Origin of the sequence: Dactylosporangium sp. NPDC000244 (assembly GCF_040300725.1) — a bacterium.
Classification (GTDB): Bacteria; Actinomycetota; Actinomycetes; order Mycobacteriales; family Micromonosporaceae; genus Dactylosporangium.
Genome location: NZ_JBEPEH010000002.1, coordinates 56829 through 113784 on the forward strand (window position 1 = coordinate 56829; position 56956 = coordinate 113784).

Consider the following 56956-nt stretch of genomic DNA (forward strand, 5'->3'; position numbering starts at 1 on the left):
GTCTTCCGCGGCCGGCGCTGGTCGGAGGCGCTGGGCATGCTCGCGGGCAACGCCGGCATCGGGATGAGCTACGGCTGGTGGATGAACAAGCACACCCGCCACCACGCGAACCCCAACCACGAGGAGCACGACCCGGACGTCGCGCCGGACATCCTCGTGTGGTCGACGCGGCAGGCCGAGCGCGCCCGCGGCCTCGCGCGGATCATCGGCGGCCATCAGGCGCTGCTGTTCTTCCCGCTGCTGCTCCTGGAGGGCTTCAACCTGCACGTGTCGAGCGCGCGGGCCCTGCCCACCGTGAAGCGCCGCCGCCTGGAGGGCTTCCTGTTGTACGGCCACATCGCCGTCTACCTCGCGGCCGCCTTCCTGCTGTTCTCCCCCGGCATGGCGATCGCGTTCATCCTCATCCATCAGGGGCTCTTCGGGCTGTACCTCGGGATGACCTTCGCCCCGAACCACAAGGGCATGCCGGTGCTGACGTCCGAGGACGAGCTCGACTTCCTGCGCAAGCAGGTGCTCACGTCGCGCAACGTGCGCGGCGGCGTGTGGCTCGACGTCGTGCTCGGCGGCCTGAACTACCAGATCGAGCACCACCTGTTCCCGAACATGCCCACGCCGAACCTGCGCAAGGCCCAGCCGATCGTGCAGCGGTACTGCGCGGAGATCGGCGTCCCGTACCACTCGGCCACGTTCGTGGACTCCTACGCCCAGGCCCTTCGCCACCTCCACGAGGCCGGGGCGCCGCTGCGGCGGTAACTTCGGGGGCGTGGACCATCTCGCACTGGCCGACTACCGGGCCCGGGTCGCCGCCATGTACCTCTCCGACGAGGACCTGGCGGGATTCCGGGCCCTTCGCGACGACCTCTTCGCCACCCACTCCCAGTCGGCCGCGCCAGGCCCGCTGCGCTACTTCCCCGCGTCGGACGAGTTCGTCGCCACGGTGCCCCTGACGCCCGCGTCCGGCTCCCTGGAGATCGCCACGGGCGGCCCCGACGGCGTCCTGTCCTACGAGCGGGCCGGCATCCTCGACACCCCGTGGGGCAGGCTGACCCTGTTCTGGCTCGCGGCCTACGGCGGCGGCCTGTTCCTGCCCTTCCGCGACGGCACGAGCGGCCACGAGACCTACGGCGCGGGCCGCTACCTGACCGACTCCGTGAAGGGCACCCACGGCCGCGGCGTGGTCACCCTGCCGGACGGCCGGGTGCGGCTGGACTTCAACTACGCGTACAACCCGAGCTGCGCCTACGACGACGCCTGGGCCTGCCCTCTGGCCCCGTTCGAGAACCGCCTCGAACACCCGATCCGCGCCGGCGAGCTCTCCTATCACTGACCGGCCATCGCGGGGGCGCCTATTCCGGCGACCGGAAGCGCTGAAAGGCGTCCTCGCACATCCGGTCGAAGTCGCGGCTGATCGCATCGCCGGATCGAACTCGGAGCCGGTGTTCCCGCACGACCTCCCAGAAGTGCTGGACGATCGGGCTTTCGAAGACCTCGGCGATGATCTCCGGCCACGGGTGTCCGCCCTGGCCCGCGATCCGGTAGTTCAGGTTCAGGTGCGAGAGGATGAGGTTGGCGTAGAGGAACTGCTTGCGCCGCACGGGCGTGATGTCCGGACCGTATTCGGGCCACACCTCGGCCAGGTCCTCGTCGTTGATCGCCATCTCCAGCAGATGGTTGTGCAGTTCCCGGACGACGGACTCGGAGGAGCGGAACAGTTCGTGGCCGGACTGTTCGGCCGCCTCGCGTTGCATTCTGAGCTCCGCCCGCTGCATGCGCAGCTCGTTGAACTGCACCCACAGGGTCACGAGCACCACGATCAGCGCGAACGCCGAGAAGATCCCGTTCACCACCGAGAAGGCGTCGCTCAGTTCGTCCCAGCCCCGCGGCGCGCGCGTGCCGGTGGCGATTTCCGCGGCGCCGATTCCGGCCAGGCCCAGCACGCCGGCGAGCAGCACGGCGGCCAGCAATGCGCCGGACACGATCAGCGGTCGCGCCGAAACGACGCGACCGGCAGGAATTCTGCCCATCGCTCACCCGACCTCATGAACGCCTTCGCACGGCCGGAGCCGGGCGACCAAGGATCCATCATGGGCGTCGACGGTGATATTCGGCGATCGTATTCCGGGACTCATGGTTGAATGAATCGTGAATGAGCCGGAACCGCACGTCCGCACGTCACATTAGCACCGGAAATTGCTCGGAACCAAATGATCGCCGCCGAATTCACGGCGCGTCGGCACGTGCATTCACGAAGCTACTGCATGGTCCAGATCTGGCTCGAGGCGGCCGCGCAGTCCCAGATGACCACGACCGAGCCCGAGCCGGTGCCGGCCGCCGTCAGGCAGCGTTTCGCGTTCGGGTTCTGCCACGTGTTGTCCGAGCGGCGGACGAAGACCTGCGCCGGCGTTCCGTTGCATGCGTACACCTGGACCGGCGTCCCGTTCGCGGTGTCCCGGTTCACCACGTCCAGGCAGTAGCCGTTGTCCGCGAGCAGGGTCGCGCCCGTCGCCGCGTTGCCCTGGATGCGGAAGACCTGGGCCGAACCGCCACAGGCGTCGATGACCACGCGGTTGGCGGAGCCGGGGCGGTATTCGAGGCACTTGCGCGACTGCGCGCCCATCAGGCGGCCCTGGGTGAGCGGGGCGGGCGGCGCAGTGGTCGTCGTCTTGGTCGCGGCCGGCGAGGCGGTCGGCGAGGACGCCGGCTGGGAGGCGGCCGGGGCGGTCGTCGCGGTGTGGGCGCGGGTCGTCGTCGGGGCCGCGGCCTCGGTCGCCGCATCCTCCGTCGACTCCGCCGACGCGGACGGGGACGAGCCTGCGGCGCCGCCCGGGGCCCGGCCGCCGGGCATGTCCACGCCCGGGACCCGGCCCGGCAGGGCGTTGTCGTTGCCGCCGGAGTCGTCGCCGCGCATGGCCTGCAACGCCACGGCGCCCGTGATGAGCAGCAGGAGCACCGCCACGGCGACGGCGCCGACCGGGTACTTCTTCCACGGCATCACGCGCCGGCGACGGCTGCCGCGGTAGTCCTCGGCGTCCTCGTGGTCGTAGTCCGTGACGATCGCCAGCGCCGGGGCGTGAAAGTCAGCCACCGTCGGGGAGTCGTCGCCGGGAACCACGGGACCGACGGGAAGCAGCTCGCCCTCGACTGTCTCGACCACCGTCTCGTCCGGTGGCGAGGGGTCGGCGGCCGGCGAGGAGTCGTCGGTCAGCTCGGGGTCGTTGGAGATGCCCGGGAGCGAGACGATGAACGCCAGGTTCTCGGCGTCGCTGAGGTCGGCCGCGTCCGCGCGCCGCTCGCCGGCCAGGGTCGCCACCGGGGACGGGTCCGGCTCTTCCTGCATGGCCGGCACCGTCGCCATGGCGACAGCGGTCGGGCCGTCGGGGCGGCGCTGGTGGGGAACCGCCGGAATCGTCGGCTTCGGCGGGGTGAACGGCTCCGGCAGGACGCGCGCGGCGGCCGAGGCCGTCGGGGGCACGCGGTGGCGGGGGTTGGGACCGGCGGCGGGGGGCAGCGGGCCGGCGAGCGAGGGCTGCGTGCCCGAATCGCCTGCGATGTCCCCGTCTCCAGCGACGGACATGCCGTGATCCCCCTCAAGGAGCCGAAGAAAGCCGAGAGCACCGTAGCTGCTTGCGCAACAAAAGGCGACCGGCCAGAAGTCCAATCCCGGTCTTGCGCGCAGTGCGTTGCGATCCCCCGGTAAGTTTTCCCGCATGGTGCCAACGGGCTGGGAAACGATCGCGGGGCAGCATACGGTTTGGGGTCGCGTGGACGACGCGTCGACGCATCGTGACCAAGCCGTTGCGCTGGTGCGGGAACTCGCCGCGGCGCGCGGCCGGGCCGCGTCCTCGCTGGGTGATGACCCGTGGCAGGACGACGACTTCGGCGATCGCATGTCGAACCAGATCAGCAAGCTGATCGAGCAGCTGCCGCCGGACGTGCGGTTCACGGGACCCGAGGCGTTGCTGCTGGTGACGCTGCCGCTGCTGCATGACAGCCTGTGGTCGGGCCTGGCCGCCCAGGAGCGCGGGGTGCAGCCCGGCGACCTGGAGCCCTCGCAGGACGCGAGCAGCGACCGGGCCGCGTTCGAGCGCTTCACGCAGACCTATGCGCAGCCGCACCGCCGGGCCCTGGCCGCGATCCGCGCCGGGCGCCGCGAGACCGCGGCCGAGCTCGGCTGGTGGCTGCTGCACCGGTGGATCGGCCGCCGGCCGCAGGCCTACCAGCCGGCGACGATCGCGGCGCTGACCGGCGCGCCGCAGGACGCGCGCACCGCCGAGCTGCTGCGCGCGATCCGGGCCGACCCGGCGTTCCTCAACCGGCACGACCGGCCCGAGTCGCTGCTGTCGCGGCAGGGAGAAGTACGGGAGCGGCTCATCGGTTTCCTGCTGGCCATCGCGCGCGGCCTGGCGATCGAGGTCACCGTCCTGCCGGAGGTCGTCGGCGAGCACCTCGGCATCGGCGACCCGGTCACCGCGGACCAGGTCCTGGACACCGTCCGCGACTCGCACTGGGACCTGCGGGGCGCGACGCTGGTGCTCACCGCCGCGTGCGCGCACCCGTCGATCGAGGTGGCCCTGCGCGCGCACATCGACACGCTGAACCAGCTGCTGGCCGAGGCGCAGCGGGCGGCGAGCCGCGACGAGGCGCTGCAACCGCTGCGGCACCTGCCCAACCGGGCCGCCACCGACGACGTCGGGCCGCTGGTGCGCGACGGCGTGCCCGCCTACCAGTCCGCCGGCGTGCGCTTCCGGCTGGCCGAGGACCGGGTCCGCGAGCTGCTCATGGGCGAGCAGCTCTACGGTGATCCGGCACTGGCGATCCGGGAGCTGTACCAGAACGCGCTGGACGCCTGCCGATACCGCGAGGCGCGCACGGAGTACCTGACCCGCGCCCACGATCGCAAGCTCCCGTGGGACGGGCACATCACGTTCACCCAGGGCGTCGACGAGCACGGCCGCGGCTACCTCGACTGCTCCGACAACGGCATCGGCATGGGCGTGCGCGAGCTCAGCGAGGTCTTCTCGCAGGCCGGCGTGCGCCTGGCCGACCTGCCCGAGTTCCTGGAGGAGCAGGCCGAGTGGGGACGGCTCGACCCGCCGGTCCAGCTGTTCCCGAACAGCCGCTTCGGCATCGGCGTGCTCAGCTACTTCATGCTCGCCGACGAGCTGACCGTGCAGACGTGCCGGATGGGCCGCGACGGGCAGTCCGGCGAGCGGTTGCGGGTCTCGATCGCGGGACCGGGGAGCCTGTTCCGCATCCAGGACCTCGGGCCGGGCACCGAGACGGGCACGACGGTCCGGCTGCACCTGCGCGAGGGCGTGACCGTCAGCGCCGTCGAGGAGCTGCGCAAGCTGCTGTGGGTGGCCGAGTTCGCCACCGACGCGACCGACGGGGTGCAGAGCCAGGCCTGGGCGCCGGGCGTGCTGTCCAGCGCGGCCGAGAACCTCGGCGAAGACGAGGACGACGAGGATCGCGTCGGGCCGGGCGTGGTCGCGGCCGAGGGATCGCGGGTCTGGTGGTGCCGCAACAACGGCGCGCTGCTGGCCGACGGGCTCTACGCCGGCCGGGAGATCTTCGGGGCTGTGGTCAACCTCAACCGGGACCTGGCGCCGCGTCTGTCCGTCGATCGCACGAAGATCCTGGCGTACCGCGAGGACGACGTCGACCGCCTGCTCTGGGAGGCCGTCCCCGCGCTCACGGCACCCGGCACGACCCTGCTGGGCTACGAGTGGCTGTGCCGGCTCGCCCCCGTCCGCCCGCTCGTCGCCGACCTGATCTACGAGCAGGCGATCGAGCGCGGCCACGGCCGGTGGGAGATGGACGGCGAGACCGTCGACGCCGCGGTGACCGGCTGCTTCGTGGCCAACGACGGCCCCGTCGGCGGCCCGGACGAGCTCGTCGAGTGGCGGCTCACCGCGCTGGCCGCGGGCGGGCGCTACCGCAAGGTGCTGCGCCCCGGCCCGGACTGGAAGCGGGCGCTGCGGGCCCGGCCGTCCGACGCGCTGCTGCTCAGCGTCGACGTCGACGGCACCGGCCCGTGGCTGGACCCGGTGGACATCGTGCCGCTCGTGCACCTCGTTCGGGCGGCGCGCAAGACCGGCCGCTCGGCCCCGGAGGTCGCCGCGCGGCTGGACGCGCTCGGCTTCGAGCCGTCGGTGGGCGCCGAGTCCGTGGGCGTGGACCCCGACGACCTGATCTTCACCAGCCGGGACGTGGACGGGACGCGGCCGTGGCTGCAGCCCGATCAGCCGGTACATCTGGTGCACCTCCTGCGGGCCGCCCATCGCAGCGGCCGGACCGTGCACCAGGTGGTGGCCCGGCTGCGGCAGCTGGGCTTCGAGGTGGACGTGGATGTCGACGTGCTGCCGCTGGAGCAGTTCGACGCGCGCGACCTGACCATCGCCAGCCGCGACCTGGACGGCTCGCACCCGTGGCTCGACCCGCGGGAGCCGGTGACGCTGCTGCACCTGCTGCGCGCCGCGCACAAGGTCGGGCTGCCGGCCGACGAGACCGCGGCCCGCCTGGCGCTGCTGGGCTACCCGCTGGACAGCGGCTGGGAGACGCTCAAAACCGAGCCCGACGACCTGGTGCTCATCTCCCGCGACCTGGACAGCACCTCGCCGTGGCTGGACCTGAGCGAGGAGGTGGCGCCGGTGCACGTGCTGCGCGCCGCCGAGCGGGCCTCGCGGCCGGTGACCGAGGTCGCGGCGCGGCTGCGCTCGTTCGGCTTCTCCCTCGGCGGGAACCTCGACGCGATCGAGGTCGTGAAGCTGGAGCCGGAGGACCTGCAGCTGGCCAGCCGCGACCTGGACGGGTCGCAGCCGTGGCTGGACTCGTCCCGCCCGGTGCCGCTGATCCACCTGCTGCGGGCCGCGGAGTCGACCGGCCGCGAGGTGCGGGAGGTGGCGGCGCGGCTCTCGGCGTGCGGGTACCGCGTCGACGTCGACCCGGACGCGATCCTCATCGACCACCTCGAGCCCGACGACCTGACCATCACCAGCGAGGACCTCGACGGCTCGGACCCCTGGCTGGACCCGATGAAGCCGATCCCGACGATCCGCGTCCTGCGCGCCGCCCAGCGGACCCGCCGCAGTGTGCACGACATCGCCGCCCGGCTCACGTTCCTGGGCTACGCGGTGAGCCTGCACGGCGCCGGGCCCACGCTGGACCAGGTGGAGCCCGACGACCTGCTCATCACCAGCCGGGACCTGGACGGGTCGCAGCCGTGGCTGGACCTCGACGAGCAGGTGCCGCTGCCGCACCTGCTGCAGGCCGCCCGGCGGGTGCGCCGGCCCGTGCACGAGATCGCGGCCCGGCTGGAGACGCTGGGGTACACCGTGGACGTGGATCTGTCGAGCATCGCCGTCGACTCGGTGAAGCCGAACGACCTGCTGCTGGCCAGCACCGACCTCGACGGCTCGCGCCCGTGGCTCGACGCCTCCCAGCCGGTGCCGCTCAACCACCTGCTGGCCGCGGCCCAGAAGATCCGCAAGCCGATCGAGGAGGTCAGCGCGCGGCTGCGGGCGCTGGGCTACTCGGTGCCGGACGTCGACTCGCGCCTGCCCCGCCTGCGCCCCGGCGGCGTGTAGCAAACCTCACGAGGCATCGACCCCCATGCCCGCCATGGGACAGAATTACATCGATGCCTCCCTATTGGCCGGTCGTGCGCGACCGGGTCTTCGGCCGGGTGCTGCCCGGCCTGGCCCTCTCCGCGCTCGGCGACGGGATGAGCGCGGTCGCGATCGGCTGGCTCGCCCTGCAGTACGCGCCGCCGGGGCAGCGCGGGCTGTGGATCGGGCTGGCGATCGCGGCCTACACGCTGCCCGGCGCGTTCGGCGCGGTGCTGCTGGCGCCGCTGTTGCGTGGGCGCAGCGGGGCGCACCTCGCCGCGCTCGACGCGGCCCTGCGCGCGCTGCTGCTCGCGGCCGTGCCCGTGCTGGCCTGGACGGGCGCGCTCACCATCGGCCGGTACACCGCCCTGCTGGCCGGCTCCGCGCTGCTGTCGGCGTGGGGGTCGGCGGGGCGGTACACCCTCGTCGTCCAGGTCCTGCCGGCCAAGCTCCACGTGCCGGCCAACGCGCTGCTCACGCTGCTCAACGAGGCCGCCACGGTGGCCGGGCCGGTGCTCGCCGGGCCGCTCATCGCCTGGCTCGGCGCGCCCGCCGTGCTCGCGGCCGACGCGGTGACGTTCGCGGTGCTGGCCGTCTCGTTCGCGCGCGTGGGCGCGCGGGCACCCCTGCCACGGCGGGAGCGCCGCTCGGCCGGGTTCGCCGCGATCCGCAAGGATCGGCGGCTCCTCGCGCTCACGAGCCTGTCGGCGGGGTTCTTCCTGCTCTTCGGGCCGTTGCCGGTGGCCATGCCGCTCTTCGCGTCCTCGGCGCCGGAGGTGGCGATGCTGTACATCTCCTTCGGCGTCGGCGCCGTCATCGGCGCGATCGCCATCGGGCACCTGGCGCGCCTGCCGCTGTGGCCGGCCGCGATCGGCTCCGTGCTCGCGTTCGGCCTGCTGGTCCTGCCGCTCGGCCTCGGCCTGCCGCGCTGGGCCGACCTGCTCACGCTGGCCCTGGCCGGGCTCGCCTGGGCGCCGTTCCCGACCGCGAGCATGTCGCTCTTCCAGCGGCTGGTGCCGGCCGATCGGCTGCCGCCGGTGCTGGCCGCCCGCGGCGCGGTGCTCGTCGTCGCCACGCCGCTGGGCACGCTGCTGGGCGCGCCCCTGGTGCAGGCCGCCGGGCCGGCCACGACGCTGGTGGCGTGCGGCGCGGCGACCACGGTGCTCGGCCTGCTGGCGCTGGCCGTGCGGTTACGGGCCCGGCTCGAGCCGGGCGGCTTCTCAGGCGACCTCGTCCAGCACGCTGAGGTGGGCGCAGAGCCGCCGGGTGTACTCCCGCAGCGCCGCGATCGCCTCGTCGACGTCCTCGGTGAGCACGTCGGGCAGGTCGATGAGCATCCGGCGCCCGTCGACGGTGGCGTACCCGCTCACCTCGAAGTTGCCCTCGCGCACCCACACGTCCACGCCGAGGTCCACGGTGGTCCGCTCGTAGCGCAGCACGACCCCGACGAGCGCGAAGGGCGACTCGCCGGGGCCGATCCGGCCGATGCGGCCGATGAGCTCCCAGTGCAGCGGACCCCGCATCCGCCCGTGCGTCGCCGCGGCCTGCTGGCCGAAGCGCTGGAAGTCCTCGCACGCCTCGTTGAGAGCGGCGAGCAGCGTGGCGGCCCCACTCGATCTCGCGTCCATGGTCATCCTCCTGCGGCTCGATAGGCGGCGCCCACCTGGGTGGGGGTGGTGCCGTTGCTGTAGAGGCCGGTGTCGCCGGACTTGCTGGTGTAGAGCAGGAACCAGCTGTACCGCTCGACGTAGGACAGGCCCTGGAGCATGGCCGTCGAGCTGTTGACGAACGCGACCTGCTGGTCCGTCGAGGGGTAGACGGTGCCGTTGTCGAAGCGCATCAGCGCGTACTCGGTCAGCCAGATCGGCAGGTGGTAGCGGTTGTAGACGTTCTGGATGTAGGTCTTGAGCTGACCGGCCGCGTTCGGGCCGAAGTCGCCGCCGTACCAGTGCAGGGTGATGAAGTCGACCCGGTAGCCGCGCTCCTTCACGCCCTGCATGAACTGGTCGAACCAGCCGCCGGGGGTGTCCGCGCCGTAGGCGGGCGCCGGGCTGCCCAGCCGCATCCCGGTCGCCTGCAGTTGCGGCCACAGGTCGAGGACCTGCTGCGGGGTCATGTTCGACTGTTCCTTGAGATCCGGCTCGTTGAACGCGAGCAGGGTCTTGCCGTTGGCCTTGGCCTTGGCGAGGTCGCCGCTCACGTTGCCGCCGCCCCAGATCATGGGCACGAACTCGGCCCCGGAGACGCCGGACATCGGGTTCGGGGACCAGTCGTAGTACCAGCCGGCCCGCACGTCCTTGATCGCCGGGCCGTTGCTCGCGCCGAACTTGTCGTTGGTGCTGACGCCCTTCTTCGCGCTCTTGGTCGGCGGGGGCAGCGCCGCGACGGTGCTCTTGGCCGGGGTCGCGCTGGGCGGCGCGCTGCTGGGCGGCGGGGGCGGCGCCTCACTGGTCGGGGCCGGGGCGGCGCTGGTGGACGGGGCCGCCGCCACCGCGGCCGGCTTCTCGTCGCCCTGGGTGGCGATGTAGGCCGCGCCCGCGGTGCCGGCGATGGCGGCCGTCGCCGCGAGACCGACCAGCGCCGGCTTCGAGGCGGCGAACCAGCCGAACAGCACCGCCTTGAGCCCGCCCGCCTTCCCCGTGGTGACCGCGGCCGTCGTCGTAGCCGCGGTGCCGGCGCCCGAGGCCATGGCGCTGAACACGAACGGGACCGGGACGAGCGCGATGCCGGCCAGCAGGCGCTCGGCCGCGACCATGTCCGACCACGCCCGGTCGCACTGGTGACACTCCCGGGTGTGCCGGGCCAGCCGCTTGCGCCACAGAGCGCTCGGGCGGCCGTCCCAGCTGTGCAGCACCGCGCTGAGCTCGGGGCAGCGGGGCCGGGCGGCCAGCGCGCGCACGACCGCCCGGGCCGCGTCGAGCTGCGCCTTCATCCGCTGGATGCGCACGGCCGCGTGCTGGCGGGTCAGGTGCAGCGCGTCGACGACCTCCTCCCGGTCGAGCTGCCCGGCGGCCTCCAGCCACCACAGCGAGAGCAGCTCGCGGTCGTCGTGGTCGAGCCAGCGGGTGGCCTCGGCGACCTCCTGGCGCTGGCCGGACAGGCGCAGCCGCGTGATCGCGAGGTCGGCGAAGTCGGCGCCGGGGTCGGCGGTGTCGGTCGGGTCGGCCCAGTCCCCGACCAGCGGCGCCTGGGTCTGGCGGCGGTGGCGGTCGCGGACCTGCGACATCGCGATGGCCACGGCCCAGGAACGGAAGCTCTCCGGCTCGCGGAGGCGGGGCAGCCCGTCGACGACCCGCAGCATCGTCTCCTGCACGACGTCGTCGACGTCCGCGTGCCCCTGCAGCGCGCGCCCGACGATGTTGTAGATCAGCGGCAGGTACTCGCCGACCAGGGCATCCAGTGCCCGCTGGTCACCGGCTCGCGCCGCGATCACCGTGGCCGTGCTCATTCGCGCCTCCTGTCGAACCTATTCAGGAGACGTGGCGGCCCGGGGTCAATAACGCTTCCTCGAAAACTACTTTGCGTGACTGACCCGTTCCGTTATTTGGTGTTGTGGCTGATGGGCCCCCGCGGGGCGCGTGGGGCAGAATGCATGGTCGTGACGGTCTCGATTCACCAGCGCATCGCAGAAGAGCTCGGCGTCAGGGAACGGCAGGTGACCGCCGCGGTCGACCTGCTCGACGGCGGCGCCACGGTGCCCTTCATCGCCCGGTACCGCAAAGAGGCGACCGAGATGCTCGACGACGCCCAGTTGCGCACGCTGGAGGAGCGGCTGCGGTACCTGCGCGAGATGGAAGAGCGCCGCGCCGCGATCCTCGAGTCGATCCGCAGCCAGGGCAAGCTCGACGACGCCCTCGAGGCGCAGATCAACGCGGCCGACTCCAAGGCCCGGCTCGAGGACATCTACCTGCCGTTCAAGCCCAAGCGCCGCACCAAGGCCATGATCGCCCGCGAGGCCGGGCTGGAGCCGCTCGCCGACGGGCTGCTCGCCGACCCGACGGTGGACCCGCAGGCGGCCGCGGCCGTCTTCGTCGACGCCGAGAAGGGCGTGGCCGACGTCGCCGCGGCGCTGGACGGCGCCCGGGCGATCCTCGTCGAGCGCTTCTCCGAGGACGCGGACCTCATCGGCGAGCTGCGCGAGAAGATGTGGGGCCAGGGCCGGCTCGTCTCCAAGGTCCGCGACGGCAAGGAGACCGACGGGGCCAAGTTCTCCGACTACTTCGACTTCAGCGAGCCGTACACCAAGCTGCCCTCCCACCGCATCCTCGCCATGTTCCGCGGCGAGAAGGAGGAGATGCTCGACCTGGTGATGGAGCCGACCCAGGACCCGGAGGCGCCGTCGCTCTACGAGCCGGCCATCGCCTCGAAGTTCGGCATCCGCAACGAGGGCCGCGCCGGCGACAAGTGGCTCGCCGACACCGTCCGCTGGGCCTGGCGCACCCGCATCCTCGTGCACCTCGGCATCGACCTGCGGATGCGGCTGTGGCAGGCGGCCGAGGAGGAGGCGGTGCGGGTCTTCGCCGCCAACCTGCGCGACCTGCTGCTGGCCGCCCCGGCCGGCACCCGCGCCACGATGGGCCTCGACCCCGGCTTCCGCACCGGCGTGAAGGTCGCGGTCGTGGACGCCACCGGCAAGGTCGTCGACACGCACACGATCTACCCGCACGTGCCGCAGAACAAGTGGAACGAGTCGATCGCGGTCCTGGCCGCGCTGTGCCAGAAGCACAAGGTCGAGCTCATCGCGATCGGCAACGGCACCGCCTCGCGCGAGACCGACAAGCTCGCCGCGGACCTGGTCAAGCAGTTCCCGCAGCTGTCGGTCGTGAAGGTGATGGTGTCCGAGGCGGGCGCCTCGGTCTACTCCGCCTCCGCCTACGCCTCCCAGGAGCTGCCCGGCCTCGACGTGTCGCTGCGCGGCGCGGTGTCGATCGCCCGGCGGCTGCAGGACCCGCTCGCGGAGCTGGTCAAGATCGATCCGAAGTCGATCGGGGTCGGGCAGTACCAGCACGACCTGTCGGAGTCGAAGCTCAGCCGCTCGCTCGACGCGGTCGTGGAGGACTGCGTGAACGGAGTCGGCGTCGACGTCAACACCGCCTCCGCCCCGCTACTGACCCGCGTCTCCGGCATCGGCTCGACCCTGGCCACCGCGATCGTCGCGCACCGCGACGCCAACGGCCCGTTCCGCAACCGCCGGGCGCTGAAGGACGTGGCCCGGCTCGGCCCGAAGGCGTTCGAGCAGTGCGCCGGCTTCCTGCGCATCCCGGACGGCGACGACCCGCTGGACTCGTCCTCGGTGCACCCCGAGTCCTACCCGGTGGTCCGGCGCATCCTGGCGACGACCGGCGGGGACCTGAAGGGGCTCATCGGCAACGGTACGGCGCTGGGCCGGCTCAAGCCCGCGGACTACGTCGACGACACCTTCGGCCTGCCGACCGTCACGGACATCCTGAAGGAACTCGAGAAGCCGGGCCGCGACCCGCGCCCGGCCTTCAAGACCGCCGAGTTCGCCGAGGGCGTCGAGAAGATCTCGGACCTGACCCCCGGCATGCTGCTGGAGGGCGTGGTCACGAACGTGGCCGCGTTCGGCGCGTTCGTCGACGTGGGCGTGCACCAGGACGGGCTCGTGCACGTGTCGGCACTGTCGCGCACGTTCGTGAAGGACCCGCGCGAGGTGGTCAAGCCCGGCGACATCGTGCGCGTGAAGGTGCTCGACGTGGACATCCCGCGCAAGCGCATCTCGCTGACGCTGCGCCTGGAGGACGAGGCCACCACCGCGTCCAAGCCCCGGGAGAACCGCGAGTCCCGCGGCGGTGGCGGCGGTGGCGGCCGGCCGCGCGGTGGCGGTGGCGGTGGCGGTGACTCGCGCCGCTCCGGTTCCGGGGGCGGCGGCGGCTCCTTCGCGGGCGGCGGTGCGCTCGCCGACGCGCTGCGGCGGGCCGGGCTCGACAAGGGCCTCGACGGGCTCAAGGACCAGCAGCCGAAGCAGCGGCGGAAGTAGCGAGCCGCCACACCGTCGTACGCATGACGTCCCCGTCCTCCAGTGCCCGGCGGACGGGGACGTCGTATGTGGCCAGCTTCTCGAAGAGCCGCTCGGGCAGAAACCCCCGGCCGGGATCGCCGACGTAGGAGTCCGCGCCGCGCAGGAGCTTCAGCACCGTCTGCGCGACGCTCGCCGAGTAGAACACGTCGCCGGCCAGGATCACGTCGGCCGGCACCGGCTCGGCGGCCGTTTCGATGACGACGTCGTTGGCGACGGCATTCCTGAGGGCGGCCGCTCGCGCCTCGGCATCGGTGTCGACGGCGATGACCTCGCGCGCACCGGCGAGTTTGGCCGCGATGGCGACGACGCCGGAGCCGCTGCCGAGATCGACGACGCTTCTGCCGCTGACGACGTCCGGCCGGTCCAGGACGAACCTTGCGAGCGCCACTCCCCCGGGCCAGGCGAAGCGCCAGAACGGCGGGGGCGTGTCGCTGCGGTATCCGCCGGTCGCGTCGAACAGCCGGACGTGCTCGTCGGCGAGGTCGAGCGCGATTTCGGGGAGCAGCGGGGTCTTCACCCGGGTAACGATATGTCGGGCGCTTCGCTAGCCCGACATATCGGACATTTCACGATTTTGCGGGAAGCGGGCGATGTTCTGCTCGACCCAGGTCCGGAGCAGGGACAGCGGGCCGTTGGCGTCGCGGCCCAGCGGGGTGAGGCTGTACACCACCCGGGGCGGAACCTCGGCGAAGACCTCGCGCGCGATCAGCCCGTGCTCCTCCAGCCGGCGCAGGGTCGCCGTCAGCACCTTCGGGCTCACGCCCTGCAGCCGCGCCCGCAGCGCACCGAACCGCTGCGGGCCCGCCTCGAGCGCGCCGAGGGCGAGGGCGCTCCACTTGTTCGCCAGCAGGTCGAGCATGTCGCGGCAGGGGCAGCAGGCGGCGTAGACGTCATCGCGGTTCGGCATGCTGTGACGGTACCCAATGGGAAGTAATGACCCTTGCGGGTAACCACCGGTGCCGGAATAGCGTCGGAGGCATGAGCATGCGAGCTGTCGGGTATCGGACCGCTGGGCCGGTCGACGTACTTGAGGACCTCGAACTGGCGGTTCCCTTGCCCGGGCCGCGCGATCTGCTGGTGCGGGTCGAGGCGGTGTCGGTCAACCCCGTCGACGTGAAGGTACGCGCAAGCGCGAACCCCGGCGCGGAGCCTCGCGTGCTGGGCTTCGACGCGGCCGGGATCGTCGAGGCGGTCGGGCCCGAGGTCACCCTGTTCGCGCCGGGCGACGCGGTGTACTACGCCGGCTCCATCGACAAGCCCGGCAGCAACCAGCAGCTGCACCTGGTCGACGAGCGGATCGCCGGGCGCAAGCCGGCCTCGCTGAGCTTCGCCGAGGCGGCCGCCCTGCCGCTGACCACGATCACCGCTTGGGAGACCCTCTTCGACCGCTTCCGCCTCGGCCCGGACAGCACCGGCACGCTGGTGGTCCTCGGGGCCGCGGGCGGGGTGGGCTCGATGATCATCCAGCTCGCCCGGGCCCTCACGAAGATCCACGTCATCGGTACCGCCTCACGCCCCGACTCGCGCCAATGGGCGCTCGACCTCGGCGCGCACGAGGTGGTCGGGCACGACGAGCTGCCGTCGGGCGTGGACTACATCTTCTCGCCGTTCACCGCGGGGCAGATCGAGCACTTCGCACGGATCCTGCGCCCGGGCGGCGAGATCACGGCGATCGACGAGCCGCCCGGCCTCGACCTGCTCCCGCTGAAGGCCAAGAGCATCACGTTCCACTGGGAGCTGATGTTCACGCGCCCGTTGTTCCAGACGCCGGACATGGTCGTACAGCACGAGCTGCTGAACCGCACCGCCGAGCTGGCCGACGCCGGCTCCGTGCGGCACACCATGACCTCGAACCTGGGCGCGATCAACGCGGCCGGCCTGGCCAAGGCGCACGAGATGGTCGAGGACGGGCACATGGTCGGCAAGGTCGTCCTCGGCGGCTTCTGAGGAGTCGGGCTCGACGGTCTAAGGTGGTTGGGCCCTGCCCCTTTCGGCGGGGCCCGACGTTCCGCCCGATCGACGATCCGCCCCCGCCCGGAGGTTCCCCGTGGACTGGCCCCCGTTCCTGCAGCTCAGCGTGCCCGTCACGCTCGCGGTGTGGGTGCTGCTGACGGTCGTGGCACTCTGGCGCTCGCGGCCGCGACTGCCCGAGGCCGGGGAGGCGCTGGACACCCCACCGGGTGAAGAGCCTCCGGCGGTCGTCAGCCTCATGGTCAACCGGTGGCGCTCCGACGAGGACGCGATCGACAGCACGCTGCTCGACCTGGCCGCCCGCGGCTTCCTGGAGCTGCGCCAGCCCGGCGAGGACCCGGAGGAGACGACCGTACGCCTGCGCAAGGGGGACGGGCGGAGCCTGACGCCGTACGAGCAGCAGGTTCTCGACCGCGTCAACCAGCTCTCGGTCAACGGCGAGGCATCTTTGACCAGCCTGGCGTTCCGCAGCTGGACGGAGGCCCGCCGCTGGCGAGGCGCGTTCTACCGCGCGGTGATCGAGGAGGCCCGCACCCGCGGCCTCTCCCAGCGCCGCCTGTCCCGCCCGACGCGGCGCACCCTGCTGGGCACGGCCGCGATCCCGGCGGCGTTCATGTTCGCCACGTGGATGTGGGCGGCGTACAAGCTCCACGCGAACCTGGCCGACCAGGTCACCGGCTCCCTGATGGCCGCGGGCGCGGTCTACCTCGCCTTGTACCTGGTGGTCGAGATGCGCTGGAGCGACCAGAACACGCCGGAGGGCTCGCGGACGGCGGCGGCCTGGCTCGCGTACCGGGCGCACCTGGTCGCGGTCGAGGGCGTCAAGGACCTGGCCCCGGCCGACGTGGCGTCGTGGGGTCGCGAGATGGCCTTCGCCTCGGCGTTGGGCGTGCTGCCCACGGAGGAGGCCCTGATGCGGTCCCGGGTCGCCCTGTAGCGCTCGCGCACCCGGCTCCTACTTCAGACCGTCTCTGAGCCGCTCCCCCGCGCTTGCACTTTTTCGCGCGCTAGCACTTCGCGGGTGCCGTGGCCGGCTCGCACTACTCCGCGCGCCGTGACCGTGCGGGCGCCCCGCGCCCAGTTCGCGAGCGGCCTCGAACTCGCCGCTCGTACCTTCCGCGCGCGCCGTGGCCGGTCGATCATCCGGCGCGCCCACCTCGAACTCGCCGCCCACAACCCGCGCATGCCGCGGCCGGTCGATCATCCGGCGCGCGCACCTCGAACTCGCCGCTCGCAATCCGCGCGTGCCGCGGCGTGCGCCCAACTCGCGGACGACCCTCGGCACATCACCGCCCGCACACACCGCGCTCGCCGTGGCCAGTCCGGCGTCCCGCCACCGCGCTCGCCGCTCTGCGCGCGCCGTGGCCGACCCTGGGTCCCGCGCGCACCGCGCGAGCGGGCTCGAAACTCAACCGACCTGCCCAGCCTGTGTCGACTTGAGCCGGCCTCGTGACGTTCGCCGAACCGAAATTTGGCCATGGCTCGGCGGGCGTTCCGATATCCCTACGCTACCACCCTCGAAAAAGTTCGATCTTGCGATCTCACGAGGGGTAAGCGTCGCATCACTGCGTGGCGTCAGGCCTGACCACGCAGCAGGAGGGTGAGGAACTCGGCGTTCGACTGGGTCTTCGACAGGCGGTCGATCAACTGCTCCGTCGCCGCCGAGCCCGTCGCGCTCAGGGCCTTGCGCAGGCGCTGGACGGCCATGAGCTCGTCCGGGTGCAGGATCACGTCGTCGCGGCGGGTGCTCGAGCCGTCGATGTCGATCGCCGGGAAGACTCGGCGGTCGGCCAGCTTGCGGTCCAGCTTGAGCTCGGCGTTGCCGGTGCCCTTGAACTCCTCGAAGATGACCGTGTCGCCCATCGAGCCGGTCTCGACCAGCGCCGACGCGATGATGGTCAGCGAGCCGCCGTTCTCGATGTTGCGGGCCGCGCCGAGGAGGCGCTTCGGCGGGTAGAGCGCGTTCGCGTCGATGCCGCCGGTCAGGATGCGGCCGGAGGCCGGGGCCGAGTTGTTGTACGCGCGGCCGAGTCGGGTGATGGAGTCGAGCAGCAGGACCACGTCATGGCCGAGCTCGACGAGGCGCTTCGCCCGCTCGATGGCGAGCTCGGCGATGCCGGTGTGCTCGGCGGCCGGGCGGTCGAACGTCGAGGCGATGACCTCGCCCTGCACGGAGCGCTGCATCTCAGTGACCTCTTCGGGCCGCTCGTCGACCAGCAGCACCATGAGGTGGCACTCGGGGTTGTTCGTGGCGATGGCGTTCGCGATCGCCTGGATGACCATGGTCTTGCCGGCCTTCGGCGGCGACACGATGAGCGCGCGCTGGCCCTTGCCGATCGGCATGACGAGGTCGATGAGGCGGGTGGTGAGCCGGCGCGGGGTGGTCTCCAGGCGCAGGCGCTCCTGCGGGAACAGCGCGGTCAGCTTGCTGAACTCGGGGCGGTTGCGCGCCCATTCCGGGTCGTTGCCGTGGACGGTGTCGAGCCGGGTGAGCGTGCCGCCGTTGGCGCTGCCGGTGACGGCGTCGCCGTGGCGCAGGCCGTATTTGCGGACCATCGCGGCGGGAATCGCGACGTCGTCGGGGCCGGGCAGGTAGCTGTCGACCCGCAGGATCATCTTGTCGCGGTGGACGTCGACGATGCCGGCGACGTCGCGCGCCTCGCCCGGAGTGGGCGGCTGCGGCTGGTTGGCCGGGCGGCTGTGGTCGCGGTTGCGCTGCGAAGAGCGGGTCCTGCGACGGCCCTGGCCTGCGGGATTCTGTTTCTGGGCGGTACGATCCAACACTTCGGTTGGGGCCATATGCGTCCTCCTAGGACTGTGCGGCCTGAGGAAAGGGTGGTCTTCGGGTACGCGTGTATCCGAGGAACGGGCTGCGCTGCGTGTACGGTGGCCGCCTGGCTTCCTACGCGAGAGCGTGACACGCGGTGGCGAAAGGGCGTCCCCGGGCGGCAGATTGCCGACTTCCGCGGGACTGGCTCGACCGTAACGCGAACACGATCGGTCGGCAAGCCCTGCGCGTGGCGTGGCGGGCAACCAGCCACCCCCGGGCGGGCCGGCGCGGCCCTCGGGGCGGGTCCACGCGACCTCTACGGCGAATCGGCACATAAGCCCCGCGAAGCAACCGGACACACCGGGCCGACCCCCACGAACCGTCCGGCAACCGAGCGGGCACCGAGCGCCGGCAGCGCCCCACACGGGTGCGGACGGCGCGCTACCGTCCGGCACCCGAACGGGTCCCGGCACGGCACCGAGCCGACGGTTTTCTGATTGGTGTCAGGGAGCACACCAACCGGGGGGTTGACATGAACACGACGTTCGACACGGTGCGGGCCGAGGCCCTGTTCGCGTCCGCCCTGCAGGCCTCGCAGGAGCCGACCCCGCTGCAGGTGCGCGCCGCCGTGACGACGACGCTGCGCCGCTACGGCGTCAACGGCTGCGCGGCCCGGGTCGCGGGCGAGTTCGGCGAATACCCCGAGACGGCCGCCCGCCGCATGTCCTGGGCGCTGGAGATGGTGCGCGAGGCCTACGAGCAGCTCGCCGCCCGCGAGTTCGCGTTCGCCGGCTGAGGCCGGCCGAAGCAGGACGGACCAAAGCACGACCCCGCCGAACGCCAACCGGCCATGGACCAGTCGGCCCCCGGCCGCAAGCCGGGGACGAAGAGCTTGATCCAATTGCGACCAGACCGACGTTTCCTTGTTGAACAGCTGCGGTAACAGTTGGTTTGTGGACCTTCGCCTCACCGTTGACCTGCCTCGCGATCTTGATCGCATGAATACGCTCCGGCACATCCTGGACGGGGCGTTGAGCGGGCTCGGCGTGTCCGAACAGGCCCGAACAGACATCGGCCTCATCGTGAGCGAAACGTGGGCGAACGTGATCGCTCATGTGCGCGTCGGTGTTGCCTTTCAAGTCCGCGCGACGGTCGACGAGCTCCAGTGTGTGATTGAAGTCACGCACCCCGGGGAGCAGGCCGCCGACACTGTCAACGCGCTCACCACCTCCGGGCATTCCCTCAAGGTCGTCCGGAGCCTCGCCGACGCCGTCGACGTGGACCGCGACGGCCTGCTAGTGAAGGTCACGAAGCTGCTATGACCGAGTTCGCCGCTCAGGCCACCCCCTCCCCGGACGGCACGGTCACCGTGACCGCCTCCGGCGAGCTCGACATGACCAGCGCCCCGCACCTGATCAACGTGCTGCGGGACGCTATCCACCGCCACGGCCCGTCCCGGGTCGACCTCGATCTGACCGGCGTGACCTTCATGGACTCGACCGGCCTGCAGGTGCTCGTCGCGGCGAACACCGACGTCGGAGGCGGTCTGCGCATCACCGGCACGAGCCCGGCGGTGCACCGGCTCCTCCAGCTCACGGGTGTGCTCGAGGAATTCGGGCTCCCCGCCGAGCGTTCTAGTTGAAGCAGGGTTCTCCGAGCGCACAATGAAGACGCAAGGGGACCCCGAACCATTTCGCAACCGAACAGTTCCCGACCCGGCACCTGGACAGGAGTTAGCTGGAACACAGCAGGGAGACGTTCGGCAGGAGGTTGTGATGGAGTCCACGTTCGAAGCGGTCCGCGCCGAGGCGCTTTTCGCTTCCACGCTGCAGATGTCCGAGTTCCCGGCGGACCTGGCCGTCCGCGCGGCGGTCACCAGCACCTTGCGCCGTATCGGCGCGCAGGGCTGCGCGGCCAACGTGGCGACGGAGTTCGGTGACCACCCCGAGTGCGCCACCAACCGGATGGGCTGGGCCCTGCAGATGATCCGCCACGCGTATGCCGATTCCTGCACCCCCGAGGTCTTCGCCCGCCCGAAGGCGGCCATGGCGTAGAACCGGAAGAAGCCGACACGGCGCAGAAACCAGGCCAAGACGGCCATGGTGTAGAGCCGCAAGAAAGCCGGCACGGCGCAGAAGCCAGGCCAAGGCGGCCGGCAAGAAAGCCCGAAACGCCGCGAACTGCGAATTCGTGAAACTCTCACGACACCGAACCGTCAAGCCGAACTGCAAAGCCCCCGCCGAGTGTGCTCGGACGGGGGCTTGCTACTCCTTCGGCCGTGAAGCGGGTCTCGGCCTACGACTTGGGGTGTGTGTCAGACCGCGCGGATGTTGTCGGCCTGCGGCCCCTTCTGGCCCTGCGTGATCTCGAACTCGACCTTCTGACCCTCGGCCAGCTCGCGGTAGCCGGTGGCCTGGATCGCCGAGTAGTGCGCGAACACATCGGGTCCACCGTTGTCCTGCGAGATGAAGCCGTAGCCCTTCTCCGAGTTGAACCACTTCACCGTGCCTGATGCCACGTGTAACTCCTTAGCGACGCCGCCCTGATCCGCACCTCACGGATCAATGTTGAAACAGGCACACGCCACGGGTGAGACGGTAGCCTGCGCGCTGCGAAAACGCAGCCCCGGTATCGGCATGCGGACCAGATCGACGGTCAAACTGAAATGCACATCCGGCACTTCTGGATACTCAGTGTATTGCCCTACTCGACAGTCAGTGATATAGCGACCAACTTCAACGCCTGGCTCTCGCGCATGGCGCGACGATCTAGTACAGTCGGGTCAGCTCACCTCAGCCGAACGGACAGTTCGGCGCCGGGGTGCCGTCCAGCAGCGGCGGCGTAACCCCCGTGGGCGACGCAGGTCTTGCACCGGCGCTCAAGAAACGGGTGCCGAGTAGCGATTCCCGACCGGCGTGGCGGCGCATGCCTACCTTCCTTCCCGGGCGCAGCACGAGTCTGCGCGCAGGCAGCCGACCACGGAAACCGCCGGTCAAGCACCAGAAGGGCCACAAACCCCATGACCACCATCTCCGTCGACCGTGCCATCGACCGCGCCCTCGCCGAGGCCCGCCCCAGCACGCAGGCCTCCGCCGACAACGCCACGAGCACCCGCGCCACCGACGCGCAGGCCCGCGCGCTGCTGTCGCTGATGGCCGACCTCCCGGCCGGCGCCGACCGCGAGCGCGTCCGGGCCCGGTTCATCGAGCTCTACATCCCGCTCGCCGAATACCTCGCGCGCCGCTTCCGCAACCGCGGCGAGCACTTCGACGACCTCGTCCAGGTCGCGAACCTCGGCCTGATCAAGTCCGTCGACGGCTACGACCCGTCCCGCGGGGCGGCGTTCACCAGCTACGCGATCCCGATGATCGTCGGCGAGCTCAAGCGGCACTTCCGCGACAAGGGCTGGGACGTGCGCGTTCCGCGCCGGCTGCAGGAGCTGCGCCTGGAGATCAGCAAGGTCTCCGGCGACCTGGCTCAGGACCTCGGCCGCTCGCCGACCGTCGCCGACCTCGCCGGGCGGCTCGGGGTCAGCGAGGAGGAGGTCATCGAGGGTCTCGACTGCGGGCAGGCGTACCGCGCGCTCTCCCTCGACGCCCCGGCGGGCGAGGGCAGCGACCCGGGCGCGGCCGGTCTCGGCGACATGCTCGGCTCCGAGGACCCGGACATGCAGAACGTCGAGAACCGCGAGGCCCTGCGCCCGCTGCTGGCCAAGCTGCCGGAGCGCGAGCAGAAGATCATCGCGATGCGCTTCCACGGCAACCTGACCCAGTCGCAGATCGCGGCCGAGCTCGGCATCTCGCAGATGCACGTGTCCCGGCTGCTGGCCGCGGCCCTGCGCACGCTGCGCACCGAGCTCAGCGCCGTCGCCGAATAGAGCCCACCGGGGGGATGGAGAGCGGGTGCCCGTCGGGGGGAAATCGACGGGCACCCGCTGCAACTACGAGGAGCCGACGATCCCCTGGTGGTTCTGCACGAACTCGGGGACCGTCTTCGCGCGCACGGCCGCCAGCAGGTCGAGCGTGGTCTGATCCAGCGCCTCCGCGCCCGGGTTCTCGCTGGACTGGTGGAACCCGCCGTTGTTCGTCTTGAGCGTCAGCAACCGGTCGCCGTCGATCCCGCGCATCGCGAAGATCCAGTCGTCCAGCCCGAACGGGCCAGTGTCGATCGTCATCGCGCGGCCCACGACGTCGAGGACCTTGTTGAGCTTGCCCGGGTTGCCGAGCACCTCCTTGCTGGCGATCTTCTTCAGCAGCGCCTTGATGAACTGCTGCTGGTGGCGCTGCCGGTCGTAGTCGCTGTTGGGCAGCGTCTCGCGCTGGCGCACGAAGTCCAGCGCCTGCCAGGCGTCGAGGTGCTGGTACCCCACCTCGTACACCACCGGCGTCACGCCCTTGATCGGGATCAGCTGGGTGCCGCCGCCCGGCGCGTCGCGCTGCTCGAACGGCGTCTTGGTGTTGCCCTGCGCGTCGTGGCCGATGTGCACCGAGATCGTGCGCTGGTCGACGTACATGTCGACGCCCTCCAGCACCTTGACCACGTCCTGGAATCCGACGAAGTCGACGATCGCGGCCGCGTCGAACGTCACGCCCCAGTTCTGCTTGATGGTCGAGGCGAGCAGCGTGGTGCCGTGCTTGCGCTGGTCCTTGCCGGTCAGCCCGTAGCCGCCCTCGGCAAAGGCACCGTTGATCTTGTCCTTGCCGCCCTTGTAGACGCGTTTGCCGTTGTCGTACCGCGGAATCGGCACCCACGTGTCCCGCGGAATCGAAATCAGGAACGCCATGTCGTGCGACGCGGGAATGTGCAGAATCAGGATCGAATCGGAGCGAATCGCATCTGTCGGATCCTGGTTCGGCCGCGGGTCGATGCCGATGAGGAGCAGATTCTTCGCCCCGTTGATCGAGGCGTGCCGCCCCTGGTTCTCGGCCGGCAGCAGATCCTCGTTGTGCACGCTGCGTGTCGCGAAGCCGAACAGCGTGTCCTTCACCACGAACGTGCCGCCCGCGACGATCATCATGAGGGCGCCGACGATGACCAGCGTCCGAGCCCAGGCCGGATCCCGCCGACGTTTCTTGCGTTTCTTCGGACGCACCGCGCCGGGCGAAGCCAAGACACCTCCATCACCATCAGTCACTGAGATGACGCCGGAACCGACGGTACCGGGGCGACGCGATATCGTCACCTCCCAGCGGCCGACGCGAATCGACTGACGGGGCCAGTAACGGAGCGTGTTTGTGGTGACGGTGATGCGGCCCGAAACCGAACGGGCGCCGGCGCGGACCAGCCCGAAGACGGTCGCGCTCGCCCTCGTCCTCGCCTGGGTCGTCCCCCTGGCCGCCCACCCGCTGCGCCTCGACGTGCTGCTGCCGCTGCTCGCGCTCGCCGGCACGATGGCCGTCCAGCGCGGCGCGACCGGGCTCATCGACCGGTTCGTGCTCGCCTGCGCCCAGCTCTTCGGCGCCGCGTGCGTCTTCGGTCTCGGCCTGACCCTCTGGCCCGGGCACCTGCACCCGACGCTGGTCGCGGGCGTCGCCTTCACCGTGCTCGTGATCATCGCGGCCGCCACGGGCCGCCTGGAGCGCCCGGGCAAGGCCCGCCTCGACCGCCTGCTCGCGCTCGCCGTGGCCGGGGTCAGCGCGGTGTCGCTCATCCCGTACGCCGCGCGAGACCTCGGCGGCCGCCTGGGCCTGCCGCTGGCGGGCGAGGACATCGCCCGGCACTACCTGCTCTACGACGTGATCGGGCGCAACGGGGGATACCTCTTCCTGCGCCCGGAGGCGCTACGCCCCTTCGTGCCGGACGAGGAGCTCACCGGCATCGCGAACTACCCCCAGGGCCTGCACTTCGCCTACGCGGTGCTGTTCAAGTTCATCTCCTCGACCACGGGCCGCACCTCGGCCGCGGCGAGCGCCGACGTCATGATGTGGCTGCTCGTCGGCACCTTCCTGCTGCTCGCGCTGGCCGTGCTGTGGGCCGTGCGCCGGCTGGCCGGCCCGGGCACCACGAACGCGCGGCTGCTGCCCGTCCTGCTCGTCGCGGCCGCCTGGCTGGTGCTGGGCGACCCGGTGACCGTGCTGTCCCGGGGGTACCCGAACGAACTGGCCGGCCTCGCCTGCTGCGCGGTGCTCACCGCGATCGTGGTCCGGCCCCTGCACCGCCTCGGCGAGCAGACCGTGACCGTGGCCCTGCTCCTGGTCGGCATCTCGTTCAGCTACCCGCTGTTCCTGCCCTTCGGCGGCCTGGCCGCGCTGTGGTGGATCTGGCAGGCCCGGCTGTGGCGGTTCTGGTGGGGCTGGCTGACCGCGGCGCTGGTCGCGCTCGTGAGCGCGATCGGCCCGCTGACCGCGATGACCGCCTCCAGCGGCACGCAGCTGCTGCTCAACGGCACGGCCCGGGTGGTGGACCGGCCGGCCACGGCGGCGCTGGCCGGGCTCGCGGTCCTCGCCGTGCTCGTGCGCCGGGGGCTGCGCGCGCCGAGTCACCGGGCCGCCCTGTTCACCGTCGCGGTGGCGTTCACGCTGGCCGCCGGGCTGGGGCTGTACCAGACCGCCACGATCGGCCGCCCGGTGTACTACTTCGACAAGCTGCTGCACCTGCTGATCGTGGTCTGCCTGTGCGCGCTCGGCGGCCTGGTCCGGTTCCTGCCGGGCCTGTCGGTCGCGGCGCGCGTGGCCGTGGCCCTGCCCGTGGTCGCCGCGCTGGCGGTCGCGGGCGGCGAGTGGCACGCCCAGCCCGTCGCGCCCGGCGTGAAGCTCGCGCTCGGCAAGGACCGCGGCTCCCCCGAGGCCGCCCGCGACGCCCTGCTCATGGCCCGCATGTTCCCCGACGGCGGCGGCGCGGTGAACGTCGATCTCATGGGCAGCCCGTGGCGCAACTGGTCCGCGACGCTGGGCGCGGCGGCGCTGCAGCACCAGTACCGCTACTTCCCGGCCTGGTCCGGGCTGCTGTACCCGGGGTCCGCCGGGAAGGCGAGCACGATGGACGACCTGGACCGGCTGGTGCGGGAGAGCCCGGTGCCCGTGCGCTTCTTCGTGCACGACCCGGAGGCGAGCCTGCTCGTTGTCGATGGAGAGCGCCCGCACCGGCCGAACGTGAAGCCTGGTCAGCCGCTCCCGGTGGCGTTCGGCGACCCGGCCGCGCCGACCAACATCGCGGCGGCCCGGGCGCTGGCTGCGAAATATCCGACGAAAGTGCAGGTCGTGTACGCTACGCCAGCGAACCCATAGGACTCCGTGTGGTGGCGCAGCACCGCAACCGAGACGGATTGGTCATCGTGCAAAGACCCGAGGTCAGCGTCGTTATCCCCACGCGCAACCGGCCCGAGCTGGTGGTGCGTGCCGTGCGCAGTGCGCTGGCCCAGACCCTCACCGACATCGAGATCGTGGTCGTCGTCGACGGCCCGGACCCGGCGACGATCGCGGCGCTGGAGGCGGTCGGCGACGATCGCATCCGCCCGGTCGAGCTGCCCGAGTCCGGGGGCGCCCCGAACGCCCGCAACCGCGGCGTGGACAACGCCCGGGCCGACTGGGTGGCGTTCCTCGACGACGACGACGAATGGCTGCCGGAGAAGCTCGCCACGCAGCTGGAGCGCGCCCGCGCCTCGGGTGTGGCCCAGCCGATCGTGGGTAGCCGCCTCTACATGCGCACGCCACGGGCCGAGCTGATCATGCCCCGCCGGGTGCCGGCGCCGGGCGAGCCGATCAGCGAATACCTCGCGGTGCGCCACGGCCTGTTCCACGGCGACGGCTTCATCCAGACCTCGACGATCCTGGCCCCGACGGCCCTGCTGCGGAAGGTGCCGTTCGCCGACGGGCTGCGGCGGCTGCAGGAGCTGGACTGGACCCTGCGCAGCCTGCAGGAGGACGGCGTGGATCTGATCTACGCCGAGGAGCCGCTCGTCATCTGGTACGCCGACGAGAACCGCCCCCGCATCAGCTTCGACGCCCCGTGGAAGCAGTCGCTGGAGTGGCTGCGCCAGACCCGCCCGCGCGTGACCCCGCGGGCCTACGCCGCGCTGGCGATGAGCGTCGTCGGCTCGATGGCCGCGGCCAGCCGCAGCCCGCGGGTCTTCTTCGACCTGCTGCACGAGGCCCGCAAGCACGGCAAGCCGAGCTTCACCGACTACGTCACCTTCCTGCAGGTCTGGCTGGTGCCGGCCGGACCTCGCCGGGTGGTGCGCGACTTCTTCCTCAGCCGCCGCCGCGCAGGGACCAACGCCTGATGATCACCGCCAGGGGGCGCGCGGCCTTCGCCGTCGTCGCTGTCGTCGTCGCGCTCCTCGCGGGCGTGCTGGAGTACACCCGGACCGACTCGATCGGTCAGTCGGCGGCGGCGTTCGCGGCCGGCCTGATCGCGATGGCCGTGGCCGGGATCGCCCTGAGCCTGCCGGGCATCACGCTGCAGGGGCTGGTGCTCGGCGGGCTCTTCGTGCTCGCGGGCATCCTGACCTGGACGGCGACGAAGCGCCCCGGCATCATCTGGGCCGTCCTCGCGGTCGAGGTGGTCGTCTTCGCGGTGTGGGCGTGGCCGTGGCTGCGCTCGCTGAAGTCCCTGTCGCGGCTCGGCACCGCGTGGCTCGGCCTGGCGTACTGGTTCCTCGGCATCATCGGCGCCGTGCTCGTCGCGCAGTGGAAGGTGGCGGGGCAGCGGGTCGCCTACGCCGGCGTCTTCACCCTCGCCGTGCTCGCGCTCATCGCCCTGAACACCGCCGCCAAGCGCCGCGGCGGCGCGCACGGCAAGGACCTCTCGGTCGGCATGGCCGCCGCGATCCTGCTCGGCATCGCCGCGCTGCTGCTCGCCGGCTCCGGCAGCCTCTTCGACAAGGTCCACGCCATCCCCGACAACGCCTCGGCGAAGGTGATGACGGACCGCTTCTGGGGCGGGCCGGGCCTGTTCTACCACCCGAACTCGCTGGCCGGGCTGATGGCCGTGGCCGGCATCCGGATCGGCTTCGACCGCGCGATGCTGTGGTGGCAGCGGCTCGGCGTGGCCGCGCTGGCCGCGTTCGTGCTGTCGATCTGCGAGTCCCGCACCGGCTTCGTCTTCGCCACCGCGGCCGCGGTCGTGCACCTCGGCCTGGCCCTGTGGAAACGCCACGAGCACGCCGAGGGCCTCGACCGGCGGTGGCCCGCGCTGGCCCTCCCGTTCGCGGTGATCGCGATCGTGCTGACGCTCGGCGGCGGCTACCAGTGGGTGCTCAAGGACCGCTTCGCCGACAACCCGGGCGACGTCACCAGCGGCCGCACCGACACCTGGCGCCAGGTCTGGGTGGACTGGAAGGACGCCGGGTGGGCCGAGAAGACCTTCGGCGACGCGCGGACCTCCCGGGCCGTGGTCGAGCGCCTCGACGACGGCAACCCGATCGAGGGCCCGCGGCGCCAGCTCAACACCGACAACGCCGCCGTGGGCGCCTTCCGCCGCGGCGGCGTCCTGGGCGCGGCCGCCTTCCTGCTCGGCCTCGGCCTGCTGCTCTGGCACGCGATCCGCCGCCGCCCGAACGGCGCGCTCCCGGCCGCCTGGTTCACCGTCGGCGCCCTGGCGGTGGTCCCGACCATCGCGACCGAGGACTGGCTCATCGGCGGCACCAACGGCGCCATCTGGCTCCTGCTCGCCGCGGGCGAGGCGAGGACGCTCCTGCGCCGCGACGAGCCGGCCGAAGTGACCCCCGAGCCCGAGCTCGCCGTCTCCTAGACCGGCGGGCATGCCCCTCCCGGACTACGCGAAACCTCGTGTCAGCGGGGACGAATGGCGTAGGTCACGTCGCCCCGGGTCTGCGGGTTCCAGCTCGCCGGGATGTGGAAGCCGCAGCCGTTGGGCGGGTCCACGCAGACGACCGCGTCGACGGACTCGATCGGCGGGGGCGGGTGATCCGGCTGCAGGGACTGCATCGACACCAGGTCGTCGCCCTTGAGCAGGATCCACCAGGGGTACTCCCAGCTGTTGTACCCCTGGATGATGCCGACGCGCCGGGCCCCGGAGGCGTTGATCGCGTCCGCCGCCCACCGGTAGTCGCGGCCCCACTCCGGCCGGCGGATGAACCGCTCGTCCAGCGTGGGCGTGGTGAACACCGAGCCGGACCCGACCAGCCGCCGCGGCCACCCGACGGTCACGGCCGCGGCCCCGGCCAGGGCGCCGATCACGAGCAGCCCGGCCATGAGGCGGGCGACCGCCCGGCGGCGGAAGACCAGCAGCGGCTCGACCCAGAGCGCGGCCAGCGGCGTGCCCAGCAGGATCAGGAAGACGATGAGCCGGTTGCCCCACGGCTGCCACTTGACCAGCACGACGTACGCGAGCATGGCCAGCCAGAAGAGGGACGCGTAGACCCGCGCCGGGCTCCGCCGCCACAGCAGGACGGCCGCGCCGATCAGGATCAGGGCGCCCTGCACCGGCAGGGAGACCCGGTCCTCGTCGGGGGGCCAGGAGGTGTACGGGTAGGTCGCGCCCCAGTACGTGATGTCGCGCGCGTCCGGGTCGACGCCGATCGCGTGGGCCAGGCCGCGGATCGCGCCCGCGCCCACGGGCCCGGCCGGCGTCTGCAGGGCCGTCTCGGCGATCCGCAGCGCGTTGATCAGCACCGAGGCGGGGTCGTGGCGCTGCATCGAGATCGACTCGCGCAGGTGGTCGGGGCCGAGCGGGTTGCTGTAGGTGGTCTCGACGCGCCACAGGTACGGGCCGGCGATGAGCGCCATCATGGCCACGACGATCGCGGTGCCGGCCCCGGCCCGCAGCCACTCGCGGCGGCGCACCTGCTCCACGAACCACCACACGAGCAGGGGACCCGCGGCCAGCAGGCCGGTCGCCTTGGTGAGCAGGGTCAGGCCCGCGGCGGCGCCGAGCAGGACCACCGCCGGCCAGGGGGTCGCGCGCCCGCGCTCGTCGAGCACCAGAGTCGCGACCGCGCCGACCCAGAGGGCCACGACCAGGTCGGTCTGGGTGCTGGTCGCCTCGAGCAGGACGATCGGGGTCGTACCGAAGATCAGCGCGGCGACGAGCTGGGCCCGGCGGTTGCCGCCGAGCTGGGCGGCGATCCGCGACGCGATGAGCGTGCCGAACATGCCCGCCGCGAGCTGGACGAGGTTGTAGAGCGCGTCGCCGCCGGTGAGCAGGCGCAGGTGCAGGAGGATGTACTCCGCGCCGGGCGCCATGGCGAGCTGCCGGTCGATGATCGTGGGGTAGAACCCCACCCCGCCCTGCGCCACCCAGTGCTCGACCTTGGGCAGGTGGTAGGTCTGCGAGTCGAAGTTGTTCGGCGGCGCCATCAGCGCGATGACGAGATCGGCCAGGAACAGCCCGCCGAGCGCGATCGCGGCCACGCGCTCGAGCCGGTCGGCGCTTCCCCAGAAGTCCCGAAATTTCGGGTGAAAACCGGCAAGGCGGTGCCGCCCGAGCCAGCCGACGGCCAGGGCGGCGACCACCCACAGCGCGATGATCACGGGGCGGTTCAGCCAGCCGAGCGCCGAAAGGAGCTCGACCAGCACGACCGCCGCGGTGCCGAAGACGACGCCGGCGCGAATGAGCAGGAGTCGGGTCGGCGCAACGGGCACCGCGGCAGGCTATCGAACTTTCCTGAGAGGCCTACAACCGCTCGACGACGCGCCCCCGGCAGCGGTTGCGGGTGTCGAAGATGTATTGCGCGTGCTCCTCGACGAGCGAGTAGTCGAAGTCGTCGTGGTCGGTGAGCAGCACCACCACGTCCGCGGCCATCACCTCGACCGGGGTCAGATCGACCAGCGTCACCCCGCCGAGGGTGCCCACGTCGCGGGGCAGGGCGTGCGGCTCGACCGCGCGCACGTCGGCGCCCAGGTCAACGAGCAGCTCCGCGACCGCCCGGGCCGGCGACTCGCGCAGGTCGCCGACGTTGCTCTTGTACGCCAGCCCGAGCAGCAGGATCCGGCTGCCGTTGACGGGCTTGAATCGGGTGTTGAGCCCGGCGGTGAGCCGCTGCACCACGTAGCGGGGCATGCCCTCGTTCACGTCGTTGGCCAGCTCGATGAATCGGAACCGCTGTCCCACCTCCCGTTTCACCTGCCACGACAGGTAGGAGGGGTCGATCGGCAGGCAGTGCCCGCCGACGCCGGGGCCGGGGTCGAAGGCCATGAAGCCGAAGGGCTTGGTCGCGGCCGCGCCGATGGCCTCGCGCACGTCCACGCCGAGTTGGTTGGCGACGATCGCGAGCTCGTTGACCAGCGCGATGTTGATGTGCCGGAACGTGTTCTCGAAGAGCTTCGTGAGCTCGGCGGTGCGCGGGGCCGACACCGGTACCGTGCGATCCACGAACCGCTCGTAGAACGCCTTCGTGGCCGCGAGCGAGCTCTCGTCGATGCCGGACACGAGCTTCGGCGTGTTCTCCAGGTGCCACGTCGGGTTGCCCGGGTCGATGCGCTCGGGGCTGTAGCCGAGGTGGAAGTCGTCGGGGGTGCGCAGCCCGCTGGCGTGCTCCAGCAGCGGGCGCAGCACCTGCTCGGTGGTGCCCGGATACGTGGTCGACTCGAGGATCACCGTGCAGCCGGGGCGCAGGTACGGCGCGATCTGCAGCGCCGCGTGCTCGATGTGGCTGATGTCGGGCACCCCGTCGGTGAGCGGGGTGGGCACGGTGATCGCGCAGGTGTCGAAGCCGGCCGCGTCCGCGTAGTCGTCGGTCGGGCGGTAGCGCCCGGTCTCCAGCGCCCGGCCGAGGCGCTCGTCGGAGATGTCCTCGACGAACGAGATCCCGGCGCCGAGCGACTTGATGCGGTCCGTGTCGACGTCGAGCCCGACGACGTCGTCGCCCGCCTCGACGGCGCGGATGGCCAGCGGCAGGCCGACGTACCCCTGCCCGATGATGACGACTTTGCCCATGATCATCCTATCCGGGAAGCACTCGGCCCGCCGGGCGAGCAACACCCGACGGGCCATGGAGGTACTGCAGAAGCGTCAGTTCGTGCGGCGGCGGCGGAACGAGATCCAGCCGCTGCCCACCAGCGCGGTGAGCCCGAGGATGCCCGGGATCAGGTCCGCACCGTAGGTCTTGTGCTGCTCCGGCGCGGCGAGCGCGGTCTCGTTCGCCTGGAGCTTGAACGGCGACCAGCCGCTGCGGAACGGCCCGTAGAAGCCGACCGGGCGGTCGTGGCCGTCCCAGTGCCCGCGCGCCGGGCTGGAGGCCAGCGGCGTGCCGTCGAAGATGTCGTCCGGCCAGCCGCCCCAGTTGAAGTGCTGGAGGTCCTTGACGCGTACGGTGGCCTTGAGCGTCTTGTGCGACTGCTTGCCGGTCACCTTGATGACGGCGTATCCGGGCGCCTCGAACCGGATGCGGGCCGAGAATCGGCCGTCGTCGTCCGCGCGGCGGTCGCCGTTGATGATGACATCGCACGGCTCCCCGTCGGCGTTGCGGTAGTGCACGTTGATGCCGATCGGCTCGCCGGCCACGAAGCTGCGCCCCTGGAGCCGGACCGCGCCACCGACGGAGATCGACGCGGCGCTCACCCGGATCTGCGGCGCGGGCGCCGGGTATGAAGCCTCCGGGGCGGCCTGAGCGCTGGTCGGCGCGCCGAGCACGGCCGCCGCGACGACGGCACCGGCAAGGCCGGCCAGTGTTGACAGCGACGTTCTTGTTCGGGCTCGCATGACTCTCCCTTTCCTCTCCCCGGGAATTACCGTAAACCCGCATTAGGGGTGAACCGGACTATTTCTCGCAACTCGGGCCAGGTTGCAACCGAGTGGCCCACGGCGAGATGCCCGGCGTCGTGATGAGCCGCGGTTCCACGGCCCCCCTGGTCCCCGTCGGACCCGAGACCAGATCCACGACGAGGGTGCTCTTCGCCCCCGGCGCGAGGTCCACGGGCAGCACGGCGACCTCGCGGCCCTTCTCGTAGCCGGTGCCGAAGTCGACCTCGGTGCCGTCCTGCTTCGCCGCGATGGGCGAGCCGCCGGTCGGGGCGTAGACGAGCACGTTGGTGCGCAGGACGCCCTCCCCGGCCAGGCTCAGGCCGAGCACGCTGCGCGGCAGGCCGGTCTTGGGCGCGGTGGAGCCGAGCTCGACGGTCAGCCGCAGCGGGCGGGTGCCGTCGTCGAGGCAGCGGCCGGTCTCCAGCGCGACCGAGTGGGTCAGGTAGTAGCCGAGCTTCGCGCCGGTGCCGTCGTTGAGGAACACGCCCACCGTGGGGTGGGGGCCGTCGTCGGCCGGCAGCGTGCCCGCGAACGGGGTCCGGGCGATCTCCGCCTGCTCCTCGGGGTGCGCGCTCCAGGCCAGCAGCCGCCGCTCGTCCGTCGCCCGGGTCAGGGCCTGCACGATGCTCCGGTTCATCGGCACCCCGCCCATGAGCTTGTCGAGCACCGCCTTGGCCGCCCCGGCGAAGAAGGCGTCCTGGTCCGGCTCGGCGGCGATCTTGAGGTACACCTCGGACAGCAGCTGCCGCACCGCCGTCGCCCCGGTCAGCTGCGCGCCGCCGGGCAGGTTCACCGGGCCGGTCGCGCCGAGCAGGTAGGCGAGCGCGACCGGGTCGGTGGCGAGCACGCCGTCGACGGCCCGGCCGGAGCGCTGGCGGTACATCTCCCGGATCAGCGCGGCCGCGGTCGGGAAGTCGGGGGTCAGGTTCACGTCGGCCGGGTAGGTGCCGAGCCGGTTGGTGAACAGGTCCTCCTGGTCCGGGTCGAGCGGCAGCACCGGCGTGTCGAAGTCACGCAGCGTCTTGGCCGCGGTGCCCTGCTCCACGAGGGAGAGCCGGCCGTGGTCGGTCTGCACGACGGCGAAGGCGCCGGGCATGCCGCCGGTGGCGCGGGCCTCGGCGAGGTTCTGGAACAGCACGAGGTAGGTCCGCGGCCCGTCGGCCCCGAGCAGCGCCGGCAGCAGCTTGGCGGCCTGGGCGGCCGGGTCGAGCATCGGCACGACCCGGTCCAGGCCAGCGTCGACCTGGTCCAGCGCGGTGCGCACCCGGGCGTTGAGGCCGCCGCGGTCGAGCCCGGCGAGCCGGTGCCGGGCGGCCTTGGCGACGGTGGCGGCCTCGGCGATCCGCGGTGCGGCGCCCGCCACCGACGTGAGCCGCGTGGCGTCGCCGTCCATGGCGGCGGTCATGTTGTCGGCGGCGTCCAGCAGCGGCGGCAGCACCTCCCGGGCGAGCGCGTCGATCGCGTCGGCGACCGCCCCCACCGCGGTGAGATCGTCCCCGGCCACGGGCAGGCGGCTGCCCAGCCACCAACTCGGGCCGTGCGCGTCGGCCCGGGCCGCGCCGGTCTGCCGTTGCAGATCCGCCGTGGTGCGCCGGGCCGCGGCCAGGTCCCCGGCGCGCAGTTGCGCCTCGAGGTCCCCGACCAGCGTCGCGGCCCGCTGGAGATGCCCGGCCGCGTCCGCGCCCACCGTCGCCAGGCGCAGCCCGAACCCGGCGAGCACCACCAGCACGACCACGGCCCCGGCGACGATCCGCCGTCTCCGGGTCCGCAGCAGGCGCTTGAGCTGTTCAATCGGCACCGCTGACCACCTCCTCGACTCGATCGGGGGCGGTGAGGACACGCAGGGCGCGGTAGAAGTCCGCGCGCCTTCGGGCGAGGGTCTCGGCGGCGTAGGCGCGGGCCCGGCCGAGGTTGCGGGCCGAGGCGGCGGCCATCGCGGCGGGGTCGGCCGCGAGCGCGGTGATCGCGCGGGCCAGCGCCGCCGGGTCCCCGGGCGGGACCAGGCGGGCGCCGCCGAGCAGCTCGGGCACGCCCCCGACGGCGGAGGCGACGGCGGGCAGGCCGCGGGCCATCGCCTCGATCAGGGCCCGGGGCAGGCCCTCGGTGCGCGAGGGGAGCACGAAGAGGTCGGCGTCGTCGAGGAACAGGCGCACGGGCGCGCCGGGCGGGACGGCCCCGGCGAAGGAGACCCGGCCGCCGAGCCGGCGCTCGCGCACCAGCCGCTCCAGGTCGGCCCGGCACCGGCCGTCGCCGACGTGCACCAGGCTCGCCTCGATGCCGTTGCCGGCCAGCAGCGGCAGCGCCTCGATGAGCGTGTCGATCCCCTTGTACGGCTGCTCCAGCGAGCCGACGGTGAGCAGCCGCAGCGCGACGCGCGGCGAGCCGGTGTCCCGCCGGGGCGCCCCGGCGAACGCGGCCTCCTCGAGCTGGATGCTCGAGTACGCGGCGGTGACGGCGCCGGGCGCGGCCGGGTAGCGGGCCTGCAGCGCGCGCTCGGTGACGTAGGAGACCGCGGACGCGGCCCGGCACTGGGCGCGCAGGCGGCGCGTGAACCACCAGCGCAGCAGCGGCCGCAGCGGGTGCCGGGAGGCGCCGGGGGCGAAGACGTCGTGCGGGTCGCCGACGACCTCGAGCCCGAACGGCGCCGCCCGCAGGCGCTTGCTCATGAGCGTCCCGATCGCCGAGGGCACCCGCAGCAGCACGGCGTCGCCGGGCGCCACGGCCTCCCGCAGCGCGCGCCTGATACGCGGCAGCCGCAGCAGGTACCGACCCGGGCCGACGTAGTGCGGGAGCGGGTACACCTCGACCCCGTTGCCGTCGACGCGGCCGGCCCCGGGCGGGTGACCGGGGCTCTCCTCGCAGCGGGCCACCACCCGGACCTCGCCGAAGACGGCCCGGTAGCGCTGCCAGAAGTCGTTGGGCGCGCCCGTCGTGGACCAGACGGCGCCGTCCGGGGTGCGCAGGTACCGCTGCTCGGTCGTCACGACGAGACGCATGCGAGGGGCTCCTCATCGTCGGCGCGGGCCGAGTCCTGGGCACGAGCCGAGATCATCCGGATCACGCCGAAGAAGACCGCGCCGTAGACGACCGTCTTGAGCAGCGACTGGCTCTCGCCGCGGAAGCCGTACATCCAGGCGACCGTGAACAGGATGCTGGCGTAGGCGTACACCGGCGCCCGGTCCACCCGGTTGACGAGCCAGCGGTGCACGGCGGTGAGCAGCGCGAAGAGCACCGGGATGCCGGCCAGCCCGAAGTTCGCGTACGCCTCCCCGGTGAGCGAGAACCCGTAGCCGGAGTCGCTGCCGGGCGCGTACCGGTCCACGAGCCACTGCGCGAGCGGGGTCTGGTGCTGGCCCGGGATCAGGTTCACCAGCGCGTGCAGGTAGCTGGCGCCGTGCATGTACGGCTCCGTCGACGGCACGTGCCCCATCACCCAGGTGTCGACGAACAGCACCGAGCCCTGGTTGAGAATCGCGCTCGCGTCCGTGCCGCCCGGCGTGCCGCTCCCCCGCAGCGCGAAGAGGGCGGTCGCGCCGAGCAGCAGCCCGGCGCCCCACAGCACCGAGCGCGGCAGCCGGCGCTCGGTGCGCACCAACTCCCGGTGCAGGACCAGGGCGAAGAGCACGAAGACGAAGTCGCGCTCGCCGGTGGCCAGGCAGTAGGCGATGTAGGCGCCCAGGTTGACCCGGTAGGCGAAGCGGCCGGTCGAGCTCTCCTGCGCGATGAAGTACAGCGCGCAGGCGCACATCTCCAGCAGCAGGTAGTCGTAGTGCAACGGGCCGGCGACGGCGATGCGGTCCAGCTTGTTCCCGGCCAGGAACGCGGGGCCGCCCCAGGCCAGGACCCCGAGCGCGTACAGCGCCAGCAGCGCCAGCACCGCGGGCACGAGCGGCATCCGCCGGCCCTTCTCGAGCTGCTCGATGGGGTCGCGGATGTCGCGGCGCTGACGCAGCAGCAGCCCGGCCGCGGCGACCCCGGCGAAGGCGAGCAGGAGCCCGAGCGCGGCCCGGCCGATGAGCAGCGTGTTCGTGCCGAAGTAGATGGTGCCGCCGAGCAGGTAGCTCAGCACCGGGCCGAAGCCGAAGAGCAGGAAGTACGCGGCGAGGTAGGCCAGCATGTCCCGCCGGCCCCCCGCGAACAGCAGCACCGGCACGGCCAGGGCGGCGAGGCCGGCCGACCACCAGGGCTGCGCCGCGAGGTCAAAGGACACGCCGCAGCACCTCCCACTTCAGCGCGCAGTGCACGATCGCGGCGGCCGCGGTGGCCCACGCCGCCCCGAGCACCCCGTAGCGGGGCACCAGCAGCAGCGCGGCCAGCCCGGCGGCGAGGAGCACGGCCGCGTTCACGGCGAGCTGGCCGGTGAAGCGGCGGGCGGCGGAGAGGCCGGCGTCGAGCACGAAGCAGACGCCGCCGACCACGGTGGCCAGGGTCAGCACCGTGAGCACCCGGCCCTGACCGGCGTACTCCTCGCCGTACAGCCGCCGCAGGAGCTCGGAGCCGAAGAGCCACGCCGCCCACACGCCCAGCCCGCCGGCCACCGCGACGCCGAGCAGCGATTGCCACAGCAGGCTGCGGAAGCCGGCCGGGGTGCCGTTGACGCGCAGCTCGGTCAGGCGGGGCAGCAGGGTCTGTGCGATCGCGGAGAAGAACACGTTGCCGGTGAGCACGAGGTACCCGGCCGCGGCGAACACGCCGAGCGCGGTGGCGCCGAGGCGGTGCTCGAGGGCGTACCGCGGCACGTTCACGGTCAGCGAGGAGAGCCCGGAGGCCAGGCCCAGCGGCAGCGCGGTCCACAGCAGCTCGGCGACCCCGCCCGCGGCGCGGTGGGTGTGCTGCTTGGCGCGCGGGTCGGGGCGGTTGTGGAAGCGGCCCGCGAACGGCGCGCAGCACATGAGCCAGGTCAGCGCGGACGCGGCCGCGGAGCCGGCGGCGGCCCACGCGACGCTGCTGGTGCCCCAGAGCAGGGCGGCGACCAGCGCGACGGTCAGGCCGCCGTTGACGAGCTGGGCGGCCGCGATGCTGCGCTGGTCGTGGTGGCGCTGGAGCAGGCCCAGGTAGATGTCGCCGATGCCGTCGAAGGCCTTGGCCGCACCCACCAGGAGTACGACGGCCGGGGGCAGGCCGAAGGTGATCACGATCGCCGCGATCACGCCCATGGCCGCGCCCATGCCGACCAGCCGGACGCTCAGGTAGCGGCGGAACGGGTGCTCGCCGTTCGGGTCGGTCACCAGGACCGTGCGCAGCGACAGGTTGGCCAGCAGCACGACCGGCGCCCCGATCGCGAGCCCCAGCGCGTAGTCGCCGACCATCGCGGGCGTGCCCAGCCGGGCGACCACCACGAGCACGAGCCACTGGCACAGCGCGTAGCCGCCGTTGCCGGCCACGCTCCAGGCCAGGTTGCCCGTGAAGGACGGCCGTTTGACGGGGCTGGTGCGGTGCCTGGTCGTCGTCATCGCGCGGCGTTCTCCAGGACGTCCGCGACCGCGCGGGCGGCGGGGCGCTGGGCGAACAGGCGCTCGGCCCGCTCCCGGGCGAGCTCGCCGCGGCGGGCCAGGGTGCCGGCGCGGAAGTCGGCATACGCCTCCCGCAGCGCCCCCAGCAGCGCCTGGGGGTCGTCGCGGGGCACCACCCAGCCCGACGCCGGATCGACGGTCTCCGGCAGCGCGCCGGCGTCGGAGACGATGCTCGGCACGCCCATGGCCGCGGCCTCGACCGCGGCGCCGTGGTTCTCCGACAGCGACGGGCTCACGCTGAGGTCCGCGGCCGCATAGCAGTCGCGCACGTCGAGGACGGACTCGTGCCAGTCGATGCTCGGGTCGCCCGCGACGTCGAAGCGGGCCAGCAGCTCGCGCTTGTGCGCCGCGCCGGCCGCGTCGAAGCCGCCGCCGAGCAGCACCAGGCGCGCGTCCGGGCGGTCCCGCACGAACGCCTTCCAGGCGGTCAGGAGCACGTCGTGGCCCTTCACGCCGCGGCCGGGGCGGATCAGGCGCTTCGGGGCGTAGACGTAGGCGACCATGCCCACCACGAACGTGTCGTCGCCGGCGCCGAGGGCCTCGCGGGACGCGGCCCGGTAGGCGGGCGAGGGCGGGGTGAAATCGTCGGTGTCGACGCCGTACGGGATCGCCGGGGTGCGCTCGTCGGCCAGGCCGATCTCGCGGTACAGGCGGGCGATGTGCTCGCTGCCGCCGATGACCACGTCGTCGAGCCGGCACAGGAAGCGCTCCACCGACCGGATCAGCGGCGACTCCAGGAACAGCGGGCCGGGGACCATGTGCACCTTGGCCACGTCGAGGCCGAGGGCGGCCAGGCGGCAGGCCAGCGCGGAGGCGTACAGGTGGTAGTGCAGCACGTCCGGGTCGATCCCGCGCAGCTGCCGGCGCAGCCCGAGCAGGCCGGTCAGGGTGGCGGGCGACGGGCGGAAGCGGAAGTCGAACGCGGACTGCACCACGTCGACGCCCCGGTCGTGCAGCGCCTTGCGCAGCCGCCCCTCGTGCCCCGGGGGCAGCACCGCGACCACCTCGTGGCCGCGCTCGCGCAGCTCGTCGACGTGCGGCAGGGTCCAGCGCCCGCCCTCGTCCGTCTTGAGGACCAGAGCCACCTTCATTTCGCGGGTACCCCCTTGACGGTCGTCTTCGCGCCGACGTCCCGGGTCACGCAGGCCCCGGCGCCGACGGTCGCGTCCGCGCCCACCCGCAGCCCCTGCAGCACGCACGCGGTGGTGCCGATGAGCACCCCCGGGCCGATGTGGCAGTCGCCGGAGATCGCCGCGAGCGGGTTGACCTGGACGAAGTCCTCCAGCACCGAGTCGTGCCCGACGGTGCAGTTCTGGTTGAGGTGCACGTGGCGGCCGATGGTGACGCTGGTGGTGACCCGGGCGCCCGGGAACGCCACGAACCCCTCGCCGAGCACCGCGTCGGCGCCGATCGTCGCCGCCGGGTGCACCAGGGTCGCCGCGGCCAGCCCGTGCAGGCGCAGGTCGTCGTCGATGCGCGCGCGGATGCGCGGGTCGCCGATGCCGATGACGTAGCCGATCGAGGGCCGCTCGTCGCTCAGCCGGGAGCTCGGGCCCAGGAACGGCACCCCGAGCGCGGCGATGCGGTCGAGGTTGCGCTGGCTCGGCCCGTCGTCGACGAATCCGCGCACCGGCATCCCGGCCGCCCGGGCGATCATGAGCAGCTCCCGCCCGTGCCCGCCGCAGCCGACGATGACCAGACCGTTCTTCATCGCGGTAGACCTTCGAACTCGTGGGCGGTGGCCGCCCCCTGCGCGGTAATGCCGTCACGGCGCAGCACCGTGCGCACGGTCTCGGCGAGGATGCGCAGGTCCAGCCCGAGCGACTGGTTGCGCACGTATTCGAGGTCGTAGGCGAACTTCTGCTCCCAGCTCAGCGCGTTGCGCCCGCGCACCTGGGCCAGGCCGGTGATCCCGGGGCGCACGTCGTGACGGCGGCGCTGCTCGGCGGAGTAACGCTCGAGGTACGCCACCGGCAGCGGCCGCGGCCCGATCAGGCTCATGTCCCCGCGCAGCACGTTCCACAGGGCCGGCAGCTCGTCGAGGCTGGACGCGCGCAGGAACCGCCCGGCCGCCGTGAGCCGCTCGGCGTCCGAGCCCGGCCCCTCCCGCATCGAGCGGAACTTGACCAGCGTGAACGGCTCGCCGTGGCGCCCGGCCCGCTCCTGGCGGAACAGCACCGGCCCGCCCAGCGTGGCGCGGACGAAGACCGCGGTGGCCACGATGACCGGGGCCAGCACGAGCGCGGCGGCCGAGGCGGCGAGCAGGTCGAGCGGGCGCCTCATCGCGCGTCCAGGAAGTCGCCGATCGCGTCGAAGACCCGCCGCTGGGCGTCGTCGCGCATCCCGGAGCCGCTGGGCAGGTTGAGGCCGGTGGCGAAGAGCCGGTCGGCGACGCCGGTGACGGCGGCCCGGTGGCCGCGGAACACCGGCTGGGCGTGCATCGGCTTCCACACCGGCCGCGTCTCGATGTCGCGGGCGGCCAGCCATGCGCCGAGGTCGGCGGCGGCCCAGCCGGCCCGCTCGGGTTCGACGATCAGCGTGGTGAGCCAGCAGTTCGCGTCCGAGGAATGACCAGTGTCGCCCTCACCCAGCAGCCGGGTGCCGTCCGTTGCCGCGAAGATTTTGGCGTACCGCTCCCGCAGCGCCCTTCGCCGCCCGATCATCTCGTCCAGGCGGGACAGCTGGGCCCGGCCGAGCGCGGCGAGCAGGTTCGACAGGCGGTAGTTGTAGCCGATGTCGCGGTGCTCGTAGTGCGCGACGGGTTCCCGGGCCTGGGTGGCCAGGTGCCGGCAGCGGGCCGCGAGGTCCTTGTCGTCGGTGACGACCATGCCGCCGCCCGAGCTCGTGATGATCTTGTTGCCGTTGAACGACAGCGCGGCCGCCCGGCCGAAGGAGCCCGCCGGCCGCCCGTCCCGGCTCGCCCCGAGCGCCTCCGCGGCGTCCTCGATCACGGGCACCCCGAGGTCGGTCAGCGACGCGTACTCGGCGACCGAGCCGAACAGGTCCACCGGCACGATCGCGCTCACGATCCGGCCCTCGCGCCGCAGCTCGGCGACGGTGGCCGCGGTGAGATCCGGGTCGAGGTTGCCGTCGCCCGGCAGGCTGTCCACGAAGACCGGCTCGGCGCCGGTGTAGACGACCGCGTTGGCCGTGGCCGCGAACGTGAGCGTCGGCACGATCACCGCGTCGCCCCGCCCGACGCCGATCGCGAGCAGGGCCAGGTGCAGGGCCGCGGTGCCGGAGCTGACCCCGACGGCGTGCGCGGTGCCGCACCGGCGGGCGACCTCGGCCTCGAAAGCGTCGAGATCCGGGCCGACGGGCGCGACCCACCCGGACCTCAGCGCGTTGACCAGGTAGCGCTCCTCGACACCCGAGACGTCGGGCGCCGACAGGAAGATCCGCGTGTTCACCACATACCCCCGCTGGAGTCGGCCCTGATGCTGTTCGTCTGCCGGGCCAACCGGTGCCGGTCCGCGATGGCCGAGCGGCTGGCCCGCGCGCTCGGTCTGGACGCCGCGAGCGCCGGAACCCACGCCGTGCCGGGCCTCGAGATGCCCGAGCACGCCGAGACCGTCCTGCGCGAGCACGGCGCGGACCCGTCGGCCTTCGTCAGCCGCCGCGTCGTGTCGTCCCTGCTGCTGACCGCGCCGCTGGTGCTGACCGCGACGCGGGCCGAGCGCGCGCACTGCGTGACCATGGCCCCGGCCACCGCGGGCCGGACGTTCACGCTGCGGCAGTACGCGCGGTACGTCGCGGCGCTGCCGCCCGGGCCGGTGTCGCTGCGGGACATCTCCGCGGTCCGCGGGCGCCTGCAGCCCGGCACCCCTGCCGACGACGATCTCGAGGATCCCTTCGGCGGCCCGATCGAGGGCTTCCGCGAGTGCGCCGCGACGATCGAGGGCATCCTCAGGCTCCCCGCGTTCCGGCCTTGACCGGCTGGGGCTCCTCGTCGACCGGCTTCGCCGGGGCCGCGGGCAGGGCGCGCTGGGGGCGGTGGGCGCCCTCGTGGGGGCCGTAGTACGCGTAGGTGTAGCCGTCCCCGTTGCCGCCCTTGGCCCCGTTGAGCACGCAGCCGAACAGCCGCGCCGAGACCGCCTCGATCGCCTCGACGGCCGCCTGGGCCTGGGTGACCGTGGTCCGCCCGGCCCGCGTGACCAGCACCGCCCCGTCGGCCCGGCTGGCGACCACGGCCGCGTCGGTGACGACGAGCAGCGGCGAGGTGTCCACCACGACGTACTCGAAGTCCTCGCTGACCTCGGCCAGCAGCCGCGTCATCTGCTGGGAGCCGAGCAGCTCGCTCGGGTTGGGCGGGATCGTGCCGCTGGGCAGCACGTAGAGCTCCTGCTCGCCCCAGCGCTGCACCGCCGTGTCGACGTCGACCTGCCCGACGAGGACATTGGTCAGGCCGACCGCGCCCTCCAGGTCGAGATATTCGGCGAGCTTCGGGCGGCGTACGTCCGCGTCCACGAGCAGCACCCGGTGCCCCGCCTCGGCGAGCACGATCGCCAGGTTGCACGCGATCGTGGACTTTCCCTCGTCCGGCAGCGCGCTGGTCACCACGACGCAGCGGGCCCGCCGGTCCGGGTCGACGAACTGCAGGTTGGTGCGCAGGTGCCGCATCGCCTCCCCGCGCGGGGACCACGCGGCGTCCTCGACGAGCAGGGGCGACTCGACGGCGTGGGCATCGTGCGGTACCGCGGCCAGAATCGCCTTCTTCGTGGCCTGCCGCAGCGCCGCGACCGAGCGGATGCTGTTGTCCAGCAACTCCCGCAGCACCGCGGCGGCGGCGCCCGCGACCAGGCCGAGCAGGAGCGCGATCGCGAAGTTGCGGGCCGGTTGGGGGCTGATTGGGTCGGTACTGACCGAGGGCCCGGTGACCACGTCGACGCGCACGGTCGGGTTGGTGCCGCCGGGCGGGGTCTCCAGCGTCGCCACGAGCGCGGCGAACTTCGTCGCGACCGCGTCGGTGACCCGCAGGGCCCGCGCGCTGTCGGTGTCCACGACGGTGACCTCCAGTAGCACCGTGTCCGGTACCGTGCGCGCGCTGATCCGCCGGCGCACCCCGGCGGCGTCGAGGCCGACGCTCGGGTCGGCGGCGACCGCCGTCGCGAGCCGGTCGCTGCCGACGAGGTTCACGTAGGAGCGGGCGCGCTGCTGCGAGAACAGGCCGCCCTGGTAGGCGTCGGTGACCCCGCTGCTCGGGGTGCTCACGAAGAAGGTGACGCTCGCGGCGTAGGTCGGCGCCGTCTGGGCGGTCACCACCACCGCGGCGACCAGCGCGAGGCACGCCGTCGTGGCCACCAGCCACCAGCGTTTGCGGACCGCGCTGACGTAGTCGCGCAGCTCCATACGCCATGACCTCCCGTAGCCGTTAGCTCAACACAGCGTGACATCTCGACCGGGGGTTCGGGAGCGATACGGGCTTTTACGCCGAAATGGGACGGTTATTCATGAAGAATCGTCGCGTGGACGATCACCGACCCGCGGGGCCCGGGGACTGGCCGGCCGACCTGTACGCCTGGACCGGAGGGCTCGCCCTCGCCGCGGCCCTGACGCACCCGCCCCTGCATGTCGCGGCGGGAACGATCCTGCTGGCGGCCGCCCTGCACTCGCTGGCGGCGTGGCCGATCCAGCTCTACCGGCGGCGGTACGAGCGCGCCTCGATGAGCGAGCTGCGGGCGCTCGTCGCCACCGTGGTGATCGCCGGCGGCCTGCTGACCGCCCTCGCGCCCGTCTCGCGGGTGATTCCGCTGCTCGGCGGCGCGGCGGCCCTGACCGCCATGGTCGCGATCCGCTGGACCCGGCTGGCCCGGCGCCCGTCGCGGGCGTCCGAGGGCGTTGCGGTGCTCATCTACGGCGCGGGCGCGGCCGGGCACCGGCTGCTGCGGGCGATGTCGCGGGACCCGCACTGCCGCTACCGCCCGGTGGGCTTCCTGGACGACGACCCGCACAAGCACCGGCTGCGCATCTCCGGCATCCCCGTGCTCGGCGGCCGCGGCGCCCTGCGCACGGCGCTCGCCGCGACCGGAGCCGCGGGCGTGATCTTCGCCGTGCGCAACGAGGACGGCTCGCTGCTGCGTGCCCTGCGGATGGATCTGTCCAAAATTTCGGGATATTTCGTGAAGGTGCTGCCCTCGCTCGACGCCTCGCTCGACCTGGACCAGGTGCGCGACGTCCAGCTGGCCGACCTGCTCGGCCGGCGGCAGATCGAGACCGACCTCGCCGCGATCGGCGACTACCTGACCGGCCGCCGGGTGCTCGTCACCGGCGCCGGCGGCTCGATCGGCTCCGAGCTGTGCCGCCAGCTGCACCGGTTCGCGCCGGCCGAGCTCATGATGCTCGACCGCGACGAGTCCGCCCTGCACGCGGTCCAGCTCTCCATCCACGGCCGGGCCCTGCTCGACGACCCGTCGCTGATCCTGGCCGACCTGCGCGACGCGGCCACCATCCGGCGCGTCTTCGAGGACCGCCGGCCCGAGGTGGTCTTCCACGCGGCCGCGCTCAAGCACCTCACGCTGCTCGAGCGTCACCCCGCCGAGGCACTGCAGACCAACGTGCTGGGCACGCTGAACGTGCTGGAGGCGGCCGCGGCCACCGGCGTGCGGCGGCTGGTCAACATCTCCACCGACAAGGCGGCCGCCCCGGCCAGCGTGCTGGGCTACTCGAAGCGGATCACCGAGCGGCTGACCGCGCACCACGGCTTCCTCAACGTGCGCTTCGGCAACGTGCTGGGCAGCCGGGGCTCGGTGGTGACCGCGTTCCGCTCACAGATCGCCGAGGGCGGCCCGGTCACGGTCACGAGCCCGGACGTGACGCGGTACTTCATGACCATCCCCGAGGCCGTCGAGCTGGTCATCCAGGCCGCGGCCATCGGCTCGGGCGGGGAGGCGCTGGTGCTCGACATGGGCTCGCCGGTGCGCATCGCCGACCTGGCGCGCCAGCTCATCGGTGACGCGCCCGTCGAGATCGTCTTCACCGGCCTGCGCCCGGGCGAGAAGCTGCACGAGGAGCTGTTCGCCCCGGGCGAGGCCGACGTGCGGCCGCTGCACCCGCTCATCTCGCACGTCCAGGTCCCGCCGCTCGACCCTCCGCTGGCCCGGGCCCTGCACGGGGACGGGGCCGCGCTCGTCGGCGCGATGGCCGACCTGTGCGTGGTGCCCGCGCTGCCGGCTATTGCGGCGCCGGCGTTGCCTGACCTTGAAACTGCCGCGCGTACCAGCTGACCGTCTCGGCCAGGCCCTCGTCCAGCGGCACCGGGCCGTGCCCGGGGAACAGCTCCTGCAACCGGGTCGAGTCGGCCTGGGAGTCGCGCACGTCGCCGGGGCGGCCCGGGTCGAAGACCACCTCGACCGGCCGGTCGACGAGGACGCGAATCTTGTCGACGAGCTCCAGCAGCGAGGTCCGCGTGCCGAAGGCGAGGTTCACCGGCGTCGGGCTGGTGACCCGGCGCACGGCGGCGTCGGTGAGCAGGCGGGCGACCGAGCCCACGAAGGTGAAGTCCCGCGTCTGCCGCCCGTCGCCGTGCACGTGGACGGGCTGTCCGCGCAGGGCGGCGTCGGTGAAGGTGGGGATGACGGCGGCGTACGCGTGCCCGACCGACTGCAGCGGCCCGTACACGTTGAAGAACCGCAGCGCGAGCACCGGCAGCCCGTAGGTGGCCCCGTAGGCGAGGATCGCGGACTCGGCGGCCAGCTTGCTCGCCGCGTACGGGCTCTGCGGCCGGGTCGGCAGCTCCTCGTGCTTGGGCAGCGTGCGGGTCGGCCCGTACACCGAGGACGAGGACGCCGCGATGATCGGGGTGCCGCCGAGCCGGCACGCCTCGAGCACGTGCATGGTCCCGTTGGCGTTGACCAGGTGGCTGCGCATCGGATCGGCGACCGAGCGCGGCACGCTGGGCCGCGCCGCGAGGTGCACGACGACGTCGGCCTCGCCCACGGCCGCGTCGATCGCGGGCCGGTCGAGGATGCTGCCCACGACCAGCCGCGCGTCGACGCCGTCGAGATTGCGCTCGCTGCCCGTGCTGAGATCATCGAACGCGACGACCTCGGAGACTCTTGGGTGCACGGCCAGCTCACGGCACAGATTCCCGCCGATGAACCCCGCCCCGCCGGTAACCAGAACTCTCATCGTTCAAGTCCAACGCGTCGAGAGGCGGACAGATACCCCCTTTGCCCGTATTTCGGACTTTTCGGCGACATCGGTTGACCGTTAGACGGACGCCACACGTGCGCGACGTATCGGCCGTCGTCGAGCCGGCGTGCTGGTGACGCAACCCCGGAGCGGGCGTCACCAGCACGCTGCCGTCAGATGGACGCCAGGCGGGGCAGGATCTTCTCGGCCAGGCCGTTGGCGAACTCGACCGGGTTGCGGTCGGGCATGGTCATGACCTCGGTGATGCCCAGCGCCTTGAAGGACTCGACGTCCTTGAGCCAGGCGTCCGGGTCGGTCAGGGCCGGGCGCGTCACCAGGGCGGTCTTCACGATCGAGTCGTAGTCGCGGCCCTCGGCGGCGCAGTGCTCGCGCAGCACGTCGAGCTTGTGGGCCACGTCCTCGGCCGAGGTGCCGAAGAGGTTGCAGGCGTCGGCGTACTTGGCCACGAGGCGCAGCGTCTTCTTCTCGCCGCCGCCGCCGATCATGATCATCGGGTGCGGGGTGCTGATCGCGGCCGGGGAGTTCAGGATCTCCGTCAGCCGGTAGTGGGTGCCGTCGAACGTGCCGCCCTCGCCGCTCCACATCCGCAGGCAGATCTGCAGCGTCTCCTCCAGGCGCTCGAAGCGCTCGGCCATCGGTACCACCGGCACGCCCAGGCCCCGCTGCTCCCGCTCGTACCAGGAGGCGCCGATGCCGAGCCGCGCGCGGCCGCCGGAGAGCACGTCCAGCGTGGTGACGATCTTCGCGAGGAGGCCCGGGTGGCGGTACATCACGCCGGTCACGAGCAGGCCCAGCGTCATCTTCTGGGTCAGCGCCGCGACGTACCCGAGGGTCGTGTAGCCCTCGAGCATCGGCTCCTCGGCCGGCGCGTACTGATCCATCTGGAAGTAGTGATCCATGACCGTGAAGGAGGCGACCCCCGCCTGCTCGGCGACGAGCGCCGTCTCGCGCAGCGTGGGCGCGATGGCCACGGGCTCGGCGGGGTTGGAGAAGTTCCAGTAGTGCAGACCCAGCTTCATAGGCCCATTCTTACGCGCTCGGCGACGGCCCTGCCGCGATCCGCCGCAACCGCGCGTGAACACTCTCGGACGCCTCGGCGGCGTCGATCCCGCCGTCGCCGTCAGCCGCCGAGGACGTCGAAGTCGAGCCCGCCGTCGCCGTCAGCCGCCGAACGCGCCGAGGACGTCGAAGTCGAGCCCGTCCGCGCGGGCCAGGTACACGGGCGGGTCCACGTGCCGGCCGCGAACGGTCAGCCGCCCGCGGCCGCCGGTGATCGTCGTGCCGTCGGCCACGGCGTCCATGGCCGCCGGGTGCAGGCCGCCGGCCCTCGACGCCAGGGCTGCGAGCAGGCGTACGCCGTCGTAGCAGGCCTCCGCGTGGCCGTTGAGGACCGGGGCCTGCCAGCCGTACCGGTGCGTGTAGCGCTCGACGAAGGCCAGGCCCGCGTCCGTGGCCACGGCGCCGAAGTAGCCCATCGTCGCGTACAGCTCCCCCGTGTCGTCCCCGCCCGTCGCCAGCAGCCCGTTCTCCTCCAGCGCCGCGCACAGTCGCGGGGCGCGCAGTGCGGAGCCGGCGTACGCGCGGATGAAGGCGGCCAGGTCGCTGCCCACCAGCGTCAGCAGGACGGCGTCGGCGCGGCGGCGGGCGATCAGGTCCAGCAGCGCTTCCGGGTCCAGCGCCCCGAACGGCACGTACCGCGCGGCCACGACCCGGGCCTGGGCCGCCCGCAGGTAGGCGAACGCCGCGTGGTGGAGCATCCGCGGCCACACGTAGTCGTTGCCGATCAGGGCCCAGCGGCGGGCGCGGCGGTGCCGGACCAGCCAGTCCATCGCCGGGCGCACCTGGCTCGCGGGGGTCTCGCCGAGCAGGTACACGCCCGGGGAGCGTTCGCCGCCCTCGTACGGGGGCGTGAAGACGTACGGGACCCGGCCGCGCAGGGCGCTCACGGCGGCCACGCGCACGTCGCTGGCGTGGGTGCCGACGACCGCCGCGATCGCGCCCGAGCGGGCCAGGTCGGCCAGGTCCTCGGCCACCGCGGCGGGGGGTCGGCCGGCATCGAGCAGTACCAACTCCATCGGACGGCCCAGAAGACCGCCGGTCGTGTTGAGCTCGGCCACGGCGAGCCGGGCGCAGTTCAGCACCGCCGGGGCCATCATGCCCAGCGTGCCCGACGTGGGCACGGCCAGCGCCACGCGCACGGCGCCGCCCGGCTCGGGCGGGAGCAGCCGCGCCTCGAGCGGATCGGAGATGACCCGGACCTCGTCCACGCGCCGAGTATCTTTCCAATGGCGGGCGGGCGGAAGGGTGACCATGGTGGATGCGGTCGGGCTGCGGTCCCACCTCGGATACGTGCTGAGCGAGGCCGAGCGCGCGATCAACCGCGGCCTCGCGGCGGCGCTTTCGGAGGAGGGCGTCTCCGTCGAGCAGTGGCGCATCCTGCAGGCGCTCTCCGACGGGCGCGGGCACTCGATGGGCGACCTCGCCGAGGCCGCGCTCATGCCGCACCCGACGCTGACCAAGGCCGTCGACCGGCTCGTGGACGGCGCGCTGGTCTACCGCCGCCAGGACCCGAGCGACCGCCGGCGGGTCGCGGTGTACCTCTCCGAGGCCGGCACCACGCTGCTCGACCGCCTCGACCACACGGCCACGGCCCACCACCGCGCGGTCGAGGCCGCGTTCGGCGCCGCCCGGGCCGAGCGGCTCATGCGCGAGCTCACCCAGCTCATCGAGACCGTCCGATAAGGCTCACGGCGGCGGCGCTCAACGCCACTGCCGTGAGCCCGCTTGTCATCCGGTCGGCGGCACAGACCGTCCCGCGCTGACGACAACGCTCCTGCACCCGGCCCGCTACCTTAAGTGGACCAGCCCGGCGACGGGCTGACGGGAAGGCAACGATCCGCCGGGCGCACCATTCTTGGTCGCCGAATCGGCCCGGCGGGGAGCCAGTGGCGAAACCGGCCCCGGACAACTGTGTGTGTTCCATGGGGATCCGGCGTGTCCTGACGCTCGAATCTCCGACGCATCCGCTCACAGCGCAAGCCGCGTGCCCCGCGGTCGCTGCGCCGTGCCCGCACGCCCAGGAGGAACCGTCGTGCTCAAGAAGGTCGTCATCGGCATCGCCGCAGCGGTCTCGGCCGGCGCGCTCGCCCTCGGCATCGGGTTCGGCATCGCGGCCGACCGGGACTCCGCCCAGCACGCGCCGACGGCGGAGAGCCGGCCCGCGAAGGACGGCGAGATGCCGGCGCCGCCCGCGCCGCCGCAGCTCAAGCCGTCCGAACGCGTCGTCGTCATCGGCAAGTAGCACCAGTACCGCCACTGAGATTCGGGAGAGCTCGTGTTCCAGTCCAAGAAGCAGAAGATCGCCGCCATCGGCGCGACCGCCGCGGCTGTGCTCGTCGGCGTCGGCGCCACCGCGTACGGCGCGGTGCCGGACTCCGGCACCGGCGTGATCACCGGCTGCCGCAACTCCAGCAGCGGCGCGCTGCGGGTCATCGACTACCAGGGCGGCCAGCGCTGCAAGAGCGGCGAGAAGCAGATCCAGTGGAACAACCAGGGCCAGAAGGGCGCCACGGGCGCGACCGGCGCGACGGGTTCCATGGGCGCCCAGGGCCCGGCCGGCCCCGTCGGCCCGCCCGGAGCCAAGGGCGCGACGGGTGCCACCGGCGCGACGGGCGCCACGGGTGCCACCGGTGCGACCGGGGCCAAGGGCGCGACTGGCGCCACGGGTGCCACCGGCGCCCAGGGCGCGACCGGCGCGACCGGGGCCAAGGGCGACACCGGGGCCACCGGCGCTCAGGGTGCGCAGGGCGAGAAGGGCGACACCGGCGCGGCCGGAGCGGCCGGAGCTCAGGGCGAGAAGGGCGACACCGGCGCCACCGGGGCCCAGGGCGCTCAGGGCGAAAAGGGCGACACCGGCGCGGCCGGTGCCACCGGCGCTCAGGGCGAGAAGGGCGACACCGGCGCCACCGGGGCCCAGGGCGCTCAGGGTGAGAAGGGCGAGACCGGCGCCCAGGGCGAGCAGGGCATCCAGGGCATCCCCGGCGTCAACGGCAAGGACGGCGCCCCCGGCCCGCAGGGTGAGAAGGGCGAGAAGGGCGACACCGGAGACGCCGGCGCGACCGGCGCCCAGGGCGAGAAGGGCGAGACCGGTGCCACCGGGGCCCAGGGCATCCCGGGCATGCCCGGCGCCAGCGCGTACGACATCGCCAAGTCGGCGGACCCGAGCATCGGCACCATCGAGGAGTGGCTGCAGTCGCTCATCGGCCACGGCACCGACGGCAAGGACGTCTACCAGACCGCGCGCGACAACGGGTACACCGGAAGCGAGACGGAGTGGCTCGACTCGCTGACGGGCGCGACGGGCGCGACCGGTGCCGCGGGTGCCCAGGGCGAGCAGGGCAAGGACGGCGCGGCGGGCAAGGACGGTGCCGTCGGCAAGGACGGCGTCGCGGGCAAGGACGGCGCCAACGGCAACTCGATCCTCACGGGTGCGGGCGCCCCGGCCGCGGCCCTCGGCTCGGTCGGCGACGTGTACCTGAACACGACGGACTTCTCGATGTACAAGAAGACCGACGCGACCACGTGGGCCTCGATCGGCAGCATCAAGGGCTCGACGGGCCCCGCGGGTGCCGCGGGCGCCACCGGTGCGACGGGCGCCCAGGGCCCGGCCGGCGCCGGCTACACGAAGGTCACCGCGGCCTCGGCCACCACGATCACCTCGACGGGCTCGCGGACGTACACCTTCTCCTGCACGAGCGGCGTGGTCCTCGGCGGCTCCATCGCGATCAACTCGGGCAGCCTCTCGCAGTCCGGCTCGAAGCGCGACGAGACCGACGAGTCCGGCAAGAGCTGGGTCTTCACGATCAGCCGGGCCGGCAGCGGCTCGGCGAGCTTCACCCCCACCCTCTACTGCGCCAGCTGACGAAGCACCCCCTCGGGGCCCCGGCTCGACACCTCGGAGCCGGGGCCCTTCCATCAAGCCAGAAAGGCGAACCGTGCGGATTTCGGTGAAGCTGGTGGGGTCGGCGGTCGTCGGCACCCTCGCCGCGGGCGGACTCGGGACGGTGGCACACGCCGCGGCCCCGGGCATCGCGGCGGTCACCCCGAAGGGCGGCAGCACGGGGGTCGTGACCTCCGTCAAGCCGACCGTGACGTTCAACGACGCGACCGACCCGGCCTCGTTGCGGTACTCGTTCGTCAAGACCGCCGGCGGCGCGGCCGTGGCGTCCTACTACACGTACGACGCCCCGACGCACACCTTCACGCTCGTCCCGCGCACGGCGCTCGCCGACTCGACGCGGTACACGATCACGGTGAAGGTGAAGGGCAGCTCCGGGGTGCTGAGCGACCAGTACGTGTGGTCGTTCACGACCGGCGTCACCGACCGCACCGCCCCGACGGCCCCGGGCGCGCCCAGCGTGACCGACGTGACCACGACGGCCGCGACCGTGAGCTGGGCGGCCTCCACGGACGACACCGGCGTCACGGGATATCAGCTCTTCGACGGGGCGGCCACGGCGCCGATCGCCACGCTGACCGGTAACCCGCCCGCGACCACCACGACGCTGTCGGGCCTCACGCCCACGACCGCGCACTCGATCACGGTGAAGGCCGTCGACGCCGCCGGCAACGTCTCGCCGGCCAGTGCCGCCGCCGCGTTCACCACCCTGACCCCGCCGCCCCCGCCGGACGTGACGCCGCCGAGCACCCCCGGCGCGCCGGTGGTGGGCGAGCTCACCTCGACCAGCGTGGCGCTGTCGTGGGCGGCGTCCACCGACGACCGGGGCGTGGTGTCGTACCGCATCACCGGCGGCCCCGCCGTGCAGACCGTCACGGCGACGAACGCGACGATCACCGGCCTGGCCGCGAAGACCTCCTACTCGTTCACCGTCGAGGCCCTCGACGCGGCCGGCAACGTCTCCGCCGCCTCCCCCGCGACGCTCGTGACGACCCCGGCCGCGCCGCTGGTCAACGCGCGCGACGGCGCCGGCATCCCGGGTGCGAGCGGCAAGACCCTGGTGCTCTACGACACCACGGGCCCCTACGGCTTCCTCGGCGAGCAGTACGCCATCGCGACCGCGCAGCTGGCCTCGCACTTCGGCGACTGGACGGCCCAGCCCGTCGTGGACTACTCGGCCGGCGAGCTCGACGCGTACCAGGCCGTCATCTACATGGGCTCGACCTACGACGAGCCGATCCCGGCCGCCTTCCTCGACGACGTGACGGCCACGAGCAAGCCGGTCATCTGGGTGTACGACAACATCTGGCAGCTGACCGCGCGTGACCCGAACTTCGCCGCCGACCGCGGCTTCACCTGGACGCAGTTCGACGTCTCGGCGGTGTCGAAGGTCAACTACGAGGGCAGGACGTTCACCCGCGACCCGCAGAACCTGGCGGGCATCATGGGCACGACGATCTACGACCCCACCAAGGCCACGCCGATCGGCACCGCGGTGCGCGACACCGACGGCTCGGCGTTCGACTGGGGCGTGCGGGCCGGCAACTTCACCTACCTTGGCGAGATCCCGTACGCGTACATGGCCACCAACGACCGGTACGTCGCCTTCGCCGCGCTGCTCGAGCAGACCCTGTCCAGCTCCACGGTCGAGCGGCACCGGGCGCTGGTGCGCATCGAGGACGTCGGCCCGGACGCGGACCCGGCCGAGCTCAACGCGATCACGACCTACCTGTCCAGCAAGAACGTCCCGTTCACGGTCGCGGTGTACCCGCGCTACGTGGACGCCAAGGGCGCGTTCAACAACGGCGTGCCCGAGAGCTACACCCTCGCGGACCGGCCGCAGGTGGTCGCGGCGCTGAAGAACATGCAGGCGCACGGGGGCACGCTGCTGATGCACGGGTACACGCACCAGTACGCGGCCCAGGACAACCCGTACAACGGGGTGAGCGCGGACGACTTCGAGTTCTACCAGGCCCACGTGGACCCGGTCACGAACAACGTCATCTACGACGGCCCGGTGGCGGAGGACTCGCAGGCCTGGGCGCAGTCGCGCATCGACGCCTCGTTCCAGGCGTTCGCGGCGGCCGGCCTGGGCAAGCCGACGATCTTCGAGTTCCCGCACTACGCCGGCTCCGACCCGGACAACCGCGCGGTCGCCGCGACGTTCTCGACGCGCTACGACCGGGGGTTGTACCCGTCCGGCGCACTGCGCGGCGCGACGGTGGACAACTCGCGGATCATCGGGCAGTTCTTCCCGTACACGGTGCGTGACATCTACGGCGTGCTGACCTACCCGGAGAACCTCGGCAACATCGAGCTGGAGCCGTACAACAACCACCCGGCGATGCTGCCGGCCGACCTGATCGCGTCGGCTCAGCTCAACACCGCGGTCAAGGACGGCGTGGCGAGCTTCTTCTTCCACCCGTACGTGGACGTCAGCTACCTGAAGGCGACCGTCGAGGGCATCCAGGCGGCCGGCTACACCTTCGTCCCGGCGGCATCGATGTAGCGCTGTCCGGCAAGGTTTGGGGCGGCCCCGAGAATTTCGGCGAAAGCTGAAACGGGGCCGCCCCTTGCGTCCGTCTAGCCCTCGCGACGATTGGAGCACTGACTGGTGAACCGCGACGACGAGGTGGCATACCGGGAGTTCGTGTCCGTGCAGATGGATCAGCTGCGCGGGCTGGCGTACCTCACCTGCGGGGACTGGCAGCTGGCCGAGGACGCCGTGTGCACGGCCCTGGCGAAGCTGTACGCCCGCTGGTACAAGGTCGACCGGCCGGAGAGCTACGCCCGCACGATGGTGGTGCGGGCGGCGGTCGACGAGGTCCGGCGCCCGTGGTGGCGTCGCGAGCAGGCGGTGGGCGACGCGATGCCCGAGCCCGCCGTGCGCGACGGCACGCCGGACGTCATCGATCGGGTCACGGTCCTCGACGCGCTGCGCACCCTGCCGGTGCACCAGCGCGCGGTGCTGGTGCTGCGGTACCTCGAGGGCCGGACCGTGCAGGAGACCGCCGAGGCGCTGCGGTGCCCCGAGGGAACCGTCAAGACCCACACGGCGCGCGGCCTCGCCAAGCTGCGTGAGCGGCTCGACGTCGCCGAACCCCTGGGCACCATCGCGGGATCCGGACATATCGAGAGGGCGTCATGACCCAGAACATGCAGGACTTGCTGGCGCAGGCGCGCACCGACGCCCTGGCCGAGGCGCCCCCGATGCGCCGCGACATCGAAGACTTCGTGACCGAGGGCAAGCGGCGCCGCACCCGCCACCGCCTGCTCCAGGGCGGCGGCGGAGCGGCCGCCCTGCTCGTCGCCCTGGCGCTGGTGCCCGCGCTTTCGTCCCCGTCGCCGGCCCCCACTCCCGTCGCGGCCCCCGTGTCGTATCCGGACACCGGGTGGACCTACGGGTTCAAGGGCTACAAGACCGGCGAGTTCACGGTCACCGCGCCGGAGCACATCACGCCGGGCTACCAGGAGCTCTACGTGCAGCGCGGCAAGCAGGTGTCCGACCTGTACGACGGCAACGGCGGCGGCGTGGTCGCGTCCTCCCCGCTCTACAGCGCGAACATCACGGTGTACCGGCCCGGCGTCTTCCAGCCCTCGCGCTTCAGCGGCGGCGAGGCGGTCACGGTCAAGGGCCGGCCGGGCCTGTTCAAGCCGAGCCTCAAGTACATCGGCTCCTCCGACCTGGCGCCGGGCGTGGCGCTCGCGTGGCAGTACGCCGACGACGCGTGGGCGGTCGCGAGCTCGGTGGTGCAGGGCGAGTACAACAAGGCCGAGCTGCTCCAGCTGGCCTCGGGCCTGGCGCCCTCGGCGGCGACCCCCGCGACCGTGGCCATCAAGGCGTCCTTCGTGCCGGCCGGATACACGCTGGTGTCCGCCGGGCGCACCGACGACTTTCCGAGCGGCGCCTCGTACATGGCGGCGAGCATCCGCCTGAGCAAGACGGTCCCGTCGTACGAGTCCCTGACGGAGCCGGTCGACGCCTCGACGGGCCACGGCCCGACGGTGCGCGTCGCCCTGTACCCGGTCGAGTTCACCGACTCCACGCACCGCAAGCCGGGCGGCGCGGCCTTCTGCAACTCCGGCAACGCCAACCTGTGCTTCAGGATGACCGCCGACGGCAGGTACCTGGCCGAGATCTACGCCGACGGCGGCGCGGCGATCCCCCAGTCCGACCTGCTGAAGACCCTGGAAGGCCTGCAGTTCGCGGACCCGAAGCAGCCCTCGACCTGGTTCCCGATCGGCTGAGCCTCGGTCTGCTGCCGACCCGGCACCCGTTGGGGTGCCGGGTCTTTCGCGTCAGTGCCGGGTCTTTCGTGTCCTTTGCGGGCGCATCGGGGGACAGATCTGCACCCTTTTCGCACCTAGCCTGGTTTTGTACCGATTACCTGGCGGAGCAGAAGCGGGGTTGCCCAGTGGCCACGATCGTCGACAAGCCCTCGAGCACGACCACTCCCACCGCACCGGCTCCCCGCCGTGGCCGGCTCGTCCTGGCCGGCGTGGCCCTGGCCGCCGTGGCGGGCGTCGCGGGCTGGCAGGCACCGACCGCGATCGCGGCCCTGACGAAGCCCCCGTACCTCGGCGAGAACGCGGACAAGGTGGCCACGAAGCTGGCGTGCACCGGCTACACCCAGTCGACCAAGCACGACAACGCCGTCTACGACTATCGCGACCAGGGCACCTGCACGCTGAACGGCGTGGTCGTCACCATCACGACCTTCGACACCGCCGCGGACGGCAAGACCTTCGACGCGGTGATGTCCGCGGTGATCCCGGTGCTGCACCCGACCTGGTCGGGCGCGTCCTACGCTTCGGGCGACGGCTGGAACGTGGCGGACACGCGCAACCTGACCCCGGAGATCGCCACGGAGGTCGTGACCCGCCTCGGCATCGGCGCGACGCACGTCATCCCCGCGGGCGCCTCCTCCTGACCCCCGCGCGCCGCCAGGCCTACTCGGTGGTCGCCGGCAGGGGGCGGACGGCGCTCGCGACGAGGGACGCGACCCCCATGAGGACCGCGACGGCGGCCAGGGCCCGCACCACCGTGATGTGGTCGCCCAGGAAGCCGATCAAGGGTGGGCCGCCCAGGAAGGCGCAGTACCCGATCGACGCCACCACGCTCACCCGCGGCGCCGCGAAGGCCGGGTCGTCCGAGGCCGCGCTCATCCCCACCGGGAACCCGAGCGACGTCCCCACGCCCCAGAGCAGGGCGCCCACGAAGGCCAGCGGCGTGTTCGGGCCGAAGACGAACAGCAGCAGGCCCGCGACGGTCAGGACGGCCAGGGCCCGGACCACCGGCACCCGGCCGAAGCGGTCCAGCAGGTTCGGGCCGAACCAGCGGCCGGTCGTCATCGCGGCCAGGAACACCGCGAACGCCAGGGTGCCCACCGCCGCCGGGGCGTGGTAGCCGTCGATGACCGCGATGCCGATCCAGTCGATGCCGGTGCCCTCCGCGAAGGCGAACGCGAGCACGAAGACGCCGACCAGGAGGGTGCGGGGCTCGCGCCAGAAGCGCAGCGTGTGCGCCAGGCCGCCCTCCGTGGGCGCGTCCGGGGAGGCGCCGTCGGGCATGAAGTTGCGCACGGCGTACACGGTGCTCGCGCCGACCACGAGGGCCGTCAGGGACAGGTGGAGCGTCACCGGTACGTGCGTGGCGACCATGGCCGCGCCGAGGAGGGCGCCGGCGACGGTACCGACGGAGAATCCCGCGTGGAATCGGGCCATGATCGAACGGCCCACCGCGCGTTCGACCACCGCGCCCTGCACGTTCATGGCGACGTCCCAGGCGCCGTTGGCGAAGCCGAACAGCAGCAGGCTCAGCACCACGGGCACCACGCCGAAGTGGTAGCCCGACGCGGCGCCGGCCAGGGCGAGCATCAGCAGCAGCGCCATCGTCGCCACCGTCTTGCGCGAGCCGAAGCGGGCGACGATGTGGCCGGACGCGAGCAGCGAGACGATCGAGCCGGCCGCGATCGAGAGCAGGACGAGGCCGAGCTTCGACGGCTCGAGGTGCAGGGCGTCGCGGATCTGCGGGATGCGCGAGGCCCAGCTGGCCATGGCCACGCCGGACCAGATGAACGCGGCGTAGGTGGCCCGGGTGGCGGGGCGGGGGTCGGCGGTGACGGGGGCGGAGAGGGTCATGAACTTCCGATCGCTCGGTCGACGATGACGCGGATGTCCTGGCGGGACACCGGCCCGGTCGACAGGGTTTTGTGCATGACCAGGCCCTCGATCAGGGCGTCGATGCCCCGGGCCGTGGTCGGGTCGACGAACCGCTCGAGCACGGCCCGGCTGGCGCGCATC

Annotated in this window: 48 protein-coding genes and 1 pseudogene (2 of these 49 only partly in view); 24 read left to right on the forward strand and 25 right to left on the reverse strand. The window is 72.5% G+C overall.

What is annotated here, in order from left to right:
• Both ABT369_RS02780 and ABT369_RS02785 read left to right on the forward strand, forming a co-directional pair.
• On the forward strand, positions 1-753 hold the 3' portion of the coding sequence (locus ABT369_RS02780) for a fatty acid desaturase family protein (protein WP_350609954.1). It extends 243 nt beyond the left edge of the window; only the last 753 of its 996 coding nucleotides appear in the window; its start codon lies beyond the left edge, outside the window; its stop codon occupies positions 751-753.
• Positions 754-763: 10 nt separating this feature from the next.
• Entirely contained in the window at positions 764-1327 is a 564-nt protein-coding gene (locus ABT369_RS02785) for a DUF1684 domain-containing protein (RefSeq protein WP_350609955.1), read from the forward strand.
• Positions 1328-1346: 19 nt separating this feature from the next.
• On the opposite strand, the gene ABT369_RS02790 is transcribed toward ABT369_RS02785, so the two are convergent.
• Positions 1347-1976 (reverse strand): DUF6082 family protein, encoded by a 630-nt coding sequence (locus ABT369_RS02790; protein ID WP_350609956.1) that lies wholly within the window; start codon positions 1974-1976, stop codon positions 1347-1349.
• A 275-nt stretch (positions 1977-2251) separates the two neighbouring features.
• Positions 2252-3574, reverse strand: a complete 1323-nt coding sequence (locus ABT369_RS02795; protein WP_350609957.1) for a ricin-type beta-trefoil lectin domain protein — start codon at positions 3572-3574, stop codon at positions 2252-2254.
• Between the two features lie 133 nt (positions 3575-3707).
• On the opposite strand from ABT369_RS02795, the gene ABT369_RS02800 reads away from it, so the two are divergent.
• Both ABT369_RS02800 and ABT369_RS02805 read left to right on the forward strand, forming a co-directional pair.
• On the forward strand, positions 3708-7586 hold the full coding sequence (locus ABT369_RS02800) for a wHTH domain-containing protein (RefSeq protein ID WP_502891688.1): 3879 nt from the start codon (positions 3708-3710) through the stop codon (positions 7584-7586).
• Positions 7587-7639: 53 nt separating this feature from the next.
• Positions 7640-9259 (forward strand): MFS transporter, encoded by a 1620-nt coding sequence (locus ABT369_RS02805; protein ID WP_350609959.1) that lies wholly within the window; start codon positions 7640-7642, stop codon positions 9257-9259.
• On the opposite strand, the gene ABT369_RS02810 is transcribed toward ABT369_RS02805, so the two are convergent.
• Complete coding sequence (locus ABT369_RS02810) at positions 9238-11055, reverse strand: sigma-70 family RNA polymerase sigma factor (protein ID WP_350609960.1); 1818 nt, start codon at positions 11053-11055, stop codon at positions 9238-9240. The two genes, ABT369_RS02805 and ABT369_RS02810, sit on opposite strands and share 22 nt — an antisense overlap.
• A gap of 144 nt (positions 11056-11199) precedes the next feature.
• On the opposite strand from ABT369_RS02810, the gene ABT369_RS02815 reads away from it, so the two are divergent.
• The gene (locus ABT369_RS02815; RefSeq protein ID WP_350609961.1) at positions 11200-13605 is read left to right on the forward strand and encodes a Tex family protein; all 2406 of its coding nucleotides are present in this window, start codon (positions 11200-11202) and stop codon (positions 13603-13605) included.
• Here ABT369_RS02815 and ABT369_RS02820 read toward each other — a convergent pair.
• Both ABT369_RS02820 and ABT369_RS02825 read right to left on the reverse strand, forming a co-directional pair.
• The gene (locus ABT369_RS02820; RefSeq protein WP_350609962.1) at positions 13571-14164 is read right to left on the reverse strand and encodes a class I SAM-dependent methyltransferase; all 594 of its coding nucleotides are present in this window, start codon (positions 14162-14164) and stop codon (positions 13571-13573) included. The two genes, ABT369_RS02815 and ABT369_RS02820, sit on opposite strands and share 35 nt — an antisense overlap.
• Before the next feature lie 27 nt (positions 14165-14191).
• Positions 14192-14554, reverse strand: a complete 363-nt coding sequence (locus tag ABT369_RS02825) for a winged helix-turn-helix transcriptional regulator (RefSeq protein WP_350609963.1) — start codon at positions 14552-14554, stop codon at positions 14192-14194.
• Positions 14555-14625: 71 nt separating this feature from the next.
• On the opposite strand from ABT369_RS02825, the gene ABT369_RS02830 reads away from it, so the two are divergent.
• Both ABT369_RS02830 and ABT369_RS02835 read left to right on the forward strand, forming a co-directional pair.
• The gene (locus ABT369_RS02830) at positions 14626-15594 is read left to right on the forward strand and encodes a zinc-binding alcohol dehydrogenase family protein (RefSeq protein WP_350609964.1); all 969 of its coding nucleotides are present in this window, start codon (positions 14626-14628) and stop codon (positions 15592-15594) included.
• 100 nt (positions 15595-15694) lie between these two features.
• Positions 15695-16555, forward strand: a complete 861-nt coding sequence (locus ABT369_RS02835; protein ID WP_350609965.1) for a DUF2207 family protein — start codon at positions 15695-15697, stop codon at positions 16553-16555.
• A 638-nt stretch (positions 16556-17193) separates the two neighbouring features.
• Here ABT369_RS02835 and rho read toward each other — a convergent pair.
• A pseudogene (rho, locus tag ABT369_RS02840) lies at positions 17194-18396 on the reverse strand (transcription termination factor Rho); the annotation flags it as partial.
• A gap of 524 nt (positions 18397-18920) precedes the next feature.
• Here rho and ABT369_RS02845 point away from each other — a divergent pair.
• From ABT369_RS02845 to ABT369_RS02860, 4 genes are all read left to right on the forward strand, one after another.
• A complete protein-coding gene (locus tag ABT369_RS02845; protein ID WP_350609966.1) occupies positions 18921-19184 on the forward strand; it encodes a hypothetical protein in 264 nt (87 codons plus the stop codon).
• A 157-nt stretch (positions 19185-19341) separates the two neighbouring features.
• Entirely contained in the window at positions 19342-19710 is a 369-nt protein-coding gene (locus ABT369_RS02850) for an ATP-binding protein (RefSeq protein WP_350609967.1), read from the forward strand.
• Positions 19707-20030, forward strand: a complete 324-nt coding sequence (locus tag ABT369_RS02855) for an STAS domain-containing protein (protein ID WP_350609968.1) — start codon at positions 19707-19709, stop codon at positions 20028-20030. Before ABT369_RS02850 ends, ABT369_RS02855 begins: the two co-directional genes overlap by 4 nt.
• A gap of 133 nt (positions 20031-20163) precedes the next feature.
• Positions 20164-20442 carry a hypothetical protein gene (locus tag ABT369_RS02860; protein WP_350609969.1) on the forward strand — a complete coding sequence of 93 codons (279 nt, stop codon included), beginning with the start codon at positions 20164-20166 and terminating at the stop codon, positions 20440-20442.
• A 260-nt stretch (positions 20443-20702) separates the two neighbouring features.
• On the opposite strand, the gene ABT369_RS02865 is transcribed toward ABT369_RS02860, so the two are convergent.
• Positions 20703-20906, reverse strand: coding sequence for a cold-shock protein (locus ABT369_RS02865; RefSeq protein WP_350609970.1), 204 nt, complete (start codon positions 20904-20906; stop codon positions 20703-20705).
• Positions 20907-21407: 501 nt separating this feature from the next.
• On the opposite strand from ABT369_RS02865, the gene ABT369_RS02870 reads away from it, so the two are divergent.
• On the forward strand, positions 21408-22265 hold the full coding sequence (locus tag ABT369_RS02870) for an RNA polymerase sigma factor SigF (protein WP_350609971.1): 858 nt from the start codon (positions 21408-21410) through the stop codon (positions 22263-22265).
• 63 nt (positions 22266-22328) lie between these two features.
• On the opposite strand, the gene ABT369_RS02875 is transcribed toward ABT369_RS02870, so the two are convergent.
• Complete coding sequence (locus tag ABT369_RS02875; protein WP_350609972.1) at positions 22329-23405, reverse strand: LCP family protein; 1077 nt, start codon at positions 23403-23405, stop codon at positions 22329-22331.
• A 229-nt stretch (positions 23406-23634) separates the two neighbouring features.
• On the opposite strand from ABT369_RS02875, the gene ABT369_RS02880 reads away from it, so the two are divergent.
• Genes ABT369_RS02880 through ABT369_RS02890 form a run of 3 tightly spaced genes read left to right on the forward strand, consistent with a single transcriptional unit; the run spans position 23635 to position 28078 of the window.
• A complete protein-coding gene (locus ABT369_RS02880) occupies positions 23635-25614 on the forward strand; it encodes a hypothetical protein (protein WP_350609973.1) in 1980 nt (659 codons plus the stop codon).
• A gap of 47 nt (positions 25615-25661) precedes the next feature.
• The gene (locus ABT369_RS02885) at positions 25662-26609 is read left to right on the forward strand and encodes a glycosyltransferase family 2 protein (RefSeq protein WP_350609974.1); all 948 of its coding nucleotides are present in this window, start codon (positions 25662-25664) and stop codon (positions 26607-26609) included.
• Entirely contained in the window at positions 26609-28078 is a 1470-nt protein-coding gene (locus tag ABT369_RS02890) for an O-antigen ligase family protein (protein WP_350609975.1), read from the forward strand. Before ABT369_RS02885 ends, ABT369_RS02890 begins: the two co-directional genes overlap by 1 nt.
• Positions 28079-28119: 41 nt before the next feature.
• Here ABT369_RS02890 and ABT369_RS02895 read toward each other — a convergent pair whose 3' ends face one another.
• The 11 genes from ABT369_RS02895 to ABT369_RS02945 form a co-directional block, all read right to left on the reverse strand.
• On the reverse strand, positions 28120-29931 hold the full coding sequence (locus tag ABT369_RS02895) for an ArnT family glycosyltransferase (protein WP_350609976.1): 1812 nt from the start codon (positions 29929-29931) through the stop codon (positions 28120-28122).
• A gap of 31 nt (positions 29932-29962) precedes the next feature.
• Entirely contained in the window at positions 29963-31225 is a 1263-nt protein-coding gene (locus ABT369_RS02900) for a nucleotide sugar dehydrogenase (protein WP_350609977.1), read from the reverse strand.
• Positions 31226-31300: 75 nt separating this feature from the next.
• Positions 31301-31990: a hypothetical protein gene (locus tag ABT369_RS02905; protein ID WP_350609978.1), complete on the reverse strand. Its 690-nt coding sequence runs from the start codon at positions 31988-31990 to the stop codon at positions 31301-31303.
• Positions 31991-32048: 58 nt separating this feature from the next.
• Positions 32049-33830: a DUF4012 domain-containing protein gene (locus tag ABT369_RS02910; RefSeq protein ID WP_350609979.1), complete on the reverse strand. Its 1782-nt coding sequence runs from the start codon at positions 33828-33830 to the stop codon at positions 32049-32051.
• Positions 33820-35028, reverse strand: a complete 1209-nt coding sequence (locus tag ABT369_RS02915; protein ID WP_350609980.1) for a glycosyltransferase — start codon at positions 35026-35028, stop codon at positions 33820-33822. Before ABT369_RS02915 ends, ABT369_RS02910 begins: the two co-directional genes overlap by 11 nt.
• A complete protein-coding gene (locus tag ABT369_RS02920; protein ID WP_350609981.1) occupies positions 35013-36242 on the reverse strand; it encodes an O-antigen polymerase in 1230 nt (409 codons plus the stop codon). Before ABT369_RS02920 ends, ABT369_RS02915 begins: the two co-directional genes overlap by 16 nt.
• A complete protein-coding gene (locus tag ABT369_RS02925; protein ID WP_350609982.1) occupies positions 36232-37485 on the reverse strand; it encodes a lipopolysaccharide biosynthesis protein in 1254 nt (417 codons plus the stop codon). Before ABT369_RS02925 ends, ABT369_RS02920 begins: the two co-directional genes overlap by 11 nt.
• A complete protein-coding gene (locus tag ABT369_RS02930; protein ID WP_350609983.1) occupies positions 37482-38636 on the reverse strand; it encodes a glycosyltransferase in 1155 nt (384 codons plus the stop codon). The genes ABT369_RS02925 and ABT369_RS02930 overlap by 4 nt, the downstream gene beginning before the upstream one ends.
• The gene (locus tag ABT369_RS02935) at positions 38633-39256 is read right to left on the reverse strand and encodes an acetyltransferase (protein WP_350609984.1); all 624 of its coding nucleotides are present in this window, start codon (positions 39254-39256) and stop codon (positions 38633-38635) included. The genes ABT369_RS02930 and ABT369_RS02935 overlap by 4 nt, the downstream gene beginning before the upstream one ends.
• Positions 39253-39828, reverse strand: a complete 576-nt coding sequence (locus tag ABT369_RS02940; protein WP_350609985.1) for a sugar transferase — start codon at positions 39826-39828, stop codon at positions 39253-39255. Before ABT369_RS02940 ends, ABT369_RS02935 begins: the two co-directional genes overlap by 4 nt.
• Entirely contained in the window at positions 39825-40955 is a 1131-nt protein-coding gene (locus ABT369_RS02945; RefSeq protein ID WP_350609986.1) for an aminotransferase class I/II-fold pyridoxal phosphate-dependent enzyme, read from the reverse strand. The genes ABT369_RS02940 and ABT369_RS02945 overlap by 4 nt, the downstream gene beginning before the upstream one ends.
• A gap of 27 nt (positions 40956-40982) precedes the next feature.
• On the opposite strand from ABT369_RS02945, the gene ABT369_RS02950 reads away from it, so the two are divergent.
• Positions 40983-41477, forward strand: a complete 495-nt coding sequence (locus ABT369_RS02950; RefSeq protein ID WP_350609987.1) for an arsenate reductase/protein-tyrosine-phosphatase family protein — start codon at positions 40983-40985, stop codon at positions 41475-41477.
• Here the strand turns inward: ABT369_RS02950 and ABT369_RS02955 are convergent.
• The gene (locus ABT369_RS02955; RefSeq protein ID WP_350609988.1) at positions 41452-42894 is read right to left on the reverse strand and encodes a tyrosine-protein kinase domain-containing protein; all 1443 of its coding nucleotides are present in this window, start codon (positions 42892-42894) and stop codon (positions 41452-41454) included. The two genes, ABT369_RS02950 and ABT369_RS02955, sit on opposite strands and share 26 nt — an antisense overlap.
• 116 nt (positions 42895-43010) lie before the next feature.
• Here ABT369_RS02955 and ABT369_RS02960 point away from each other — a divergent pair, with 116 nt between their 5' ends.
• Positions 43011-44768: a polysaccharide biosynthesis protein gene (locus ABT369_RS02960; RefSeq protein WP_350609989.1), complete on the forward strand. Its 1758-nt coding sequence runs from the start codon at positions 43011-43013 to the stop codon at positions 44766-44768.
• Here ABT369_RS02960 and ABT369_RS02965 read toward each other — a convergent pair.
• The 3 genes from ABT369_RS02965 to ABT369_RS02975 all read right to left on the reverse strand — a co-directional run bounded on the left by ABT369_RS02965 (position 44716) and on the right by ABT369_RS02975 (position 47963).
• A complete protein-coding gene (locus tag ABT369_RS02965; RefSeq protein ID WP_350609990.1) occupies positions 44716-45672 on the reverse strand; it encodes an NAD-dependent epimerase/dehydratase family protein in 957 nt (318 codons plus the stop codon). The two genes, ABT369_RS02960 and ABT369_RS02965, sit on opposite strands and share 53 nt — an antisense overlap.
• Before the next feature lie 176 nt (positions 45673-45848).
• Positions 45849-46715: an LLM class F420-dependent oxidoreductase gene (locus ABT369_RS02970; RefSeq protein WP_350609991.1), complete on the reverse strand. Its 867-nt coding sequence runs from the start codon at positions 46713-46715 to the stop codon at positions 45849-45851.
• A 141-nt stretch (positions 46716-46856) separates the two neighbouring features.
• Complete coding sequence (locus ABT369_RS02975; protein ID WP_350609992.1) at positions 46857-47963, reverse strand: substrate-binding domain-containing protein; 1107 nt, start codon at positions 47961-47963, stop codon at positions 46857-46859.
• A gap of 43 nt (positions 47964-48006) precedes the next feature.
• Between ABT369_RS02975 and ABT369_RS02980 the strand changes: the two genes are divergently transcribed.
• The 7 genes from ABT369_RS02980 (at position 48007) to ABT369_RS03010 (ending at position 55584) form a co-directional block, all read left to right on the forward strand.
• Positions 48007-48438 carry a MarR family winged helix-turn-helix transcriptional regulator gene (locus tag ABT369_RS02980; RefSeq protein ID WP_350609993.1) on the forward strand — a complete coding sequence of 144 codons (432 nt, stop codon included), beginning with the start codon at positions 48007-48009 and terminating at the stop codon, positions 48436-48438.
• Positions 48439-48787: 349 nt separating this feature from the next.
• Complete coding sequence (locus tag ABT369_RS02985; RefSeq protein ID WP_350609994.1) at positions 48788-48997, forward strand: hypothetical protein; 210 nt, start codon at positions 48788-48790, stop codon at positions 48995-48997.
• 33 nt (positions 48998-49030) lie between these two features.
• Entirely contained in the window at positions 49031-50617 is a 1587-nt protein-coding gene (locus ABT369_RS02990; protein ID WP_350609995.1) for a collagen-like domain-containing protein, read from the forward strand.
• 73 nt (positions 50618-50690) lie between these two features.
• On the forward strand, positions 50691-53162 hold the full coding sequence (locus ABT369_RS02995; RefSeq protein ID WP_350609996.1) for a DUF2334 domain-containing protein: 2472 nt from the start codon (positions 50691-50693) through the stop codon (positions 53160-53162).
• 105 nt (positions 53163-53267) lie between these two features.
• The gene (locus tag ABT369_RS03000; protein WP_350609997.1) at positions 53268-53801 is read left to right on the forward strand and encodes a SigE family RNA polymerase sigma factor; all 534 of its coding nucleotides are present in this window, start codon (positions 53268-53270) and stop codon (positions 53799-53801) included.
• A gap of 8 nt (positions 53802-53809) precedes the next feature.
• Positions 53810-54901, forward strand: a complete 1092-nt coding sequence (locus ABT369_RS03005) for a hypothetical protein (RefSeq protein WP_350609998.1) — start codon at positions 53810-53812, stop codon at positions 54899-54901.
• Between the two features lie 167 nt (positions 54902-55068).
• Positions 55069-55584, forward strand: coding sequence for a hypothetical protein (locus ABT369_RS03010; protein ID WP_350609999.1), 516 nt, complete (start codon positions 55069-55071; stop codon positions 55582-55584).
• A 19-nt stretch (positions 55585-55603) separates the two neighbouring features.
• Here the strand turns inward: ABT369_RS03010 and ABT369_RS03015 are convergent, their stop codons facing one another.
• A complete protein-coding gene (locus ABT369_RS03015; RefSeq protein ID WP_350610000.1) occupies positions 55604-56794 on the reverse strand; it encodes an MFS transporter in 1191 nt (396 codons plus the stop codon).
• A protein-coding gene (locus ABT369_RS03020) for a TetR/AcrR family transcriptional regulator (RefSeq protein ID WP_350610001.1) crosses the window boundary here: on the reverse strand, positions 56791-56956 show its 3' portion. The gene runs 380 nt beyond the window's last position; only the last 166 of its 546 coding nucleotides appear in the window; the start codon falls outside the window, past its right edge; the stop codon is at positions 56791-56793. The genes ABT369_RS03015 and ABT369_RS03020 overlap by 4 nt, the downstream gene beginning before the upstream one ends.

What these genes read in the sequence shown, in the direction of transcription:
- ABT369_RS03005 (WP_350609998.1), top strand. Translation starts at nt 53,810, where the DNA reads ATGCAGGACTTGCTGGCGCAGGCGCGCACCGACGCCCTGGCCGAGGCG.
- ABT369_RS02940 (WP_350609985.1), bottom strand. Translation starts at nt 39,828, where the DNA reads ATGAGGCGCCCGCTCGACCTGCTCGCCGCCTCGGCCGCCGCGCTCGTG.
- ABT369_RS02795 (WP_350609957.1), bottom strand. Translation starts at nt 3,574, where the DNA reads ATGTCCGTCGCTGGAGACGGGGACATCGCAGGCGATTCGGGCACGCAG.
- ABT369_RS02980 (WP_350609993.1), top strand. Translation starts at nt 48,007, where the DNA reads ATGGTGGATGCGGTCGGGCTGCGGTCCCACCTCGGATACGTGCTGAGC.
- ABT369_RS02855 (WP_350609968.1), top strand. Translation starts at nt 19,707, where the DNA reads ATGACCGAGTTCGCCGCTCAGGCCACCCCCTCCCCGGACGGCACGGTC.
- ABT369_RS02880 (WP_350609973.1), top strand. Translation starts at nt 23,635, where the DNA reads ATGCGGCCCGAAACCGAACGGGCGCCGGCGCGGACCAGCCCGAAGACG.
- ABT369_RS02875 (WP_350609972.1), bottom strand. Translation starts at nt 23,405, where the DNA reads ATGATGATCGTCGCGGGCGGCACGTTCGTGGTGAAGGACACGCTGTTC.
- ABT369_RS02915 (WP_350609980.1), bottom strand. Translation starts at nt 35,028, where the DNA reads ATGCGTCTCGTCGTGACGACCGAGCAGCGGTACCTGCGCACCCCGGAC.
- ABT369_RS02825 (WP_350609963.1), bottom strand. Translation starts at nt 14,554, where the DNA reads ATGCCGAACCGCGATGACGTCTACGCCGCCTGCTGCCCCTGCCGCGAC.
- ABT369_RS02845 (WP_350609966.1), top strand. Translation starts at nt 18,921, where the DNA reads ATGAACACGACGTTCGACACGGTGCGGGCCGAGGCCCTGTTCGCGTCC.
- ABT369_RS02810 (WP_350609960.1), bottom strand. Translation starts at nt 11,055, where the DNA reads ATGAGCACGGCCACGGTGATCGCGGCGCGAGCCGGTGACCAGCGGGCA.
- ABT369_RS02870 (WP_350609971.1), top strand. Translation starts at nt 21,408, where the DNA reads ATGACCACCATCTCCGTCGACCGTGCCATCGACCGCGCCCTCGCCGAG.
- ABT369_RS02925 (WP_350609982.1), bottom strand. Translation starts at nt 37,485, where the DNA reads ATGACGACGACCAGGCACCGCACCAGCCCCGTCAAACGGCCGTCCTTC.
- ABT369_RS02805 (WP_350609959.1), top strand. Translation starts at nt 7,640, where the DNA reads ATGCCTCCCTATTGGCCGGTCGTGCGCGACCGGGTCTTCGGCCGGGTG.
- ABT369_RS02905 (WP_350609978.1), bottom strand. Translation starts at nt 31,990, where the DNA reads ATGCGAGCCCGAACAAGAACGTCGCTGTCAACACTGGCCGGCCTTGCC.
- ABT369_RS02815 (WP_350609961.1), top strand. Translation starts at nt 11,200, where the DNA reads ATGGTCGTGACGGTCTCGATTCACCAGCGCATCGCAGAAGAGCTCGGC.
- ABT369_RS02900 (WP_350609977.1), bottom strand. Translation starts at nt 31,225, where the DNA reads ATGGGCAAAGTCGTCATCATCGGGCAGGGGTACGTCGGCCTGCCGCTG.
- ABT369_RS02930 (WP_350609983.1), bottom strand. Translation starts at nt 38,636, where the DNA reads ATGAAGGTGGCTCTGGTCCTCAAGACGGACGAGGGCGGGCGCTGGACC.
- ABT369_RS02965 (WP_350609990.1), bottom strand. Translation starts at nt 45,672, where the DNA reads ATGAGAGTTCTGGTTACCGGCGGGGCGGGGTTCATCGGCGGGAATCTG.
- ABT369_RS02860 (WP_350609969.1), top strand. Translation starts at nt 20,164, where the DNA reads ATGGAGTCCACGTTCGAAGCGGTCCGCGCCGAGGCGCTTTTCGCTTCC.
- ABT369_RS02890 (WP_350609975.1), top strand. Translation starts at nt 26,609, where the DNA reads ATGATCACCGCCAGGGGGCGCGCGGCCTTCGCCGTCGTCGCTGTCGTC.
- ABT369_RS02935 (WP_350609984.1), bottom strand. Translation starts at nt 39,256, where the DNA reads ATGAAGAACGGTCTGGTCATCGTCGGCTGCGGCGGGCACGGGCGGGAG.
- ABT369_RS03015 (WP_350610000.1), bottom strand. Translation starts at nt 56,794, where the DNA reads ATGACCCTCTCCGCCCCCGTCACCGCCGACCCCCGCCCCGCCACCCGG.
- ABT369_RS02800 (WP_502891688.1), top strand. Translation starts at nt 3,708, where the DNA reads ATGGTGCCAACGGGCTGGGAAACGATCGCGGGGCAGCATACGGTTTGG.
- ABT369_RS02950 (WP_350609987.1), top strand. Translation starts at nt 40,983, where the DNA reads ATGCTGTTCGTCTGCCGGGCCAACCGGTGCCGGTCCGCGATGGCCGAG.
- ABT369_RS02955 (WP_350609988.1), bottom strand. Translation starts at nt 42,894, where the DNA reads ATGGAGCTGCGCGACTACGTCAGCGCGGTCCGCAAACGCTGGTGGCTG.
- ABT369_RS02970 (WP_350609991.1), bottom strand. Translation starts at nt 46,715, where the DNA reads ATGAAGCTGGGTCTGCACTACTGGAACTTCTCCAACCCCGCCGAGCCC.
- ABT369_RS02830 (WP_350609964.1), top strand. Translation starts at nt 14,626, where the DNA reads ATGAGCATGCGAGCTGTCGGGTATCGGACCGCTGGGCCGGTCGACGTA.